The 55,620-nt window shown below is 75.0% G+C and carries 52 protein-coding genes and 1 tRNA gene (1 of these 53 only partly in view); 31 read left to right on the forward strand and 22 right to left on the reverse strand.

Translation table 11 applies throughout. The features are described 5' to 3' along the window. From ACZ501_RS23300 to ACZ501_RS23315, 4 genes are all read left to right on the forward strand, one after another. Positions 1-374 (forward strand): aliphatic sulfonate ABC transporter substrate-binding protein (locus ACZ501_RS23300; protein WP_468797723.1); only part of this gene is annotated, 374 nt, incomplete at its 5' end. Positions 375-408: 34 nt separating this feature from the next. Beyond that, the gene (locus tag ACZ501_RS23305) at positions 409-1,200 is read left to right on the forward strand and encodes an ABC transporter ATP-binding protein (protein ID WP_468797726.1); all 792 of its coding nucleotides are present in this window, start codon (positions 409-411) and stop codon (positions 1,198-1,200) included. Further along, on the forward strand, positions 1,187-2,083 hold the full coding sequence (locus ACZ501_RS23310) for an ABC transporter permease (protein ID WP_361607372.1): 897 nt from the start codon (positions 1,187-1,189) through the stop codon (positions 2,081-2,083). The genes ACZ501_RS23305 and ACZ501_RS23310 overlap by 14 nt, the downstream gene beginning before the upstream one ends. A gap of 7 nt (positions 2,084-2,090) precedes the next feature. Further along, complete coding sequence (locus tag ACZ501_RS23315) at positions 2,091-2,852, forward strand: sirohydrochlorin chelatase (RefSeq protein ID WP_468797729.1); 762 nt, start codon at positions 2,091-2,093, stop codon at positions 2,850-2,852. Here the strand turns inward: ACZ501_RS23315 and ACZ501_RS23320 are convergent. The 3 genes from ACZ501_RS23320 to mgt all read right to left on the reverse strand — a co-directional run bounded on the left by ACZ501_RS23320 (position 2,849) and on the right by mgt (position 5,746). Beyond that, a complete protein-coding gene (locus ACZ501_RS23320; protein ID WP_468797732.1) occupies positions 2,849-3,862 on the reverse strand; it encodes a ketopantoate reductase family protein in 1,014 nt (337 codons plus the stop codon). The two genes, ACZ501_RS23315 and ACZ501_RS23320, sit on opposite strands and share 4 nt — an antisense overlap. A gap of 85 nt (positions 3,863-3,947) precedes the next feature. Next, on the reverse strand, positions 3,948-4,523 hold the full coding sequence (locus ACZ501_RS23325; protein ID WP_468797735.1) for a DUF1697 domain-containing protein: 576 nt from the start codon (positions 4,521-4,523) through the stop codon (positions 3,948-3,950). Next, a complete protein-coding gene (gene mgt / locus ACZ501_RS23330; protein WP_468797738.1) occupies positions 4,520-5,746 on the reverse strand; it encodes a macrolide-inactivating glycosyltransferase in 1,227 nt (408 codons plus the stop codon). Before mgt ends, ACZ501_RS23325 begins: the two co-directional genes overlap by 4 nt. A gap of 131 nt (positions 5,747-5,877) precedes the next feature. On the opposite strand from mgt, the gene ACZ501_RS23335 reads away from it, so the two are divergent. Continuing rightward, on the forward strand, positions 5,878-6,747 hold the full coding sequence (locus ACZ501_RS23335) for a phosphotransferase enzyme family protein (RefSeq protein WP_361607357.1): 870 nt from the start codon (positions 5,878-5,880) through the stop codon (positions 6,745-6,747). A 115-nt stretch (positions 6,748-6,862) separates the two neighbouring features. Here the strand turns inward: ACZ501_RS23335 and ACZ501_RS23340 are convergent, their stop codons facing one another. Then, a complete protein-coding gene (locus tag ACZ501_RS23340; RefSeq protein ID WP_361607354.1) occupies positions 6,863-7,582 on the reverse strand; it encodes a 3'-5' exonuclease in 720 nt (239 codons plus the stop codon). Between the two features lie 125 nt (positions 7,583-7,707). Continuing rightward, positions 7,708-8,970, reverse strand: coding sequence for an SAV2148 family HEPN domain-containing protein (locus tag ACZ501_RS23345; RefSeq protein WP_468797741.1), 1,263 nt, complete (start codon positions 8,968-8,970; stop codon positions 7,708-7,710). Positions 8,971-9,266: 296 nt separating this feature from the next. On the opposite strand from ACZ501_RS23345, the gene glgX reads away from it, so the two are divergent. Next, positions 9,267-11,381 (forward strand): glycogen debranching protein GlgX, encoded by a 2,115-nt coding sequence (gene glgX / locus ACZ501_RS23350; protein WP_361607378.1) that lies wholly within the window; start codon positions 9,267-9,269, stop codon positions 11,379-11,381. On the opposite strand, the gene ACZ501_RS23355 is transcribed toward glgX, so the two are convergent. Continuing rightward, on the reverse strand, positions 11,366-12,661 hold the full coding sequence (locus ACZ501_RS23355) for an MFS transporter (RefSeq protein ID WP_468797744.1): 1,296 nt from the start codon (positions 12,659-12,661) through the stop codon (positions 11,366-11,368). The genes glgX and ACZ501_RS23355 overlap by 16 nt on opposite strands. Before the next feature lie 178 nt (positions 12,662-12,839). Between ACZ501_RS23355 and treY the strand changes: the two genes are divergently transcribed. Continuing rightward, complete coding sequence (treY, locus tag ACZ501_RS23360; protein WP_468797747.1) at positions 12,840-15,062, forward strand: malto-oligosyltrehalose synthase; 2,223 nt, start codon at positions 12,840-12,842, stop codon at positions 15,060-15,062. A 406-nt stretch (positions 15,063-15,468) separates the two neighbouring features. Here the strand turns inward: treY and ACZ501_RS23365 are convergent, their stop codons facing one another. Further along, positions 15,469-16,497 carry a serine hydrolase domain-containing protein gene (locus tag ACZ501_RS23365; RefSeq protein ID WP_468798151.1) on the reverse strand — a complete coding sequence of 343 codons (1,029 nt, stop codon included), beginning with the start codon at positions 16,495-16,497 and terminating at the stop codon, positions 15,469-15,471. Between the two features lie 619 nt (positions 16,498-17,116). Here ACZ501_RS23365 and ACZ501_RS23370 point away from each other — a divergent pair. After that, positions 17,117-18,346 (forward strand): M14 family zinc carboxypeptidase, encoded by a 1,230-nt coding sequence (locus ACZ501_RS23370; protein WP_468797750.1) that lies wholly within the window; start codon positions 17,117-17,119, stop codon positions 18,344-18,346. Here the strand turns inward: ACZ501_RS23370 and ACZ501_RS23375 are convergent. Both ACZ501_RS23375 and ACZ501_RS23380 read right to left on the reverse strand, forming a co-directional pair. Continuing rightward, a complete protein-coding gene (locus ACZ501_RS23375) occupies positions 18,328-18,786 on the reverse strand; it encodes a GNAT family N-acetyltransferase (RefSeq protein ID WP_468797753.1) in 459 nt (152 codons plus the stop codon). The two genes, ACZ501_RS23370 and ACZ501_RS23375, sit on opposite strands and share 19 nt — an antisense overlap. A gap of 100 nt (positions 18,787-18,886) precedes the next feature. After that, the gene (locus ACZ501_RS23380) at positions 18,887-19,459 is read right to left on the reverse strand and encodes a DUF1707 and FHA domain-containing protein (RefSeq protein WP_361607956.1); all 573 of its coding nucleotides are present in this window, start codon (positions 19,457-19,459) and stop codon (positions 18,887-18,889) included. 110 nt (positions 19,460-19,569) lie between these two features. Between ACZ501_RS23380 and treZ the strand changes: the two genes are divergently transcribed. After that, complete coding sequence (gene treZ, locus ACZ501_RS23385) at positions 19,570-21,321, forward strand: malto-oligosyltrehalose trehalohydrolase (protein ID WP_468797756.1); 1,752 nt, start codon at positions 19,570-19,572, stop codon at positions 21,319-21,321. 17 nt (positions 21,322-21,338) lie between these two features. Here treZ and ACZ501_RS23390 read toward each other — a convergent pair whose 3' ends face one another. Beyond that, a complete protein-coding gene (locus ACZ501_RS23390; RefSeq protein ID WP_361607962.1) occupies positions 21,339-22,490 on the reverse strand; it encodes an aminopeptidase P family protein in 1,152 nt (383 codons plus the stop codon). Beyond that, entirely contained in the window at positions 22,468-23,334 is an 867-nt protein-coding gene (locus tag ACZ501_RS23395) for a LysR family transcriptional regulator (RefSeq protein WP_468797759.1), read from the reverse strand. The genes ACZ501_RS23390 and ACZ501_RS23395 overlap by 23 nt, the downstream gene beginning before the upstream one ends. An 86-nt stretch (positions 23,335-23,420) precedes the next feature. On the opposite strand from ACZ501_RS23395, the gene ACZ501_RS23400 reads away from it, so the two are divergent. Both ACZ501_RS23400 and ACZ501_RS23405 read left to right on the forward strand, forming a co-directional pair. Next, on the forward strand, positions 23,421-24,227 hold the full coding sequence (locus ACZ501_RS23400) for a CTP synthase C-terminal region-related (seleno)protein (RefSeq protein WP_361607968.1): 807 nt from the start codon (positions 23,421-23,423) through the stop codon (positions 24,225-24,227). Positions 24,228-24,301: 74 nt separating this feature from the next. After that, a tRNA-His gene (locus ACZ501_RS23405) sits at positions 24,302-24,374 on the forward strand. An 85-nt stretch (positions 24,375-24,459) separates the two neighbouring features. Here ACZ501_RS23405 and ACZ501_RS23410 read toward each other — a convergent pair. After that, positions 24,460-25,215 (reverse strand): alpha/beta fold hydrolase, encoded by a 756-nt coding sequence (locus ACZ501_RS23410; protein WP_468797762.1) that lies wholly within the window; start codon positions 25,213-25,215, stop codon positions 24,460-24,462. 74 nt (positions 25,216-25,289) lie between these two features. On the opposite strand from ACZ501_RS23410, the gene ACZ501_RS23415 reads away from it, so the two are divergent. After that, a complete protein-coding gene (locus ACZ501_RS23415) occupies positions 25,290-26,021 on the forward strand; it encodes a hypothetical protein (RefSeq protein ID WP_361607973.1) in 732 nt (243 codons plus the stop codon). Here ACZ501_RS23415 and ACZ501_RS23420 read toward each other — a convergent pair. Next, entirely contained in the window at positions 26,008-28,068 is a 2,061-nt protein-coding gene (locus ACZ501_RS23420; RefSeq protein ID WP_468797765.1) for a phosphocholine-specific phospholipase C, read from the reverse strand. The genes ACZ501_RS23415 and ACZ501_RS23420 overlap by 14 nt on opposite strands. A 289-nt stretch (positions 28,069-28,357) precedes the next feature. Here ACZ501_RS23420 and ACZ501_RS23425 point away from each other — a divergent pair, with 289 nt between their 5' ends. Genes ACZ501_RS23425 through ACZ501_RS23450 form a run of 6 tightly spaced genes read left to right on the forward strand, consistent with a single transcriptional unit; the run spans position 28,358 to position 34,358 of the window. After that, entirely contained in the window at positions 28,358-29,380 is a 1,023-nt protein-coding gene (locus ACZ501_RS23425; protein WP_468797768.1) for a 3-oxoacyl-ACP synthase III family protein, read from the forward strand. Next, positions 29,377-30,123 (forward strand): glycosyltransferase family 2 protein, encoded by a 747-nt coding sequence (locus ACZ501_RS23430; protein WP_468797771.1) that lies wholly within the window; start codon positions 29,377-29,379, stop codon positions 30,121-30,123. The genes ACZ501_RS23425 and ACZ501_RS23430 overlap by 4 nt, the downstream gene beginning before the upstream one ends. Further along, complete coding sequence (locus ACZ501_RS23435) at positions 30,123-31,625, forward strand: class I adenylate-forming enzyme family protein (protein WP_468797774.1); 1,503 nt, start codon at positions 30,123-30,125, stop codon at positions 31,623-31,625. Before ACZ501_RS23430 ends, ACZ501_RS23435 begins: the two co-directional genes overlap by 1 nt. Beyond that, positions 31,622-32,377 (forward strand): glycosyltransferase family 2 protein, encoded by a 756-nt coding sequence (locus tag ACZ501_RS23440; RefSeq protein WP_468797777.1) that lies wholly within the window; start codon positions 31,622-31,624, stop codon positions 32,375-32,377. Before ACZ501_RS23435 ends, ACZ501_RS23440 begins: the two co-directional genes overlap by 4 nt. Beyond that, the gene (locus tag ACZ501_RS23445) at positions 32,374-33,459 is read left to right on the forward strand and encodes a cytochrome P450 (RefSeq protein ID WP_468797780.1); all 1,086 of its coding nucleotides are present in this window, start codon (positions 32,374-32,376) and stop codon (positions 33,457-33,459) included. The genes ACZ501_RS23440 and ACZ501_RS23445 overlap by 4 nt, the downstream gene beginning before the upstream one ends. Further along, complete coding sequence (locus ACZ501_RS23450; RefSeq protein ID WP_468797783.1) at positions 33,456-34,358, forward strand: NAD-dependent epimerase/dehydratase family protein; 903 nt, start codon at positions 33,456-33,458, stop codon at positions 34,356-34,358. The genes ACZ501_RS23445 and ACZ501_RS23450 overlap by 4 nt, the downstream gene beginning before the upstream one ends. Here the strand turns inward: ACZ501_RS23450 and msrB are convergent. The 4 genes from msrB to ACZ501_RS23470 form a co-directional block, all read right to left on the reverse strand. After that, positions 34,339-34,746: a peptide-methionine (R)-S-oxide reductase MsrB gene (msrB, locus tag ACZ501_RS23455; protein ID WP_361609153.1), complete on the reverse strand. Its 408-nt coding sequence runs from the start codon at positions 34,744-34,746 to the stop codon at positions 34,339-34,341. The genes ACZ501_RS23450 and msrB overlap by 20 nt on opposite strands. Before the next feature lie 15 nt (positions 34,747-34,761). Further along, the gene (gene murC / locus ACZ501_RS23460) at positions 34,762-36,171 is read right to left on the reverse strand and encodes a UDP-N-acetylmuramate--L-alanine ligase (RefSeq protein ID WP_468797785.1); all 1,410 of its coding nucleotides are present in this window, start codon (positions 36,169-36,171) and stop codon (positions 34,762-34,764) included. A gap of 43 nt (positions 36,172-36,214) precedes the next feature. Next, positions 36,215-36,682 carry an indole-3-glycerol phosphate synthase gene (locus ACZ501_RS23465; protein WP_361609157.1) on the reverse strand — a complete coding sequence of 156 codons (468 nt, stop codon included), beginning with the start codon at positions 36,680-36,682 and terminating at the stop codon, positions 36,215-36,217. 146 nt (positions 36,683-36,828) lie between these two features. Next, positions 36,829-37,611 (reverse strand): pyrimidine reductase family protein, encoded by a 783-nt coding sequence (locus tag ACZ501_RS23470; RefSeq protein WP_468797788.1) that lies wholly within the window; start codon positions 37,609-37,611, stop codon positions 36,829-36,831. Positions 37,612-37,647: 36 nt separating this feature from the next. Between ACZ501_RS23470 and zapE the strand changes: the two genes are divergently transcribed. The 5 genes from zapE (at position 37,648) to ACZ501_RS23495 (ending at position 42,646) form a co-directional block, all read left to right on the forward strand. Continuing rightward, positions 37,648-38,754: a cell division protein ZapE gene (gene zapE / locus ACZ501_RS23475; RefSeq protein ID WP_361609161.1), complete on the forward strand. Its 1,107-nt coding sequence runs from the start codon at positions 37,648-37,650 to the stop codon at positions 38,752-38,754. A 61-nt stretch (positions 38,755-38,815) separates the two neighbouring features. Beyond that, the gene (locus ACZ501_RS23480; RefSeq protein WP_468797791.1) at positions 38,816-39,241 is read left to right on the forward strand and encodes an OsmC family protein; all 426 of its coding nucleotides are present in this window, start codon (positions 38,816-38,818) and stop codon (positions 39,239-39,241) included. 150 nt (positions 39,242-39,391) lie between these two features. Further along, positions 39,392-40,738 (forward strand): alkaline phosphatase PhoX, encoded by a 1,347-nt coding sequence (locus tag ACZ501_RS23485; RefSeq protein ID WP_468797794.1) that lies wholly within the window; start codon positions 39,392-39,394, stop codon positions 40,736-40,738. Positions 40,739-40,784: 46 nt separating this feature from the next. Next, entirely contained in the window at positions 40,785-41,720 is a 936-nt protein-coding gene (locus tag ACZ501_RS23490; RefSeq protein ID WP_468797797.1) for a PPK2 family polyphosphate kinase, read from the forward strand. Between the two features lie 17 nt (positions 41,721-41,737). Further along, positions 41,738-42,646, forward strand: a complete 909-nt coding sequence (locus tag ACZ501_RS23495; protein ID WP_468797800.1) for a polysaccharide deacetylase family protein — start codon at positions 41,738-41,740, stop codon at positions 42,644-42,646. A 34-nt stretch (positions 42,647-42,680) separates the two neighbouring features. Here ACZ501_RS23495 and ACZ501_RS23500 read toward each other — a convergent pair whose 3' ends face one another. The 3 genes from ACZ501_RS23500 to ACZ501_RS23510 are packed head-to-tail and all read right to left on the reverse strand — an operon-like array spanning position 42,681 to position 44,823. Beyond that, on the reverse strand, positions 42,681-43,337 hold the full coding sequence (locus ACZ501_RS23500; protein WP_468797803.1) for an ABC transporter: 657 nt from the start codon (positions 43,335-43,337) through the stop codon (positions 42,681-42,683). Beyond that, complete coding sequence (locus tag ACZ501_RS23505; RefSeq protein WP_468798154.1) at positions 43,334-44,152, reverse strand: ABC transporter ATP-binding protein; 819 nt, start codon at positions 44,150-44,152, stop codon at positions 43,334-43,336. The genes ACZ501_RS23500 and ACZ501_RS23505 overlap by 4 nt, the downstream gene beginning before the upstream one ends. Then, entirely contained in the window at positions 44,149-44,823 is a 675-nt protein-coding gene (locus ACZ501_RS23510) for an AIM24 family protein (RefSeq protein ID WP_361610958.1), read from the reverse strand. Before ACZ501_RS23510 ends, ACZ501_RS23505 begins: the two co-directional genes overlap by 4 nt. Positions 44,824-44,894: 71 nt before the next feature. On the opposite strand from ACZ501_RS23510, the gene ACZ501_RS23515 reads away from it, so the two are divergent. From ACZ501_RS23515 to ACZ501_RS23540, 6 genes are all read left to right on the forward strand, one after another. Next, on the forward strand, positions 44,895-45,644 hold the full coding sequence (locus tag ACZ501_RS23515; RefSeq protein ID WP_468797805.1) for an aminoacyl-tRNA hydrolase: 750 nt from the start codon (positions 44,895-44,897) through the stop codon (positions 45,642-45,644). Then, positions 45,641-46,078, forward strand: a complete 438-nt coding sequence (locus tag ACZ501_RS23520; RefSeq protein ID WP_362455310.1) for an SMI1/KNR4 family protein — start codon at positions 45,641-45,643, stop codon at positions 46,076-46,078. The genes ACZ501_RS23515 and ACZ501_RS23520 overlap by 4 nt, the downstream gene beginning before the upstream one ends. Before the next feature lie 196 nt (positions 46,079-46,274). Next, positions 46,275-47,555 (forward strand): MbnB/TglH/ChrH family RiPP precursor modification enzyme, encoded by a 1,281-nt coding sequence (locus ACZ501_RS23525; protein WP_468798157.1) that lies wholly within the window; start codon positions 46,275-46,277, stop codon positions 47,553-47,555. Further along, the gene (locus ACZ501_RS23530; RefSeq protein WP_468797808.1) at positions 47,552-48,619 is read left to right on the forward strand and encodes a TIGR04222 domain-containing membrane protein; all 1,068 of its coding nucleotides are present in this window, start codon (positions 47,552-47,554) and stop codon (positions 48,617-48,619) included. The genes ACZ501_RS23525 and ACZ501_RS23530 overlap by 4 nt, the downstream gene beginning before the upstream one ends. 84 nt (positions 48,620-48,703) lie before the next feature. Continuing rightward, positions 48,704-49,462, forward strand: coding sequence for a TIGR04222 domain-containing membrane protein (locus tag ACZ501_RS23535; protein WP_361611707.1), 759 nt, complete (start codon positions 48,704-48,706; stop codon positions 49,460-49,462). A 137-nt stretch (positions 49,463-49,599) separates the two neighbouring features. Beyond that, on the forward strand, positions 49,600-51,339 hold the full coding sequence (locus tag ACZ501_RS23540; RefSeq protein WP_468797810.1) for an alpha/beta hydrolase: 1,740 nt from the start codon (positions 49,600-49,602) through the stop codon (positions 51,337-51,339). Positions 51,340-51,451: 112 nt separating this feature from the next. Here ACZ501_RS23540 and hemQ read toward each other — a convergent pair whose 3' ends face one another. After that, positions 51,452-52,165, reverse strand: a complete 714-nt coding sequence (gene hemQ / locus ACZ501_RS23545; RefSeq protein WP_361603574.1) for a hydrogen peroxide-dependent heme synthase — start codon at positions 52,163-52,165, stop codon at positions 51,452-51,454. Between the two features lie 23 nt (positions 52,166-52,188). Next, on the reverse strand, positions 52,189-53,667 hold the full coding sequence (gene hemG / locus ACZ501_RS23550; RefSeq protein WP_468797813.1) for a protoporphyrinogen oxidase: 1,479 nt from the start codon (positions 53,665-53,667) through the stop codon (positions 52,189-52,191). Positions 53,668-53,806: 139 nt separating this feature from the next. Between hemG and ACZ501_RS23555 the strand changes: the two genes are divergently transcribed. Continuing rightward, positions 53,807-54,805 (forward strand): DUF4349 domain-containing protein, encoded by a 999-nt coding sequence (locus tag ACZ501_RS23555; RefSeq protein ID WP_468797816.1) that lies wholly within the window; start codon positions 53,807-53,809, stop codon positions 54,803-54,805. A gap of 61 nt (positions 54,806-54,866) precedes the next feature. Further along, positions 54,867-55,620, forward strand: the 5' portion of a protein-coding gene (locus ACZ501_RS23560) for an FAD-dependent oxidoreductase (protein WP_361603583.1). The gene runs 629 nt beyond the window's last position; the window shows 754 of its 1,383 coding nt (coding positions 1-754); the start codon lies at positions 54,867-54,869; the stop codon falls past the right edge of the window.

Consider the following 55,620-nt stretch of genomic DNA (forward strand, 5'->3'; position numbering starts at 1 on the left):
CGAACGTCATCGTGTCGCAGAAGTTCCTCAAGGAGCACCCGGACGTCGTCGAGGCCGTGCTCAAGGGCACGGTGAAGACCAACGAGTGGATCAACACCAACCCCGACAAGGCGAAGGCCTCCGCGAACGCCAAGCTGGCGGCGGAGGGGGGCAAGCCGCTCGACGCGAAGATCATCGACCCGGCATGGTCGAGCATCCTCGTCACCGACGACCCGCTGGCCACGACGCTCAAGGCGCAGGCCGACTCCGCGGTCAAGGCCAAGCTCCTCGAGAAGCCCGACCTGACCGGCATCTACGACCTGACGCTCCTGAACAAGGTCCTCAAGGCCGCCGGCAAGCCCGAGGTCTCCGACGCCGGCCTCGGCGCCAAGTAAGTCCGTAGTCCAGCAACCCCAGGAGGTGACGACCATGGCCACCACACTCGCCAAGGCTGCCGAGGGCGCGGTAGCGGAGCTGACGCACGCCGCCCGCATCGAGCACGTCTCGAAGTCCTTCTCCGGTCCGGCCGGATCGCAGCTCGTCCTGGACGACATCAGCCTCGATGTCGCTCCCGGAGAGTTCGTCACCCTCCTGGGGGCCTCCGGGTGCGGGAAGTCCACGCTGCTGAACCTGGTAGCGGGGCTGGACAAGCCGTCCGCGGGGTCGATCGAGACCCTCGGCCGCCCGGCCCTGATGTTCCAGGAGCACGCCCTGTTCCCGTGGCTGACCGCGGGCAAGAACATCGAGCTCGCCCTGCGGCTGCGCGGGGTGGCCAAGGCCGACCGCACGACGGAGGCCGAACGGCTGCTGGAGCTGGTCCGCCTCGGCGGCGCCCACGGCAAGCGCGTCCACGAACTGTCCGGCGGCATGCGCCAGCGCGTCGCCCTCGCCCGCGCCCTCGCCCAGGACAGCAGGCTGCTGCTGATGGACGAGCCGTTCGCGGCCCTCGACGCCATCACCCGCGACGTCCTGCACGGCGAACTCACCCGCATCTGGGAAGAGACCGGCCTGTCCGTCCTCTTCGTCACCCACAACGTCCGCGAGGCCGTCCGCCTCGCCCAGCGCGTCGTCCTCCTCTCCTCCCGCCCCGGCCGGGTCGCGAAGGAGTGGACCGTGGGCATCCCGCAGCCGCGCCGCATCGAGAACGCGGACGTCGCGGAGCTGTCCCTCGAGATCACCGAACACCTGCGTGGGGAGATCCGCCGCCATGGCCAGCACTGACACCACCCCGAAGGCCGCGGCGAAAAGCGACGACCTGGCCGGCCTGGAAGCCGGCCTGGACGCCCTCGACGCAGTCCAGACCCACCGCACCCCGGTCCGCGAGGTCCTCACCAAGAAGGTCCTGCCGCCGGTCCTGGCGGTCGCGCTGGTGCTGGTCGTGTGGCAGGTCCTCGTCTCGGCGAAGGTCGCCGAGGAGACCAAGCTGCCCGCCCTGTCCGCCGTGTGGGACAGCCTGTCCGAGATGTGGCTCAAGGGCACGCTGCTGGAGGTCATCTGGACCTCCGTCTCCCGCGGCCTGCTCGGCTTCCTCCTCGCCCTGGCCATCGGCACCCCGCTCGGCTTGCTCGTCGCCCGGGTGAAGTTCGTCCGCGCCGCGATCGGACCGATCCTCCAGGGTCTCCAGTCCCTGCCGTCGGTGGCCTGGGTCCCGCCGGCCGTGCTCTGGTTCGGCCTCAACGACGCCATGATGTACACGGTGATCCTGCTGGGCGCGGTCCCGTCGATCGCCAACGGCCTCGTCTCCGGCATCGACCAGGTACCGCCGCTGTTCCTGCGGGCCGGCCGCACGCTCGGCGCCACCGGCCTGCGCGGCGCCTGGCACGTCGTCATGCCGGCCGCGCTGCCCGGCTACGTCGCCGGCCTCAAGCAGGGCTGGGCGTTCTCCTGGCGCTCCCTGATGGCCGCCGAGATCATCGCCAGCTCCCCCGACCTGGGCCTCGGCCTCGGCCAGTTGCTGGAGAACGGCCGCAACAACATCGACCTGCCGGGCGTGTTCCTCGCGATCATCCTGATCCTGGTCGTCGGCATCGCCATCGACCTGCTGATCTTCAGCCCGGTCGAGCGGTGGGTGCTGCGCAGCCGCGGCCTGCTGGTCAAGAGCTGAGCCTGCCATGTCCCGCGCACTCCTGGTCATAGCCCACGGCAGCCGCGATCCGCGGCACGCGGCGACCGTGCACGCCCTCGTCGGGCGGGCGCGGGCGCTGCGGCCCGGGCTGCGGGTGGAGACGGCCTTCCTGGACTTCAACGGGCCGACCGTCTCCCAGGCCCTGGCCTCCCTGTACCTGTCGGGGGTACGGGAGGCCGTGGCCCTGCCGCTGCTGCTGACCCGCGCCTTCCACGCGAAGGCCGACATCCCGGCGGTGCTCGCGGAGTCCACCACGCGCCTGACCGGCCTGTCGGTCCGGGTGGCGGAGGTCCTGGGCCCGCACCCCCTGCTGGTGGCGTCCCTCGAACGCCGCCTCGCCGAGGCCGGCCTCGGCCTCACCCCGGCGGACCGCGCGACGACCGGCGTCGTCCTCGCGTCCGCCGGATCCTCAGACCCGGAGGCGATCGCAGTGATCGCTGAAATCGCGCGGGAGTGGCGGCACACCGGTTGGTGCGCCGTGCGGCCTGCGTTCGCCTCCGCTGCCCTTCCCCGCACGGAGGACGCCGTACGCGCCCTGCGCGCGGAGGGCGTCCGCCGCGTCGCGGTGGCCCCGTACGTCATCGCCCCGGGCCGCCTCCCGGACCGCATCGCGGCCGGCGCGGCGGCGGCGGGCGCGGACGCGGTGGCCGACGTCCTGGGCGCCACCCCGGAACTGGCCCGCCTCCTCCTCCACCGCTACGACACGTCCGCCTCGGCTCCGGCCCGGCTCGCGGCCCTGTCGGCCTAGGCTTGGCTTCCGGCGCGGGCGGTGGCCTCGTCGGCGAGGGCGGTCAGGTCGGCGATGGACATCGCGCCCGGGGGGAGGCCCTCGCGGGCGAAGATGTTCGCCGCGTGGCGCAGGACGTCGTTGACCGGGGTGGGGACGCCGTGGAGGCGGCCGAGCAGGGAGATCTCACCGTTGAGGTAGTCGGCCTCGACGGAGCCCGTGCCCCGGGCCAGGCTCTGCCAGGAGGAGCCGCCGCGTACGCCCGCCGGCTGGTCGACCTTGCCGTCGCGGGCCTCCGACTGTTCGGCCTCGGTGGCGTAGCCGATGCCCGCCGCCTCGAAGGCCGCCTTCCCCTCGCGGACGGCGCGCAGCAGCAGGGCCGCCTTGGCGGGGTCCGGCTCGGGGCCGGTGGTGGCCTGGATCGCGTTGCCCAGGTTCCCGAGGAGCTTCGCGTACTTCCACCGCATCACGTCCTCGACGACCGGCGCCCCGAAGCCCGCCCCGGCGAGGTCGGCGGCGACCGCCCTGATCCGGGAGTGCGCTCCGCCGGCCGCCCGCCCGAGGTGGAGGATCCCGGTGAGCGGCGCGCATAGGGCCGAGACCGCGCCGGGCTCCAGGAAGGTCGACGGCAGCCAGACGCAGACCCCGTACACCCGCGCGAAGCGGCGCAGCGCGAGCCGTTCGCTCTCCACGCCGTTCTGCGCGCACAGCAGCGGCAGCCGCTGCGCGGCCGTGCCGCCGCCGGCGACCTCCGCGTCGCCCCACGCGTCGAGCGCGGCGATGGCGTCCTGGGTCTTCACCGTCAGCAGCAGTACGTCGTCCGGGCGCAGTTCGCCCAGTTCCGCCGGGGCCGTGACCACCGGGAGCCGGTGGACGCGGGTGCCGTCGGCGGTGGTGAGCCGCAGTCCGTCGGACTTCAGGGCCTCGGCGTGCGCGCCGCGCGCGGCGAGGACGACCTCCTGGCCGGATTCCGCGAGGCGTCCGCCGATGGCCGCGCCGACCGCACCGGCGCCGATGATGATGTAACGCATGCCCAGAGCCTGACACACCGGCCGTGTCCGGACGCGGCCGGGCCGGGGCGGGGGGCGATGCGGTGGGGGCCCTGCCCGCGGAACGCTAGGAGCGGGTCAGCTCCACCAGTTTGAGCACGGTGTTCCAGTTGCGGGTGGTGACGTCCAGGCCCTTGACGACGGCGGGCCGGGCGAGGGCTTCGGCCAGCTTGGAGCGGCCGAGGCCGTTCGGGGCGTAGAGGTAGAGGACGCGGTCTCCCAGGCGGTACTCCTCGGGGAGGTACGCGGGGGCGTCGAGGGCGGCGAAGCGCTCGGGGCCGGGCTGTTCGGAGAAGAAGGTGGCGTGGAGCTGCCTGCCCTCCAGGTCGGCCGCCGGGAAGGGGCAGGCCTCGGCGACGGCGGCCAGGTGGTCCCCGTCGACGACCAGGCAGGCCACGCGGAACCCGAAGTGCTCCTCGATGGCCGCCTCCAGCGCCCGGGCGAGGGTGGCGGGATCCGTCTGCGGGCTGCTGAAGACGGCGTTGCCGCTCTGCAGGTACGTCTGCACGTCGCCGTGGCCGAGCCCCTCCAGCAGGGAGCGCAGCTCGGCCATGGGGACCTTCTTGTTCCCGCCGACGTTGATGCCGCGCAGGAGGGCGGCGTACTTCTTCGTACGCGCTGTCGTACTGGCTTTCTTCGTCATGGCCGCACCCTAGGGGTTGTCTGTGACAGCGCGGCCTCGATGAGGTCGGCGGCCTGGCGGGTGCCGCCCTCGGAGGCCATGCCGGCGCGGATGTCCTCCAGGCGTTCGCTCACCCGGGGGTCGCCGAGCAGTGCGAGGACGGCCTCGCGCAGGGTGGTGGCGTCAGCCTCCTCCATCGGGACGTGGCGGGCCACGCCGAGGGCGGCCAGCATGTCGGCGTTGCCGAACTGGTCGACCGCCTGGGGCACGGCGACCATCGGGGTCGCGGTGGCCAGGCCCTCCTGGCTGCCGCCGGCGCCCGCGTGGGTGATGAAGGCGTCGGCTTGGCGCAGGACGTCCAGCTGGGGAACCCAGCGGTGGACCTCGACGTTGGCGGGGATCTCCCCGAGGTCGGCCTCGTCGGTGAACGTGCCGATCTGCAGCACGACGTGCCAGTCGGGCAGGTCGCCGAAGGCTTCGATGCACGCCCGGTAGAAGGCGGGCTGCTTGGTGAAGGTGGAGCCGAGGGAGACGAGCAGGACCTTCTTCCCCTCGGCGGAGGCCGGCCGCTCCCAGGTGCCCTGGGTGGCGCTGCGGTCGCCCTGGCAGGCCCCGACGAAGGTGTGCACGGACGCGTCGACGCGGTCGGCGTGCGGCTGGAGGGCGCGCGGGATCAGGACGATGCTGCGCCGGGGACGGCCGACGAAGTGGTCGGCGTCCTCGTCGATGCCGTTCTCGTCGAGCCAGGCGCGGAAGCGGGCGTAGTAGGCCTTCCCGCGTTCGGTGGCGCGCAGTTGTGCGGTCATCGGGGCGCCGACCTCCTCTTCGTAGCCGGTCCAGGCGACCAGGTTCGGGGAGAGCGAGATGGACGGGACGTCCCAGCGGCGGGCGAGGACGCGCGCCGGGTAGGCGGTGATGTCGTGGATGACGAGGTCCGGTTCGTCGCCCTCGAAGGCTGCCGCGAGCTGCGGGAGCGCCTGCACGGCGTCGTCCAGGAAGGGTTCGACGTTGTCGATGAGCTCGGTGCCCCAGGCCTCGGGGTCGTCGTGGGTGGGCAGGGTGGACTTCCAGACCACCGGAGTGGCGCCGGTCTCCGCGACGGTCTCGGCGAAGGAGGCGGGGATGGCGTAGCTGACGCGGTGGCCCCGGGCGACGAGTTCCCGGATCACTTCGATGCTCGGGTTCACGTGGCCGGGGGCGGCGATGGAGAACATGGCGATGTGTGCGGCTTTGGCTGAGGTCATGGACACGACCTTAACGAGACGAGACGTCTCGTGCAACTACATTCTCCCCACCAGGGATCCCGTGGGACCGGATGCGAGACTGAGGGGACTCACGGCGAGCACGACCACCGGGCGAAGGACGAGACGGACGCATGGACGAGGCGCGGGCCAGGGACGTACTGGCGCAGGCGGGACTCACGGGCCCGGGCCGGGCGGAGCGGGCCGAACTGCTCGCCTTCGGCGAGAACGCCGTCTTCGCGCTCGGCCCCCTCGTGGTCAAGGTGGGCCGCGAGGCGGCACTGCTGGAACGGGCCGAGCGGGAGCTGGCGGTGGCGGGCTGGCTCGCCGACGCCGGGATCCCGGCGGTCCGGGCCGCCGAGCCGAAGCCGCGGCTGGTGGACGGACACCCGCTGACCCTGTGGCACCGGCTCCCGGAACCCCTGCGTCCGGCCGGCCCCGAGGACCTCGCCGCCCTGCTGCGGCCCCTGCACGCGCTGCCCGCGCCCTCGTTCACGCTGCCCCCGCGCGACCTGCTGGGCGGGGTCGAGCGCTGGCTCCGGCTGGCCGGCGGGGCCGTCGACCCCGAGGACGCGGCGTACCTGCGCGCACGGCGCGACGCGTACGCCGGCGAGGTGGCCGCGCTCACCCCGCACCTGCCGCCCGGCCCCGTCCACGGCGACGCCCTGCCGCGCAACGTGCACGTGGGGCCGGACGGGCGGCCGGTCCTGGTGGACCTGGAGACCGTGTCGGCCGACCTGCGGGAGCACGACCTGGTGGTGATGGCCCTGTCCCGCGACCGGTACGGGCTCCCGGCCGACGCCTACCGGGCCTTCGCGGACGCCTACGGATGGGACGTACGGGAGTGGGAGGGCTGCGCGGTCCTGCGCGGCGCCCGCGAGACGGCGAGCTGCGCCTGGGTCGCCCAGCACGCCCCCGCCAACCCGAAGGCCCTGGCCGAGTTCCGACGACGCGTCGCCTCCCTGCGCGACGGCGACCGGGAAGCCCGCTGGCACCCCTTCTAGGGGGTGCCCGAACAGTCCCGCCTGCCCGGCGGGCGGCCGGCACCACTGTGCGGACATCCCCAGCCGCTCCCGGAGCCTGCACGGGGAGTACCGCGGGGCGTCGCCCCGGTGCGGGTCAGGCGGTGACCAGCGCCCGCAGCGGCCACGCCGTGTCGATCACCGCGTCCGGGCTGCCCTGCCGGCGCAGGTAGGACTGGAAGTCACGGGCCCAGCGGGCGTGCCAGCCGCCCTGCCGGTCGTGCAGCTCCGCCGGGCTGAGCCCGGCCACCGCCGGGTGGCGGACGGCTATCGCCCGGGCCACCTCGACCGCCGCCAGCGCGTCGGCCCCCGCGTCGTGCGCGGCGTCGAGGGTGACCCCGTACACCCCGCACACCGCCTCCAGGGTCCGCTTGCCCCGCCGGTAGCGGTCCACGGCCCGGTCTATCGTCAACGGGTCCACCACCGGCCCGGTCTCGGCCCCGCCCAGCCGTTCGGCGAGCGAGGGCAGCCCGTGCCGGGCCAGCTCCGCGGAGAGCAGGGTCAGGTCGAAGGCCGCGTTGTAGGCGACGACCACCGCGCCGCCGCGCCAGTGTTCCACCAGCGCCGCGGCCACCTCCTCCGCGACCTCCCGCACCGGCCGGCCCTCGGCGACGGCCCGCTCCGTGCTGATGCCGTGGATCGCCGCGGCCTGCTCCGGGATCGGTATCCCCGGGTCCGCGAGCCAGCCGCGCCTCGTGCGCACCTCACCGCCCCGCACCTCGACCAGCGCGGCCGTCACGATCCGCGACTCCCCCGGCTCCGTACCGGTCGTCTCCAGGTCGAACCCGACCAGCGCTCCCCCGTGCCACGCCTCCATGACGCGCCCCTCCCCCGTTTTTCCGGTCAACGCGTTTCAGCCTGCCACGGGGCACTGACACCGGACCGGGCCGCCCCCCGGCCGCCGCCCGGACCCGGCCTGATACGTCCGGCGGCCGGCCGGGGTCACGACACGGGCCGCGAGTCCTCCCACACCGACTCGAACTCCTCCCGGTACGTCTGGAACAGTCCGTGCTCGGCGTCCTTCGGCACCCCCCGCCCGCCCCCGCGCAGGACCAGCACCGGCGCCTCCATGCCCCGGGCCCGCCGCAGGTACGACTGGACCACCGCGATGCCCGACGACTGCCCCTCCACCAGGTAGGCCGTGAAACGGGGGGTCTCGTCGAAGACGTGGATGTCGAAGCGCGAGGGGTCCTTAAGCCCCGCCCGCACCCGCCGCACGTGCAGGATGTTCATCTCCACCGACCGGCTCAGCTCGCCCTTGCGCAGTCCCAGCTCGCGCTCGCGCCGCTTGACCGCGCTGCTCGCAGGGTTCAGGAACAGCAGCCGCACCCGGCAGCCCGCCTCCGTCAGCCTGACGAGTCTTCGGCCGGAGAAGTTCTGCACCAGCAGGTTGAGGCCTATGCCGATGGCGTCGAGGCGCCGCGCGCCCCCGAACAGGTCCTCCGCCGGCAGCTGCCGCTGCAGCCGCACCCGGTCCGGGTGGACCGAGATGACGTCCGCGTACCGGTCCCCGACCAGGTCCTCGACGGCATCGATCGGCAGCCGGTCCGCCGAGGGGCTGCCCGACCCCGCGCCCAGCACCTCCAGCAGCCGCGCCGAGGCGCGCTCCGCCTGCTCCAGCACGGCCCGCGACAGCGCCCGGTTGCGGGAGACCACGTTGCGGGTGACCTCCAGCTCGTCGAGGGCCAGCTCGATCTCGCGCCGGTCGTCGAAGTACGGCTCGAAGCAGGGCCAGTGCTGGACCATCAGCTCGCGCAGCTGCGGCAGCGTCAGGAAGCTCAGCACGTTGTCGTCGGCCGGGTCGAGGAGGTAGCCCTTGCGCCGGCTGACCTCGCGGACGGCCACCGCCCGCTGCACCCACTCCTGCCCGGCGGGGCCCGCGGCCGCGACGACCCAGTCGTCCCCGCCGTGCACCGGCTCGTAGACGGGCCGCAGCACGGCGCCCACCACCGACCTCAGCCGCTGCTCGATGAGGTTCAGCCAGATGTACGCGCGGCCCGCGCGCTGGGCCCGCGTACGGACCTCGCTCCACGCGTCCGCGCCCCAGTCCAGCTCGGCCGCGGCCCGCGCGTCCCCGGCCGCCTGCGGGGCCAGCGACACCGCCGCCCCGGCCGCCGCCGCGCCCGGCACACCGCCGGGCGCATCCACCGGGCCACCCTCGTGACCGCCGTCACCAGGGGGCAGCTCCAGACCTCCCGAGCTCACCCGTGCACCGCCTTCTGCGTCTGGACGCCCGTCTCCAGTGATCACGGAAGGGTACTCCGCGCACGCGGCCCGACGCAGCCCGAAGCCGTCCTCGCCGACCTCACGTCCCCTGGTCCGGCGGCCCGTTGACCCATTATGTGATGCCCGGACCGTACGTTGACCCGTATATCAGCTCTCCGGTTCACCCATCGGCAGCATTCCAAGTCCACGCGTGAGGACCCTCTTTCGGGGAAGATCTGGCAGAGACGTGATCCGCGCCGGATCGAGCCGGACCAAGATGGGATGAGTCATTGGCCATGCAAGTCTGGCCGGGGCAGGCGTATCCGCTGGGCGCCACCTACGACGGAGCGGGCACCAACTTCGCGGTCTATTCGGAGGTCGCCCGGCGCATCGAGCTGTGCCTGCTGCACGACGACGGCTCGGAGACCGCCGTCGAACTGCGCGAGACCGACGCCTTCGTGCGGCACGCCTACCTGCCCGGGATCATGCCCGGGCAGCGGTACGGGTTCCGCGTGCACGGCCCCTACGAGCCCGAGCGCGGACAGCGCTGCAACGCGGCCAAGCTGCTGCTCGACCCGTACGCGCGGGCCATCAGCGGGCAGGTGGCCTGGGGCGAGGAGGTCTACGGCTACCACTTCGGGCGCCCCGACTCCCGCAACGACCTCGACTCCGCCCCGCACACGATGAGTTCCGTCGTGGTCAACCCGTACTTCGACTGGGCGAACGACCGGCCGCCGCGCCACGAGTACCACCACACCGTGCTGTACGAGGCCCACGTGAAGGGCCTGACCATGCGCCACCCCGACCTGCCGGAGGAGCTGCGGGGCACCTACGGGGCGCTCGCGCACCCGGCGGTGATCGGGCACCTGACGAAGCTGGGCGTGACGGCGCTGGAGCTGATGCCCGTCCACCAGTACGTCAACGACCACCGGCTGGTGAACGACGGGCTGAGCAACTACTGGGGCTACAACACCATCGGCTTCTTCGCCCCGCACAACGGCTACGCCTCCGGTGACCGGGGCCAGCAGGTGCTGGAGTTCAAGTCGGCGGTCCGGGCGCTGCACGAGGCCGGGATCGAGGTGATCCTGGACGTGGTCTACAACCACACCGCCGAGGGCAACCACCTGGGTCCCACCCTCTCCTTCCGCGGCCTCGACAACGCCTCCTACTACCGGCTCGCGGACGACCCCCGGCACTACATGGACACCACCGGGACCGGCAACTCGCTGCTGATGCGCTCCCCGCACGTCCTCCAGCTGATCATGGACTCGCTGCGGTACTGGGTGACCGAGATGCACGTGGACGGCTTCCGCTTCGACCTCGCGGCCACGCTGGCCCGGCAGTTCCACGAGGTCGACCGGCTGTCGTCGTTCTTCGACCTGGTGCAGCAGGACCCGGTGGTCAGCCAGGTGAAGCTGATCGCGGAGCCCTGGGACCTGGGCGAGGGCGGCTACCAGGTGGGCAACTTCCCGCCCCTGTGGACGGAGTGGAACGGCAAGTACCGCGACACCGTACGCGACTTGTGGCGCGGGCAGCCGCGCACGCTCGCGGAGTTCGCGGGGCGGCTGACGGGCTCCTCCGACCTCTACCAGGACGACGGGCGCCGGCCGCTGGCCTCGATCAACTTCACCACCTGCCACGACGGTTTCACCCTGCACGACCTCGTCTCGTACAACGAGAAGCACAACGAGGGCAACCGGGAGGGCAACCGGGACGGCGAGACGCACAACCGGTCGTGGAACTGCGGGGTCGAGGGGCCGACGGAGGATCCGGAGGTCCAGGAGCTGCGCGAGCGGCAGATGCGCAACTTCATGGCCACCCTGATGCTGTCGCAGGGCGTGCCGATGCTCAGCCACGGCGACGAGTTCGCCCGGACCCAGCAGGGCAACAACAACGCCTACTGCCAGGACAACGAGCTGTCCTGGGTGAACTGGCCCGAGCCGGGCAAACCGCCGCCGGCCCTGCTGGAGTTCACCCGCCGGATGGTCTGGCTGCGCCGCGACCACCCGGTGTTCCGGCGGCGCCGCTTCTTCCACGGCCGGCCGGTGGAGGGCACGCACGACGAGCTCTCCGACATCGCCTGGTTCACCCCGCACGGCGAGGAGATGCGGGCCCGGGACTGGCAGGCGCAGCACGCGCGGGCGCTGACCGTGTTCCTCAACGGGGAGGCGATCTCCGAGCCCGGTTCGCGGGGGGAGCGGATCACCGACGACTCGTTCCTGCTGATGTTCAACGCGGGCGCCGACCCGCAGGACTTCACCGTCCCGCAGGGGCACGGATCGCACTGGCGGACGGTCGTGGACACGGCGCGGGCGGAAGTGCTGCCACCCGGCACCGGGCCGCAGTACGCGGCCGGCGACCGGGTGGCCCTGACGGGACGGTGTCTGGTGGTGCTTCAGCGCCCGGCGTAGGCGGAGCCGGGGCCGGTCGTCCCCGATCCCTCGTGCCGGACGGTCCGCTGGGCGGGGATGAAGGCGCCGGCCGGGGGCCGGGCGGCCGGTACCCGGGTCACCAGGGCGATGGTCAGGCACAGCGCGGCCGCCCCCACCGCCACGGCGAACGCGCCGGCGGGCCCGTACGACTCGGCGAGCCGTCCGGAGACGGCGAGCGCGGCGGCCTGCCCGGCCACCAGGGAGCTGGCGGCGAAGGCCATCGACTCGGCGAGCCAGGTCGGCTCCACCACGCGCTCGGTGAGCGCGAACGCGGTGATCAGGTGGGGTGCGTACGCGGCCCCGAGGACGGTGACGACCGCGTACAGCGGCCACAGGGTCTCGGTGAACAGCAGCGGCACCGAGAGGAGCAGCGCGGCGCCCGTGGCCGCCCGCCAGCGCAGCCGCAGCCCGAAGCGGGCGGGCAGGGCGCCGAGCGCGAGACCGACGGCGGCGCTGACGACGCCCATGGCGGCGTACACGACACCCGCCTGCCCCGGCACCCCCAGCTGGGCGGTGAGCGAGGCGATGCCCGCCTGGCAGCCGCCGAACATGGCGCCCTGGAGCGCGAGGGAGCCGCGTACGGCGTGCACCACGCGGGGGTGGCGCGGCGCCCGGACGCCCTTGCCGCGCGGCCGCGCGGGGGTCCCGGCCGTGACGGCGGCGGTCGGGTGCAGGGCGTAGGCGGTGCCGAAGACGGCGACGAGGGCCGCGGCCCCGCCGAGGGCGACGGCGGGGTGCGCGCCGAGCGCGGCGAGTCCGACGAGGGCCGGGCCGAAGACGAAGGAGACCTCGTCGAGGGTGCCTTCGAGGGAGTGCACGGCGGCCACCACGTCCTCGCCGGCCTTCGCGCGGCGCGCGAGCGCGACGGAGCGGGTGCGGGCGAGCGGCCCGATCAGCGGTACGGAGGCCCCCGTGACGGCGCCGATCGCGGCGAGCGGGGCGGTCGCCAGGCCGGCGAGGGCCCCGGCGACGAGCGCGGCGGTGGCGACGGCGTTGACGGCCGCCGCGGCGAGGACGACGGGCCGCTGCCCGTGGCGGTCGGCGAGCCGGCCGAGGACGGGTCCGCAGACCACCTGGCCGGCGGAGAGGGTGCCTCCGACGATGCCGGCGGTGGCGAGCGAGCCGCTGGTCTCGGCGACCAGCAGGACGCTCCCGAACTGGGACATCGCGACGGGGAGTCGGGCGAGGAACGAGAGGAGCGGGAGTAGGGGCCCGGTCAGGGCGATGACGTGACGATAGGTACTGACGGTTCCAACCACTTGATCGACGTTAACGCGGTGGAGTCACCCGGATGCATTGGGTAATGGCACGGAATCGCGTCGACTGGGTACGTACGTTCTCATGACCCAGGGGTATGCAAGCAGTCAATCGGAACATGAGGCTCCGGCGAATGGCGCTCCGGCGGCGCTCGCTCCGGCCTCCACCTACCGGCTCCAGATGTGCCCGGAGTTCCCCTTCGCGGCGGCCGAGGCAGCCGTACCGTACCTCGCCTCGCTCGGCGTGTCACACCTGCACCTGTCCCCCGTGCTGGAGGCGGTGCCCGGCTCCGCCCACGGCTACGACGTCACCGACCACGCCCGGGTGCGGATCGAACTGGGCGGCGAGCCGGGCCTGCGGGCGCTCGCGGCGACCGCACACGGACACGGCCTCCGGCTGGTGCTCGACATCGTGCCGAACCACATGGCGGTACCCGTCCCGGTGCGGCTCAACCGGCCGCTGTGGGAGGTGCTGAGGGAGGGGCCGCACTCGCCGTACGCCCGGTGGTTCGACATCGACTGGGAGGGGGGCGCGGGGCAGGTGCTGCTGCCGGTGCTCCCCGGAGGGGACGAGCCCTGCGAGGTGGAGGCCCGGGCGGGCGTACTGCGGTACGGCGAGCTGGAGCTGCCCCTGCGGGCCGGGACCGCCGCACTGCCGCTGCCGGAGCTGCTGGCCGCCCAGTGGTACCGGGCCGCATGGTGGCGCGAGGCGCGCACCTCCCTCAACTACCGCCGCTTCTTCACCATTTCGGACCTGATCGGGGTGCGGGTGGAGGATCCCGCCGTATTCGCCGCAAGCCACGCGAAGGTGCTGGAGCTGGTGCGGGAGGGGGTGGTCGGCGGACTGCGGATCGACCACGTGGACGGGCTGGCGGACCCCGAGGAGTACCTGCACCGGCTGCGGGCCGCCGTGGGGAACGACTGCTGGGTGGTCGTGGAGAAGATCCTCGGCGAGCGGGAACGACTGCCGGCGTCCTGGCCGGTGGCGGGCACCACGGGGTACGACGCGCTGCGCCGGGTCGACGGCGTGTTCACCGACCCGGCCGGAGCGCGGCAACTGGCCCTCGCGTACCAGGAGTCGACGGGCCTGCCCTCCTGGGAGGAGACCGCCTCGACCGCGGCCCGGGAGGTGCTCACCGTCGACCTCGCCGCCGAGCTGGCGACACTGGAACGGTGGGCCGGCAAGGAACTCTCGGGCGCGGTACGGGAATTGCTCATCGCGACGCCGGTGTACCGGACCTACCCCGGCGGGCCGGGCCCGGCGGCGTCGACCCTTCAGCGCGCCGCCGCCCGGGCGGGGGCCGACGCGGTCGAGGGAGTACGGGAGCTCCTGCTGCGGGACCCGGCCTTCGCGGCGCGCTTCGCCCAGACCTCGGCGGCCCTGCGCGCCAAGTCCCTGGAGGACCGCGCCTTCTACCGTTGGGCCCCGCTGCTGTCGGCCACCGAGGTCGGCGGGGAACCCGGGGCCCCGGCGGTGTCGGCCGCGGAGTTCCACGCGTACTGCGCGGAACGGGAACGGGACTGGCCCGCCTCCGGGACGGTGCTGTCCACGCACGACACGAAGCGCAGCGCGGACGTACGGGCGCGGATCGCAGTGCTGTCCCAGGCGCCGGAGGCGATGGAGGTCCCGGGAGCGGGGGCGGCGGGCGGGGACGACCCGCAGCTGGCCTGGGTGGCGTGGCAGAGCGCGCTCGGGCTGGGCGACGCACCCGAACGCGGCCCCCGGCTGGCGGCGGCCCTGCTCAAGGCCGCACGGGAGGCGGCGCTGCGCACCTCCTGGACCGACCCCGACGAGGAGTACGAGGCGGCCATCGCGGACCTGGTGCCCCGCGAGGCGGTGGAGCTGCCGCCGGAACTCGCGGAGGCCGCCCGGGCCAACGTGCTGGGGATGACGCTGCTGCACCTGGCGATGCCGGGGGTACCGGAGGTGTACCAGGGCACCGAGTCCGAGTGCAGGGCGCTGGTCGACCCCGACAACCGCCGCCCGGTGGAGTTCCCCCGGGAAGCGCTGGCCGCCCTGGACGCCGGCACCGCCCCGCCGGACCTCGCGCGGGAGAAGCTCGCGCTGACGGCGGCCCTGCTGCGGCTGCGCCGCGACCGGCCCGGGCTGTTCACGGGCTACGCCCCGCTGCCGGCCGCGGGCCCGGCGGCCGACCACTGCCTGGCGTTCACCCGCCCGGGCGGCCTCGTCGCGGTGGCCACCCGCCTCTCGCACCGCCTGGCGGAGACAGGCGGCTGGCGCGACACCACCCTGACCCTGCCGGAGGGCCGCTGGCACCGCCTGGGAGCCGGCGGCCCCGCGGGCGCGGGCTCGGGGCCGGGTTCGGGTTCGGGGTACGAGGGGCGGGTCGCACTGGCGGAGCTGCTGGAGGAGGGGCCGGTGGCGGCGCTGGTGCGGGGGTAGGGGGCGGGGTTTCGACGGGGCCGCCTCACAGCTGGTTCGGGGGTTTCCCGTCAGTCCCATCGTCCTTCCGGTTCGGGCCGGTCCCTCAAGAGCGCTCCTTCGTCGCGTCGCTGCGCGATGTCGCTTCGCTCCACTCTTGACCGACCGTCCCTCCCCGGAAAGCCGAAAGACTGCCGGGAACCCCCGAAAGAACGGTCACGGGGCAGGAGAGGCAGAAGCGGCCCCTCAGGGACCAGGCGAGGGGCCGGACCCGGCCCCCTCCCGCATCCGGCATACCGACTCCCCGGCCCACGCCCGTGGCGGCAGGCGCGTCAGATCGCCACGCGCTCCTCATGGTCCGGCGTCCGGCGGCCGTCTGGGGCTGATGCCTGCACCAGACGACGACCGGAGCCCGGTCCGTGCGGGGTCACCGGCACAGGGCTGTGTCCACGGCCTGTTCGAGGTGCTTCGTGATCGCCCCGTCGGGTGGGCTGACGGTCACTGCGATGTTGGCGGCGCGGCCGTCGTCGGTGACTCCGCCTCGGGTTTCGAAGCCGGGGATGTCGCCGCCGTGGCCCCAGTAGACGCCGCCGCAGGAGAGCGGCCTGCTCATCAGGCCGAGGCCGTAGCCGGCGCCCGTGTCGCCGAGGGGGACGGTGGTGCGCATCTGCGCGAGCTGGGCCGGCGGGAGGAGACGGCCGGCCAGGAGGGCGGTGAGGAATCGGTTCAGGTCGGAGTTGGTGGAAATCATCTGGCCCGCCGCCCAGGCTGCGGAAGGGTCGATATCCGTGACGTCGCGCCGCTGGTCGTGGCCCTTGGGGTGGGGTTCCCGGATGGTCATGTCGCCGGGGGCGGGGAAGTACGTGTGGCGCAGTCCGAGGGGCTGGATGATGCGCTTGTCGATCTGCTCGCCGAGGGGTCGGCCGGTGACCTTCTGGACGATCAGGCCGGCCAGGACGTAGTTGGTGCTGCTGTAGGCCCAACCGGTCCCCGGGGAGAAGTCGGACTTGTGCCGGAAGGCGATGTCGAGCAGGTCGCGGGGTTCGAGGTACCGGTGCTGGAGGATGTCGTCGGTCACGTCCGCTTCGTATTCGGGCAGGCCGCTGGTGTGCTGGAGGAGTTCGCGGACGCTGATGTCGCGTCCGTCGATGCCCTCGCCCCGTACGAGCCCCGGCAGGTAGGTTTCGACCTTGGCGTCGAGGCCGACCTTGCCTTCGCCAACCAGTTGCAGCACGACCACGGCGGTGAACATCTTGGTGTTGCTGCCGATGCGTACCTGACCGTCCCGGGGCACGTCGGGGCCTGCGGTGTACGAACGGGTCCGACCGTTGCGCTCCGTGACGTCGGCCAGCGCGCCGGGCACGCCGTCGGTCTGCACGAGGGCGTTCAGGGCCCGCTGGACGGTGTCCGGCCGGGCCGTGGCCGATGCGGACGGTGTGAGCACACCGGTGGTCATCACGCCTGCGGCGGCCCACAGGGCAAGCCTCCGCCATGTCTGCTGATGCACGAGTCAACTCCTCGGTCGGATGTGCCCAGCATGTCCGTGTCCGCCGGCGCCGACGATCCTGCTACCCACCCAACCCCACTGGGGCTACCCCGCCTTTGTGGCACCCGCACTGCTCCGGTCGTCGTCTGTTGCAGGTACCAGCCCCAGACGGCCGCCGGACGCTGAACCATGAGGAGCACGTAGCGATCTGATGCGCCTCCCGGTGCCGACCGGGCTCCTGATCATCATTAGGTGCAGGCGGGCCGGGTCCGGCCCCTCGCCTGGTCCCTGAGGGGCCGCTTCTGCCTCTCCTGCCCCGTGACCGTTCTTTCGGGGGGTTCCCGGCAGTCTTTCGGCTTTCCGGGGCGGGACGGTCGGTCAAGAGTGGAGCGAAGCGACATCGCGCAGCGACGCGACGAAGGAGCGCTCTTGAGGGACCGGCCCGAACCGGAAGGACGATGGGACTGACGGGAAACCCCCGAACCAGCTGTGAGGCGGCCCCACCGAAACCCGGCCCCCGCCCCGCCTCCCAACCCCCCAACACACACATTCGATCCCCGTGGAGCAGTAGCCGGCCGGTGTGGCGGGCATGGCATCCCATGTGACCCTCCACCGTGACATGTGCTACCCCACCCCGCACGAACTCGCCCTGGCCGGACGGGCGCTGGCCGACGAGCACCCCGGCCGGGTGCGGATGCGGCAGGCCGGTGTCTCCCGGGGCGGGAGGCCGCTGTGGCTGCTCTCCGTCGACGGGCAGCGCGGCGGGCCCCGGGAGGTGCTCGTCGTCGCCGGGGCCCATGCCAACGAGCCTGTCGGCGGGGCGACCGCGCTGGACCTCGCGCGGCGGGTCGTCCGGGCCGGGGGCGGCGGGTCGGGCTGGCACTTCCTGCTCTGCGCCGACCCCGACGGCGCCGACCTGCACCGGACGCCCCGCCCGTACTCGCTGCTGGACTACCACCGCCACTTCTACCGTCCGCCGGGACCCGAGCAGCCCGAGTGGGCGCCGTCCTTACTCCCCCCGGACCGGCTCCCGCCGGAAACCCTCGCCCTGACCGCGCTCCTCGAGGAGCTGCGGCCGGTCCTCCAGGTCTCCCTGCACGGAACGGATCTCGGCGGGTCCTGGGTCCAGCTGATCCGTGACATACCCGGGCTCGCCGAGCCCTTCGGGAAGTCGGCCGCCGAGCTGCGGATCCCCGTGGAGACCGGGGCCTCGGACGCGGCCGGCTGGGGCTCGCGCGGGCCCGGGATCTTCGTGATGCCGCAGGCGGGGAGCGCGGACACCCGGCTCAGCACCTGGTGCCACCGCGGGACCACCGCGATCGTCGAGGTGCCCATGTGGGCCTCCGGGCTGGTGGACGATCCCGCCCCGCACCCCGACCCCCGGGGCGCCCTGCGGATGCTGGCGGAGCGGCTGACCCGGGACGCCGCCCGGGTGGCCGGGCTGCGGGAGGGGCTCCTCGGCACGGAGCCGGGCGCCGCCGCGCTGCTGCGGGCGGTGGACTGGACGCTCGGGCTGATCCCGGACGTCGCCGCCGGGTGGACGGCTCCCGGGGTGCCCCCCGAGGCCACCACGGCCTCCCTCGCCAGTATCGACGCGTTCGGGCGGCGGCTCTCGCTGCGCGCCGCCGCGATGCTGCTGCGCGTCCTGCGGGCCCAGGCGCATCCGGCGGCACCCGGGCTGGACCGCCTGGTGACGGGGTGGTGCGAGGAGTTCGCGGCCCGCTTCAGGGCGCGCTGGGTGCCGGTGGCCACGCAGGTGGAGCACCAGTCGCGGACGGTGTTGGCCGCGTACGGGTGCCTTCAGACCGGCCAGGCGTAGCGGCGCTTGGGGCGGCCGGTGGCACCGAGGCGGTCGTAGAAGCGGATGGCGCCCTCGTTCCAGTCCGGGGTCTGCCATTCGACGTGGTCGAGGCCGAGGTCGCGGGCGAGGCCGGCCACGCCGGCCATGAGGGCGGCGCCGAGGCCGTGGCCCCGGGCCTCCTCGGCGAGGTAGAGGCAGTCCATGTGGAGGTGGTGGCGGGCGTCCCAGAACGCGAACTCCTCCGAGCAGGCGGCGTATCCGGCGACCGCGCCCCCGGGGGTCTCGGCGAGCAGCACCCACAGCCGGGCGTCCTCGGCGAACAGCAGGGGACCGAGGCGGTCGCCGAGGTCCGCCGGACGGGGAGCGGACTTCTCGTACGCGACGTGCTCGTGGATGAGCTCGGTGAGGCGCGGGAGGTCTGCGGGGCGGGCGGGGCGGACGAGGCCGGTGTGATCCATGAAGGGCATCCTGCCGGGCGCCCGCCCCACGACGAAGGGCCCGCCCGGCCCCAGCCCCAGCACCGCCACCGGCACCACCGACCGCCGGAACCCGCTCGCGTCAGTTCTCCGACAGCCGGAAGGTCATCCGGCCGAACCCGACCTGGTCCCCCGGCCGGACCACCGCCGCGTTCGTCACCCGGAGTCCGTTGACGGTGGTGCCGTTGGTCGAGCCGAGGTCCCTGAGCAGCCACACCCCGTCGCGCATGCTCAGTTCGGCATGGGCCCGCGAGACGGTGTCGTGGCTGAGCCGCAGGCCGTTGCCCGGGTCGCGGCCGATGCGCAGCGGGCCGGCGGCCGGGTGCGGGAAGAGCAGCCGGGGCAGGCGCTCCACCTGCCAGGCGCGGCGCACCCCGGCGGACACGGCCGAGGCTCGGCCCACCCAGCCGAACAGCCGGCTCGTCCAGGGGCTGTCGGCGCCGGCGGGCCCCTGCCTGGACTGGAGGTCGGCGAGCAGGACCGCGAGGTCCTCGGAGCGGCGGGCGACCAGCGCGAGTTCCATGCGGCGCAGGAAGGTGTCGTGCGACAGCTTCCCCAGCGCCGCGCCTTCCCTGAGCTGGCCCAGCGCCCGGTCGCGCTCCGCGTCGGAGAGCCGCGGGGCGGGGTAGGCGGGGAACTCGAAACTGGACGTCACAGGGTGATTGTCGGCCCGTCGGGTGCGGAGTGTCCAGAACTCCCGCGCCGGGCCCGGAATGATGGGCACGATACGCATGCTGGACACCGCCCAAGACGAGGGGACCGTCCGTGCAGTTCGAGGTGTGGGCACCGCTGACAGGTCGGGTCGCCATGCGACTGAACGACACGACCTACGACATGACCCCCGACCCGGCCCCCGGCCGTTCCGGCTGGTGGACCGCCGAGGCGCCGGCGGCCGACGGGGACCGGTACGGGTTCCGGCTCGGCGACGATCCGGTGGTCCGGCCCGATCCGCGCGGGCGGCGGCTGCCGGACGGTACGGAGGGCCTGTCCGCGGTGGTCGACTTCACCCGCCTCGCCCCCCGGGTGCCTCCGCCGCGGGTCCCGCTCCAGGACGCGGTCCTGTACGAGCTGCACGTCGGCACCTTCACCCCCGAGGGCACCTTCGAGGCGGCGGCCACCCGCCTGGGGTACCTGGCGGGGCTGGGCGTCACGCACGTGGAGCTGATGCCGGTGTGCCCCTTCCCCGGCCGGCACGGGTGGGGGTACGACGGGGTGGCGCCGTGGGCGGTGCACGAGCCGTACGGGGGTCCGGCGGGCCTGGCGGCCTTCGTGGAGGCCGCGCACGCGGCCGGGCTGGGCGTGGTGATCGACGTGGTCCTCAACCACCTGGGCCCCTCCGGGAACCACCTGCCGGCCTTCGGGCCGTACTTCACCGACACCCACCACACCCCGTGGGGCGCGGCGGTGAACCTGGACGCGCCCGGCTCCGACGAGGTCCGCGCGTACCTGATGGGGTGTGCGCTGGCATGGCTGCGGGACTACCACGTGGACGGCCTGCGGCTGGACGCGGTGCACGCGCTGGCCGACGGGCGGGCGCTGTCCTTCCTGGAGGAGCTGGCGGCGGCCGTGGACGAGCTGGCGGCGGAGACCACGCGGCCGCTGTTCCTGATCGCCGAGTCCGACCAGTGCGACCCGCGGCTCACGACGCCGCGCTCCGCCGGGGGCCTGGGCCTGCACGCGCAGTGGAACGACGACTTCCATCACGCCCTGCACTGCGCGCTGACCGGTGAATCGCAGGGCTACTACGCCGACTTCGCCGAGGCCCCGCTCGGCGCGCTCGCCAAGACCCTGACGCGGGCGTTCTTCCACGACGGCACCTGGTCCTCCTTCCGGGGCCGCACCCACGGCCGGCCGGTGGACCGCCCGCGCACCCCCGCGCACCGTTTCCTGGGCTACACCCAGACCCACGACCAGGTCGGCAACCGGGCGCTGGGCGACCGGCTGTCCGCCTCGTGCTCCCCGGGGCTGCTGGCCTGCGCGGCGGCGCTGGCGCTGACGGGGCCGTTCGTACCGATGCTGTTCATGGGCGAGGAGTGGGGGGCCGGGACGCCGTGGCAGTACTTCACCGACCATCCCGACCCGGAGCTCGCCGAGGCGGTGCGCAGCGGACGGCGGCGGGAGTTCGCGGCGCACGGCTGGAAGGCCGAGGAGATCCCGGACCCGCAGGATCCGGCGACGCGCGACCGGTCCTGCCTGGACTGGGCGGAGCCGGAGCGGGAGTCGCACGCGTGGCTGCTCGAGTGGTACCGGACGCTGATCCGGCTGCGCCGTACCCATCCGGACCTGCGCGACCCGGACCTGGCGGCGGTCCGGGTCGCCCATGACGAGGAGCGCCGCTGGCTGACGTTCCGGCGGGGGGAGGTCCGGGTGGTGGTGAACCTCTCGACGGAGTCGGTGACGGTCGCGCTCGGCCGCAACGGGGTGCGGGTGCTGGCTTCGTGGGAGCCGGTGGAGCATCCGGGTCCGGACGGGCGGATCCACGTACCGGGCGAGTCGGCGGTGGTCCTCGGGCCGTAGGGCCGCGGGCGGGGCCGTTATTCGACGATCGCCAGCTCGCGCGGCGCGTGGTTCAGGCGGCGGCCGCCGGACCCGGTGACCGTGACGATGTCCTCGATGCGGACGCCGAACCGGCCGGGCAGGTAGACGCCGGGCTCCACCGAGAAGCACATGCCGGGGACGAGGGGCTGCTCCTCGCCCTCGACCATGTACGGCGGCTCGTGGGTGGTGACGCCGATGCCGTGGCCGGTGCGGTGGATGAAGCGTTCGCCGTAGCCGAACTCCGTGATCACGGCGCGGGCCGCCCGGTCCACGTCCTGGCAGCTGGCGCCGGGGCGGACGGCCGCGCATCCGGCCTGCTGGGCCTCGCGGACGATGTCGTGGACGCGCTGCTCCTCGGGGGTGGGCTCGCCGACGTGGACGGTGCGGGAGATGTCGGATCCGTAGCCGTGCTTGAGGCCGCCGAAGTCGAGGACGACCATGTCGCCGTGGCGGATGACGCGGTCGCCCGCCTCGTGGTGCGGGTTGGCGCCGTTGGGGCCGGAGCCGACGACGGTGAAGTCGACCTGGGAGTGTCCGTGGACGCGCAGCAGTCCGGCCAGGTCGGCGGCGACCTCGCTCTCGGTGCGGCCGGCGAAGGGGACGTGCAGGACCTGTGCGTAGGCGGCGTCGGCGGCGGCCGCGGCGGCCGCGAGCCGGGCCAGTTCCCGTTCGTCCTTGACGGCGCGGAGCATGGGCAGGGCGTCGGTGAGCGGGGCGTAGGAGGTGCCGGGCAACTCCCTTTGCAGGCCGAGCAGGTGCAGCGCCCAGGTGTTGTCGCTCACGCCGAAGCGGCCGTCGGCGTCGAGGAGCGGCGCGGTGACCCGGTAGGGGTCCTTGCCGTCGGTCCAGTCGCGCAGGGTCAGCGCGGCCGCGCCGGGGGCCTTGGCCGCATCGGGGGCTTCGAGGGCGGGCACGACCAGCACGGGGTCCTGGCCGGCGGCGAGGACGAGCAGGGTGAGCCGCTCGGTCTCGGCGGTCGGGCGGTAGCCGGTGAGGTGGGTGAGGTCGGGGCCGGGCGCGACGAGCAGCCCGGCCAGTCCGGCGTCGGCGGCGCTCCGCGCGGCCGCGGCCATGCGGGCGGCGTAGTCGGCGGCGGTGAAGGCCTCGGGTTCGGCGTGGGCGGGGTCAGGCGTCGGGGCGGTGGTCATACGGGGATCCTGCCGTGAGGCGTGCGGCGAGCGCAGCGGCCGCGCCGGACAGGCTCGCGGGCGCGAGCAGCTCCGTACGGTGCGCCAGGCTGGGTGCGGCGAGCGGTACGGCGACCCCGGCGCGGGCGGCCTCGGCGACCGGGAGCGGCAGCAGCACCAGGCCGTGCCCGGCTGCGGCGAGGGCGCACAGGGCGTGCAGGTCGGTGCCGTCGTAGCGCAGGGCGCCGCGCCGGGCGGTGAGCGGCAGCCCCACGTCCGGGGCGTCGAGCCAGCGGGCGTCGGCGAGGTCGTCGAGCCGGACGGAGTCCCGTGCGGCGAAGGGGTGCCCGGCGGGGAAGAGGACGGCGAGCTCCTCCTCGGCGATGCCGGTCACCCGGAGCGGGGCCACGTCGGGCAGCCGCAGGGGGTCGCTCGGGGCGGCGAGCCCGTCGACGAGTCCGAGGTCGCACTCGCCGGCGGCGACGGCGGCGGGCACCCGGGCCGGGGGCAGGACCCGCAGGGTGACGCCGGTGGGGGGCAGGGCGGCGAGCAGCGCCGGGCGGGCGGCGGCGAGGGGGGAGGCGGCGAGGGTGATCAGGCCGGGCGGGGCGGCGGCCAGCCGCAGTACGTCGGCGCGGGCCGCGTCGATCCGCAGCAGCAGCGGCCGGGCGTGTTCCAGCAGCCGGGCCCCGGCCGGGGTGGGGGCGACGGGCCTGCGGGTGAGGAGCTCGGTGCGCAGGTCGGCTTCGAGGGCGGCGATGTGCTGGGAGACGGCGGACTGGGTGTAGCCGAGTTCGCGGGCGGCGGCGGAGAAGGAGGCGAGCCGGGTGACGGCGGTGAAGGTGCGCAGGAGGTGCGGGTCCATGACCGCAGGATGTCATCAGTTCGGCTTATCGATCATTCAGGAACGATCGTTGGCGCTGAACGGGGGCGGGGCCGCAGGATGGCCGTATGAGCACCGCGAGAGAAACCGTCCCGTCCCGCCCGGCCGTCGCCAGGATCGCCCTCGTGGGCGACCGTTCGCCGCACGTGGAGTCCCATACCCGGATCCCGCTCCTGCTGGAGGCGCTGGCCGCGCGCGACGGGCTCGTCCTGGACGGCTACTGGATCCCGACCGCCGGGGCGGAGGCGGAGGCCGCGGCGGGCACGCTGTCCGGGTTCGACGCCGTGTGGGTGCTGCCGGGCAGCCCGTACGCCAGTGAGGCGGGGGCGCTGGCGGCGATCCGGGTGGCCCGGGAGGAGGGCATCCCCTTCCTCGGGACCTGCGGCGGGTTCCAGCACGCGCTGCTGGAGTACGCCCGCGGTGTCTGCGCGCTGCCGGACGCCGCGCACGCCGAGAACGACCCGGGGGCGGACGACCCGCTGATCGCCCCGCTCGCGTGTTCGCTGGCCGGCCACGAGGCGGTCGTACGGGCCGAGCCCGGATCCCTGGCCGAGTCGGCGCTCGGGGCGGACCGGTCGACGGAGCGCTACCACTGCCACTACGGGCCCGTGGCCCGGCACCTGCCGACGCTCGCGGCGCACGGGCTGCGGCTGTCGGGGCACGACGAGGACGGCCGGGTCCGCATGGCCGAGCTGCCCGGGCACCCCTTCTTCCTGGCCACCCTCTTCCAGCCGGAGCTGGCCGGGGACGGTTCGCGGCCGCACCCGGTGATCCGGGCCCTGGCCGTCGCGGCCGTGGCCCGCGCCGGGCGCCGCGCGGCAGGGGCGGCGGCCGGGACGTCCGGGGCGCCGGCCGGGGGCCGGACCGCCGGATAACCCGTCGCGGGGCCACCCGTCCGATCGGCTATGCTGTGCATGCACAACGAACGGGTGGTCCGCCGCCCTTCGTGGTGGGTGTAGCTCAGTTGGTAGAGCACCTGGTTGTGGTCCAGGTGGCCGCGGGTTCAAGTCCCGTCACTCACCCTGTTCGCCCCGTAGGGGGTACAAGGTTCGCCTCGTACCCCCTACGGGCTTTTTTGCATGCCCCTGCCAGGCCCTTCGGGCGGCGTCAGCCGCGCAGGAAGGACTCGACCTCCGTGACGAAGGCCACCGGGGTCTCGTGCGGCGGGTAGTGGCCGGCACCGGGGATCGTGACGATCCTGCAGTTCGGGTAGGAGGCCTGCCAGGTGGCCCGCATGACGTCGGCCGTCAGGGCGAGGTCGTACTCCCCCACCAGGACCAGCACCGGCAGGGTGCTGCCCTTGACCGCGGCGGAGAGGTCGCGCGGCTGCCAGTCCGCGAGGTAGCCGGCGAAGGCCTCCGGGCGGGAGACGGCGAGGGAGTGTTCGACCATGCGCTCCAGCCAGTGGCGGCTGGCGCGGTTGCCGGTCACCAGGTCGAGGATGATCCGCCGTTTGGCGGGGTCGTCGGCGGCTCCGTGGAAGAGGGCGTGGGTGGCGTCGTCCATGGCGTACGGCCCGGCGGGGACCGGGGCGAGCCCGATCAGCTTCTCGACGCGCTCGGGGGCGCGGGCCAGTACCTGCTGGGCGGCCTTGCCGCCCATGGAGTGGCCGAGCAGGCAGAAGGTGTCCCAGCCCAGCTCGTCGGCGAGGGCGAGGACGTCGTCGGCGATCTCGGGGAGGCTGTGGCGGCCGGGGACGTCCCGGCGCTCGCCGTAGCCCCGGTAGTCGAGGAAGGCGTACGAGAACCCCTGCGGGTCCAGGTAGTCGAGCACGGAGCCCCAGTTGGCGGAGGTCCCGAACCAGTCGTGCAGCACGATGACGCGGACGGGTCCGGTGCCGATCCTGCGATGGGCGATGGCCATGCGTTCTCCCTCGGTGACGGGCGCGGTGGGAACTGCCGCCGTACGTTCTGCCCGGCCGGATCTACGATCACACCGTGAAGCCCCTGTCCCGCGCCGTGCGCGCCGTCGTCAGATCCGGCCGGACGGCGCACCCCTACCACCCGGACGAGTACGAGGTCGTCGACCCCGGTGACGTCCGGGAGCTGCTCGGCGCATGGCCCGGGCCTGGAGACACCGGGGCCGACGGCCACTTCGCGTGCATGTGCCTGGGCGACGACGGCCACGTGACGCTGTACGAGGCGGGCGGACAGTCCGTACGGACCTGTCACCTGGCCGGCGCGAAGCGGCTGGCGCACCTGCTGGACCCGGCCGGGGTGGGGGGAATCCCGGCCCGGCACCGCGCCCGCTGGGCGGGGGCGGCGCCCGCACCCCTGCGCGCGTACGCCGACGCCCTGGCACGCGGTCAGGAGCCGGACCACCCCGCCGTGCCGCCGGCCGTGGTCTTCCGCTGGCTCGGCACGGGGCCGCCGCAGGAGGCGGACGCGGCCTCCGTCCTGGCCGTCGAGGCGCCGATGCGGCTGCTCGCGGCGGCACCCACCGCCGAACTGGCCTGGGCGGTGCGGGAGGCGGACCGGGCGGGGCTGGAGGGGGCGGTGCGGTTCTTCGCGAGCGAGGAGTTCACCGCCCGCCACCCGAAGCGCCGCCGGGTCCCGGACACCGCCCGCGACCTGCTGCTGCGGTACGCCCGCGGCCACCGCCCCGCGGACCTGGCGGTCCTGGAGCGGCGGCTGCTGCGCACGCCGGAGGACCGTGTCAGACGGTCTTGATCGCCGGGTCCGAGACGCCCGGGGCGCCCGTTTCCACGTGGCCCGCGAAGCGGCGCAGGAAGGTGGGGTCGGCGTCCGAGACCACGGAGACGTCGTACCAGCGGCCCGAGGCGCGCAGGTCCACCGTGTGGGAGACCGCGGCGCCCGGGTTGACCTTGAAGGTCTGGGGGGCGCCGCCGTAGGTGTTGGTCACCGTGAGGTTCACCGCCGCGCTCCCCCCGTTGGCCAGGGTCAGGGCGAGGTTGCCGGTGGCGTCCGCGTGGCGGGCCGTGACCTCGGGGCCGGCCTTCTTCGCCGGGCCCTTCCAGGTGCGCAGGAAGCCGTTGGGGCCCCAGACCGTGAGGTTGATCTGGTTGCCGGTGGAGCTGCTGGTGCTCCAGGTGTCGGAGAGGGTCTTGCCCGCCTCGACCGTGTAGGGCCAGGGGCCGTCCGTGCGGTTGCCCGAGGTGCTGTGGAAGTGGGCGCCGAGCGTGGGGCCGGAGGAGAACGTGAGGGTGAACGTGCCGGTGGAGGTGGTGCGGGCGCCGTCCACGTACGGGCTGTAGCCGAGCGCCCGGGTCGGCTTGGAGCCCGCCTCCTGCCTGGGCAGGGTGCCGGTGGTGGGCGGGACCGGGTGGTAGGAGGGGTGCGCGTCGTGGTCCGGCGGGACGTAGCCGGCGGTGGACGGCAGGGACGCCGGGGTGGCGTCGGCCCGGGTGAAGTCGAAGGCCGAGGTCAGATCGCCGCAGACGGCCCGGCGCCACGGCGAGATGTTGGGCTCCCGCACCCCGAAGCGCTTCTCCATGAAGCGGATCACCGAGGTGTGGTCGAAGGTCTCCGAGCAGACGTAGCCGCCCTTGCTCCACGGGGAGACGACGATCATCGGCACGCGCGGGCCGAGGCCGTACGGGCCCGCCGCGTAGCCGCCGCCACCGGCGTAGAGGTCGCGGGTCACGTCGGCCGTGGACAGGCCCCACGCCGAGGACGCGGGCGGGTACGGCGGCACGACGTGGTCGAAGAAGCCGTCGTTCTCGTCGTAGGTGATGAAGAAGGCCGTCTTCGCCCACACCGCCGGGTTCGCGGTCAGCGCGTCCAGCACCTGGGAGATGTACCAGGCACCGAAGTTGACGGGCCAGTTCGGGTGCTCGCTGAAGGCCTCGGGCGCCGCGATCCAGGAGATCTGGGGCAGGGTGCCGGCCACCACGTCGGCGCGCAGCCGGTCGAAGTAGCCGTCGCCCGCCTTGACGTTCGTGCCCGTACGGGCCTTCTCGTACAGGGGGCTGCCGGGCTGGGCGCCCCGGTAGCTGTTGAAGTACAGCAGCGAGTTGTCGCCGTAGTTGCCGCGGAAGGCGTCGCCGATCCAGCCCCAGGAGCCGGCGGCGTTCAGGCCGTCGCCCACGTCCTGGTAGATCTTCCAGGAGACCCCGGCGGCTTCCAGGCGCTCCGGGTAGGTCTTCCAGCCGTAGCCGGCTTCCTGGTTGCCGAGGACGGGGCCGCCGCCCGTGCCGTCGTTGCCGGTGTGGCCCGTCCACAGGTAGTAGCGGTTCGGGTCGGTGGCCCCGATGAAGGAGCAGTGGTAGGCGTCGCAGACGGTGAAGGCGTCGGCGAGGGCGTAGTGGAACGGGATGTCGTTCCGGGTCATGTACGACATGGTGGTGGCGGTCTTCGCCGGGACCCACTTGTCGTACTTGCCGTTGTTGTACGCCTGGTGGCCGCCGGCCCAGTCGTGGTTGAGCCCCTCGACGAACTGCATGCCCAGGTCATTGACCTGCGGGTGGAAGGGGAGGATGTCCTTCGTCCCGTTGGACTGGTGGAAGACCGACTTTCCGTTGTCCTGGAGCACGGGCCGCGGGTCGCCGAAGCCGCGGACGCCCTTCATCGTGCCGAAGTACTGGTCGAAGGACCGGTTCTCCTGCATGAGGACGACGATGTGCTCGATGTCCTGGATGGTTCCGGTGCTGCCCTGCGCCGGGATGGCGGCGGCGCGCGCGATGCTCTCGTTCAGCATCGCGGCGGCCGCGGTCCCGCCGGCGATCCGGAGGAACCTGCGTCGGTTGAGTTCAGCCATGGGTGACGACCTCTGGGGGGTGAGGGGGGATCGAGGGGCGCCCCAAGGACAGCGGTCCCGGGGTACCTGAGGGAGATCCCCGTCTGACGTCGGGCCGTACAGCGGGCGAACGGAAGGCCGCGCGCTCCGCTGCCGGTACGGTACGGCCGGCCCGTCGCCCGCACAACGGCCCCTGACGCACCATCAGGTGCGCCCTGAGGTGGAGAGCGGGGTCCTACTCAGCGCCCCCACACACGAACTGAGCATCCGTACTCAGGTCCGGGCGGCGTCCGCTCGTCATCGTGGGGGCATGTCCATACAGTCATGTGATCCGCGGCCGCGCGTCGGCATCACCGCCGTCGCCAGCCTGCTGCCCGAGGACGCGCTGTCCTCCGACGACCTCCAGCGGGAGGTGTCCCGGCGCAGTGGCCTGGCGCTGCCCGCGCGGCTCCTGACGCAGGCCACCGGGATCGTCTCGCGGCGGGTTGCGGGCCCGGGGGTGTACGCCTCCACGCTGGCGGCGGGCGCGGCCCGCCGGGTGCTGGACTCGGCCGGGCTCTCGCCGCTCGACGTGGACCTGCTGGTCTTCGCCTCCGCCTCGCGGGACCTGGTCGAGCCGGCCACCGCCCACATCGTGCAGGCGGAGCTGGGCTCCCGGGCGCACGCCGTGGACGTCACCAACGCCTGCAACAGCTTCGTCAACGGGATCGACCTCGCCCGCAGCGCGGTCCTCGCCGGGCGGGCCCGGCGGGCGCTCGTGGTCACCGGGGAGACGCCGAGCCGGGCGGTGCGGATGGACCCCGCCGACTTCGCGGAGTTCCGCAGCGGTTTCGCGGGGTACACCTTCGGCGACGCGGGCGCGGCCGTGCTGCTGGAGGAGGTGGAGCGCGGCGGGATCCTGGACGTGGACAGCGAGACGCATTCGGAGCACTGGGAGGTCGGGGGCATCCCGGGCGGCGGGTCGCGGCACCCGCGCGGGGACGCGTACACCTACTTCCAGGGCGACGGGCACGAGCTGCGCGGGGTCTTCGAGAAGGTGGGGACGGCGGTCCTCGACCGGACGCTGCACCGGACGGGCATGGACTGGGACGGTTTCGCGAAGGTGCTCGTGCACCAGGTGACGGTGCCCTACCTGGAGCGGTTCGCGGAGCTGACGGGGGTGCCCGCCGGGAAGCTGGTGGTCACGGTGCCCGAGCTGGGCAACGTGGCGAGCGCCAGTATCGGGGTGCAGCTGGAGCGGGTCTTCCCCGGGCTCGCCGCCGGTGAGCGGGTGCTGTTCGTCGGCCTGGGCGGCGGGATCAGCATCATGACGATGGTGTGGGAGAAGGCGTGAGCGGGCACATGTGGGTGGTGGTGCCCGCGCACGAGGAGGAGGCGCGGCTCGGCGGGACCCTGCGGGCGCTGGCGGCGCAGCGGGACCGGGACTTCACGCTGCTGGTCGTGGACAACGCCTCGGCGGACGGCACGGGCGGGGTCGCGCGCGGGTTCGCGGCGGACGCCCCCTTCCCGGTCGAGGTGATCGAGGAGCCGGAGAAGGGCGTCGGCTCCGCGGTGGACACCGGTTTCCGGTACGCGATCGCGCACGGCGCCACCCTGCTGGCCCGTACGGACGCGGACTGCCTGCCCCGGCCCGGGTGGACGGGTGCGGCGCGGGCCGCGCTGGCGGCCCGCCCCGGGCTGGTGTGCGGGCGGGTCACGGCGCGGCGCGACGAGCACGGCCCGCTGGGCCGCGCCGGTTTCGCCGCCCTGGTGGGACTGGCCGCGCTGTTCGGCCGGCTGCGGCCCGCGCACGCCCGCCGGCACGGTTTCCGGGCGCCGTACCGGATGCACGCGGGGAACAACATGGCCATCACCGCCGAGCTGTACCTGGCCGTGGGCGGGATGCCCCGGCGACCTTCGCCCACCGACCGGCTCTTCCTGAACGCGGTGCGCCGCCACACCGACCGGATCTCCCGCTGCCGGGGCATGGTCGTGGAGAACTCCACCCGCCGGCTGCGCGCGTACGGCCTCGCCGGGACCGCCCGCTGGTACCTCGACCAGGGCAGCGGCACGCACGGAACGGACGACCCCCGCTGATGCTGGACCGACTCGAACACGCGCTGCGGGCCCGGCCCGAGCAGCCCGCCGTACTCTCCGCGACCCGTTCTGGCGGCACGCGGGTCCGCGCCACCCGGGGCGAACTCGTCGGGCTCGCCGACGACTTCGCCGCCGCGCTGCACGCCCGCGGGCTGCGCGCGGGGGACACCGTCGGGGTGGCCGTGCGGCCCGGGCCGCGCGCCCTCGCGGTGCTGCTCGCGCTGTGGCGGCTCGGGCTGCGCGGCGCCGTGCTGGACCCGGGTGCCGGGGCCGAGGTGCTGCGGGCCCGGCTCGCGCTGGCCCGGCCCGCGCTGGTGCTGGCCGACGCCCCCGCGCAGGCCGTGGCGGGGTGGGCCCGGCCGCTGGCCCGGCGGGCGGCGCTGGAACTGCCGGAGCTGGCCGCGCTGGGGCCGGTGGCCACGGTGGGGCCGCGGCTGCCGGGGTGCGCGCCGGCGCTGGAGCGGGGGGCCCGGCGGGCGGGGGTGCCGGCCCGGTACGAGGGGGACGGCGACGCGGTGATCGTGTTCACCTCCGGGACCACCTCGCGGCCCCGGGCCGTGGTGCACACCCGGGCGGGACTGGCCGCCGGGATGGAGGCGGTGTCCGGGCTGTTCGGCACCGGCACCGGCACCGGCGCCGGCCGTGGGGAACCCGTGCTGGGCGGCACCTTCTTCGTGCTGGTGCCCTCGTTGACATGCGGGGCGCCGGTCGCGCTGCCGGCCCGCTCCCCGGCCACGCTGGCCCGGCAGCTGGACCGGCTGCGGCCGCGGGACACCTACCTGACCCCGCCGCAGCTGCGGGACGCCCTCGGCGCCGGGGCGCGGTTCGGGGGCCGGGTGTGGACGGGTTCGGCTCCGGCGAGCGCCGGCCTGCTCGGCCGGGTCCGGGAGGCGGGCGCGGAGCAGGCGTGGGGGGTGTACGCGCTGACCGAGCTGTTCCCGGCGGCGGCGGTGGAGTCCCGCGAGAAGGACGCCTTCGACGGGACCGGGGACCTGGTGGGGGCCCCGCTGCCCGGGGTGCGGACCGCCGTGGACGCGGGCGGGCAGCTGCTGCTGGCCGGCCCCGCGGCCCGGGACCGCTACCTGGGGGAGGCGCCCGATCCGTGGGTGGCCACCGGGGACCGGGCGCACCTGGACGGCGCCGGCCGGGTCGTGCTGGAGGGGCGCTGCAAGGACATGGTGCTGCGCCGGGCGGAGAACATCTACCCGGGCCTGTACGAGCCGGGCCTACACGTGCCGGGGGTGGAGCTGGGGGTGCTCGTCGGGGTCCCGGCGGGCGACGGGGACGAGCGCCTGGTGGCGGTGGTGCAGCCGCAGCCGGGCGTGCCCGAGCCGGCCCTGCGGGCCGCGCTGTCCGAGCCGCTGCGGCGGATGGGCACGGCCCGTCCCGACGCGCTGCTGTTCGCGCGGATCCCGCTGGCGGGGCGCTCGCGCAAGCCGGACCGGGCGGCGGTGTCGGCGCTGGCGGCCCGGCTGGTGACGGCGTCGGGGACGCGGCCGTGAGCCTGTGGGTGGTCGTCCCGGCGTACAACGAGGCGGCGTCGGTCGGGGGCACCCTGGCAGCGCTGGCCGCGCAGCGGGACACCGCCTTCTCGCTGGTGGTGGTCGACAACGCTTCCACCGACGGGACGGCCCGGATCGTACGGGAGTTCGCGCGGTCGGCCCCGTTCCCCGTCGAGTTGGTCCGCGAGCCCGAGCCGGGGGCGGGGACGGCCGCCGACACCGGCTTCCGGCACGCGGTACGCGCCGGGGCGCGCCTGCTGCTGCGTACGGACGCGGACTGCCTGCCGGCCCCGGACTGGACGGCCGTCGCCCGGGCGGAGTTCGGCCGGGGGGCCGAGGTGCTGTGCGGGCGGAGCGTGCCGCGCCGCGACGAGCGGCCGGGCTTCGCCGAGGCCCGGCTGCTGCCGGCGCTGGTGCGGCTGTCCGCGCTGTACGGGCGGTGGCGCCCGGCGCACCGCGGTCCGCGCTACCGGGCCCCGTACGTGCTGTGCCACGGGCACAACCTCGGCATCACCGCCGAGCTGTACCTGCGGTGCGGCGGGACCCCGCGCGAGCGGCTGGAGGAGGGCTCGGAGGACGTCACGCTGCTCAACCGGGCCCGCGAGCACAGCGCGCGGATCGTGCGCGCCGAGCACCTGGTGGTGGAGAACAGCCTGCGCCGGCTGCGGTCCTGGGGTGCGCGGCGCACCCTGCTCTGGTACTGGGACCGGCGTTACCGGCCCGCCGACACGAAAGAGGTCCACGTCCGATGACCAGCCACGACCGGGCGCGCCGGCGCGACCGCAGGGTCTACCTGCGCAGCCACCCCCTGCTGTTCGGACTGCTCGCCGCCACCCGCGGGCGGTCCGTACGCCGGATCGGCGGCACGGTGCTGGTGCACGGCGCCGACGCCTACCGGGAGGCGCTGACCCGGATCCCGCTGGACCGCATGGCGGCCGGGACCACGGGCGGGGCCGCACGGGAGGCGCTGCGCGGGGCCGGCGGGGTGCTGTTCGACCAGGAGGGCGGCGGGCACCGGGCCGGCCGGCGCTCGCTCGCGGAGGGCCTCGGCGCGGCCGGGGTGGAGGGGCTGCGCGCGCGGTGGCGGCCGCTGCTGGAGCGGGGTTGCGCGCCGCTGGGCCGGGGCGCGGAGGTGGACGTGGTGGCCCTGGCGCGGGAGCTGGCCGGCACGGTGGCGGGGGCCCTGCTGGAGAGCGGGGCCGAGCCGCGGGCGCTGGCGCGGGCGGCCGCCGATGCCGCGGCGGCCTCGGTGCGCAGCCACCTGCCGGGCCCGCCGAGGCCCGGGGCGGCGGCCGCGGCGGCCCGGGCGGCGGGCCGCCTGCGGGGGCTGCTGGGCGGCGGGGACGCCCTGGACGCGATGGTGGCGGTGGCCGCGGTGAACACCACCGTGGCGGCGGTGCCCCGGGCGGTCGCCTGGTGCGCGGACGCCGGGCTGTGGGGGCAGGCCGCGGACGCGGGGGTGCGGCCCCGGCTGGCGCAGGAGCTGCTGCGGGTGACCGCGGCCTCGCCGGTGCTGCCCCGGGTCGCGGCGGGAGCGGGGACGGTCGGGGGCTGCCCGGTGCGGGGCGGCGACCGGCTGCTGCTGGTGGCCCGGCACGCGGCGGAGGCGCACCGGCGGGATCCGGACGGGCGGGACCCGGCCGGGCCGGGGGCGGCGCGGCTGGTGTTCGGGGCGGGGCCGCACGTGTGCCCGGGGGCACGGCTGGCGACCGTCCTGCTGGAGGACGTGCTGGAGGCGCTGGCTCCGTACCGGCCGGTGGTGACGCGCTCCCGGGTGGACCGGCGTGCGGCCCTGCCGGGGTGGCGGGTGCTGACGGTGGAGGCGGGCCGGTGAGGATCGCGGTGACGGGGGCGAGCGGCTTCTGCGGGGGGCACGTCGCCCGCGCGGCGGCGGCGGCCGGGCACCCGGTGGTCTGCCTGGGCCGCCGGCCGGGCCCGCTGGGCGTGCACCGGTTCTGGGACGCGGCGTCGGCCGGGCCGGACCTGTCGGGGGTGGACGTCGTGGTGCACTGCGCGGCGGCGGTGGGTGATCCGGCGCCCGGCTCGCGGGCGGAGGCGGCCATGCGCGCCGTCAACGTGGACGGCACGGCGCGGCTGCTGCGCGCGGCGGCCGGCCGGCCGGTGGTGTGGGTGAGCAGCGCGAGCGTCTACGACCCGCGCCGCGACCGGGCCCGCGTCACGGAGGACCACCCGCGTACGGGCCACCTCAACGCCTACGGCCGTACGAAGGCGGCGGGCGAGGCCCTGGCGCTGGAGGCGGGGGCCGTGGTGCTGCGTCCGAGGGCGGTCTACGGCCCGGGCGACACCCAGCTCCTGCCCCGTCTGCTGGCGCGGGTGCGCGCCGGCACCCTGCTGCTACCGGGCCCGGACGTGGAGCTGAGCCTGACGGCGGTGGAGAACCTGGCGGACGCCTGCCTGGCGGCGCCCGGCTGGGCCCCGGGCGCGTACAACGTGGCGGACGCGGCCCCGTACGCCCGGGACGCGGCGGTCGGGGCGGTCCTGCGCGCCCACGGCGTCCGCGCCCGGATCCGCCACCTCCCGCTCCCGGTGGCGGGGGCGGCGGCCCGTGCGGCGGAGCGCCTGGCCCGCCTGACCGGCACCGAGCCGGCCCTGAGCCGCTACGCGGTGGACCAGCTGGCGCACCCGGTGGTCCTGGACCTGGCCAGGGCCCGCGCGCAGGGCTGGACCCCGCGGCGGACCCTGGCGGACTACCTCAGCCCTCGGTCGGCGTGAGCCGCAGGGAGATGCTGTTGATGCAGTACCGCTGGTCGGTGGGGGTCGGGTAGCCCTCGCCCTCGAAGACGTGGCCGAGGTGGGAGCCGCACGTGGCGCAGAGGACCTCGGTGCGGACCATGCCGTGCGAGGTGTCGGCCTTCAGCTCGACCGCGTCGGTGTCCTTCGGGTCGTAGAAGGACGGCCAGCCGCAGTGCGATGCGAACTTCTCCGAGGAGCGGAAGAGCTCGGCGCCGCAGCCGCGGCAGGAGTAGACGCCCTCCGTCGTGGTGTCGGTGTACTCACCGCGGAAGGCGGGCTCGGTGCCGGCGAGGCGGAGCACCTGGTATTCCGACGGGGTCAGCTCCGCCTGCCACTGCTCGTCCGTCTTCTGGACCTCGTACGCCATGACTCCATCGCTCCCTTAGTTCGACAGGTGGGCGAGACGGATCCTGTCCAGGATGTGCGGTCCCAGGTCCGTGACGTCGCCCGCGCCCATGGTGAGAACGAGATCGCCGGGCTTGGCCATTCCCGCGATGACGTCGGCGACGGCGTCCTTGTCGTGCTCGGGGGTGACGTCGGCGCCGGCGGCCCGGGCGGCGGAGATGATCAGCTCGCTGGTGACGCCGGGGACCGGGTCCTCGCGGGCCGGGTAGATGTCGAGCACCACGGAGGCGTCGGCCAGGGCGAGGGCCTGGCCCATCTCCTTGCCCAGTTCCTGGGTGCGGGAGAAGAGGTGGGGCTGGAAGACGACCAGGATGCGGGAGTCCCCGGCGGCGCCGCGGATGGCCTCCAGGTCGGCGGTCATCTCGGTGGGGTGGTGCGCGTAGGAGTCGATGACCTGTACTCCGGCGGCCTCGCCCTTGAGCTGGAGGCGGCGCTTGACGCCGGTGTACTTGCCGAGCGCGGCGGCCAGGTCGTCGGCCGGGATGCCGAGGGCGACGCCGGCGGCGAGGGCGGCGACGGCGTTGTGGGCGTAGTGGCGGCCGGGCACGGAGACGGTGAAGACGATCTCGCGGCCGTCGATCACGACCGCGACCTCGCTGGTCAGGCCCCGGGGGGTGACCTTGCGGATCCAGACGTCGGCGGTCTCCTCCTCACCGTACGTCGTGACGGTCAGCCCGGGGTTGCCGCTGACGCGGCCGGCGATCTCGGCAGCGCCCTCCTGGCCGTGGGCGACGACGAGGGTGCCACCGGGGACGATCTTGCCGACGAAGGTCTCGAAGGACTCGTAGATCTCTTCCATCGACGCGTAGTTCGCGTGGTGGTCGAGCTCCGCATTGAGGATGATCGCGACCTGCGGGGTGTACTTGTGGAAGCTGCGGTCGCTCTCGTCCGCCTCGGCCACGAAGACGTCGCCCTCGCCGTGGTGCGCGTTGGAGCCGGGGGCGTCCAGGTCGCCGCCGATGGCGTACGAGGGGTCCAGGCCCAGGGCGCCGAGCGCGACGGCCAGCATCGAGGTGGTGGTGGTCTTGCCGTGGGTGCCGGCGACCGCGATGGGGCGCAGGCCCTCCATGACGGAGGCGAGGGCGTCCGAGCGGTGCACGACCGGGATGCCGAGCTCGGCGGCGCGGGCCAGCTCGGGGTTGTCGGCGCGGATGGCGCTGGAGACGACGACGCAGGTGGCGTCGGTGGCGAGGTGGCCGGCGGCGTGCCCGATGTGGACCGTGGCCCCGTGGGCGCGCAGCGCCTGGGCGGTCTCGGAGTCGCGGGAGTCGCTGCCGGCCACCTGCGCACCGCGCTGGGCGAGGATCTTCGCGATGCCGGACATGCCGGCGCCGCCGATGCCGATGAAGTGGGGCCGTTCCATCGCGGTCGGCAGGCCGGGCTTCATTCAGGTCGCTCCAGGATCGAGTGCGGGGTGTGTCCGCCCCAGCCTATTCGTTGTGGGCGAAGAGCTTGAGCACCGGAACCTCCACCCGGTGCCGGGCGCGGGAGGCCCAGTCGCGGTGGAAGAACTCCTCGACCAGGTGGGGGGCGGTCAGGACGATCACCTCGTCGGCGCCGGTCTCGTCCACGACGGCCTTGAGCTTGTCGAGGGGGTGGTCCTCGATGATCTGGCCGACGGCCCTGGCGCCCTTGGCGCGCAGGGCGTTGAGCGAGTGCGCGAGCGCGTGCGCGGCGGGGCCCCGGGCGGCCTCGCCCTCGGGTTCGTCGGCCTCGCGGAGGGCTTCGGGCAGCTCGCCGAGCGCGACGTCGTCGATGGCGCGGAGCAGTCGGTCCTGGTCGCCCCTGGGTTGCATGAGGACGATGAAGGAGACCGGGTCGTCTCCGTGCAGGGTGGTGACGAAGTCCACGTCCACCGTGGTCAGCGGCTGCTCGATCATCAATACGCTCGTGAACACGGACGCCCTCTCCTTCATGGGCCGAGACCGGTCGGCCGGCCCCTGCGGAAACCATCCTGCCCCGCTGTCGCGCGGAGCCACGCGGATATCTGTGCCCAGGTATGTGCCCGTCGGAAGCTAAGCGGAACGCGAAATTCCGCCCCTTCTCAGATCCGACGGTAACTGGTGAACAGGAACCCGGCCTCTTCCAGTACGCAGGCCGGCGCGAGCCGGTGCGGAACCGTGACGGAGGGCCCGCCGGAGATCCGCTGGGCGTCCCCCGCCGTGAGCGTCGGGGAGATCGTCAGGCACAGCTCGTCCAGCACGTCCGCGGCCACGAACTGGCCCAGCAGCCGGGGCCCGCCCTCCGTCAGCTGGCGGCGCAGCCCGCGCGCGGACAGCTCGCGCACCGCCCGTGCCGGGTCCACCGCGGCCCCCTCGCCCGCCACCACGACCTCGGCCCCGGCCGCGGTCGCCTGCGCCACCCGGTCGGCGGGGGCGCCGGCGCCGGTGACCACCAGGGTGGGCACGAGGGGCGCGGTGAACAGCGGCAGTCCGAAGTCCAGGTCCAGGCTCGCGGTGACCACCGCGATGACGGGCGCGGGGCCCTGCCCGGCGGCCGCGCGCCGGGCGGCGAAGGCCTCCCGGGCCCGGGCCGGGCGGTAGCCCTCCTGGCGAACCGTTTCGGCCCCCACGACCACGACGTCGGCCAGGGCCCGCAGGGTGCCGAAGATCCGCATGTCCGTCTCGCCGGAGATGGGATGCGAGCGGCCGTCGTGCTGGGCGGCCCCGTCCAGGGTGGAGACCATGTTCGCGCGCAGCCAGTGGGCACCGGGCTCCAGCTCGGGGTACGCGTAGGCGTCCGCGATCTCGTCCAGCGACCACTCACGGTCGGCGAGGTCCCGCGGTGTGGCGGCTGTCTGATCGGTCACAGGGAACAGGCGTCGCATCGGTGCAGTGTGACACGCCCCGTAGAGTTAAGAGCTGTGTCAACATCACTCTCCACCTCCGGTCCTGCCTCCGGGCAGCCCCCGATAGCCGATGCGGGCCCACTCGCCCTGTGCGCCCGCGCGCCGCGCGTGCCCGCCGAACGGCTGGTGGCCGAGATGGTCCCGCCGCCCCGCTTCGACTCGGTGCGCTTCGACACCTACGAGCCCGACCCCGCCCAGCCGAGCCAGGCCGAGGCCGTCACCGTGCTGAGCGGCTTCGCCGCCGGCCTGGGCGGGGCCCACGCCAGCGGTGCCGGCCGGCGCAAGTGGTTCGGCAGGAAGGCGGCCGCCCCCGCCGCGGGCCCCCGCGGGGTCTACCTCGACGGCGGCTACGGCGTCGGCAAGACCCACCTGCTCGCCTCCCTCTGGCACGCCACCCCCGCCGAGCCCGCGCTCAAGGCCTTCGGCACCTTCGTGGAGCTGACGAACCTGGTCGGCGCGCTCGGCTTCCAGCAGACCGTGCAGACCCTGGGCGGACACCGGCTGCTGTGCATCGACGAATTCGAGCTCGACGACCCGGGCGACACCGTGCTGGTGTCCTCGCTGCTCAGCCGTCTCGTGGAGCAGGGCGTGGCGCTGGCCGCCACCTCCAACACGCTGCCCGGCAAGCTCGGCGAGGGCCGCTTCGCCGCCGCCGACTTCCTGCGCGAGATCCAGGGGCTGTCCGCCCACTTCCGGCCGCTGCGGATCGACGGCCAGGACTACCGCCACCGCGGCCTGCCCGAAGCCCCGGCGCCGTTCTCCGACGAGCAGGTCGCCAAGGCCGCGTACGCGACCCCGGGCGCGAGCCTCGACGACTTCCCGGGCCTGCTGGAGCACCTGGCGAAGGTCCACCCGAGCCGCTACGGGGCACTGACGGACGGCATAGCGGCGGTCTGCCTGACCGACGTCGTCCCGGTGCCGGACCAGTCGACGGCGCTGCGCCTGGTGGTGCTGGCCGACCGGCTGTACGACCGCGAGGTCCCGGTGCTGGCCTCCGGCGTGCCCTTCGACAAGCTGTTCAGTGACGAGATGCTGGGCGGCGGTTACCGGAAGAAGTACTTCCGAGCCATATCGCGGCTCACCGCACTCGCACGCGACGCGAAACCCCTGGTCTCGCAGTAGGTTTGGCACGGCCGGGCGCTCCTCGCGGCCCGGCCGTTTCCACTTCTGCGAAGGGATCACCATGGCCACCACGCGTCACGCGCACACCGTCTGGGAAGGCGACCTGCTCAAGGGCAAGGGAGTCGCCACCCTCGACTCCTCGGGCCTCGGTTCGTTCGACGTCTCCTGGCCCGCCCGTACGGAGGCCGCGAACGGCAAGACCAGCCCGGAGGAGCTGATCGCCGCCGCCCACTCCAGCTGCTTCTCGATGGCCCTGTCGCACGGGCTCGCGGGCGCGGGCAATCCGCCCACCCGCCTGGAGACCAAGGCCGACGTGACCTTCCAGCCCGGTGAGGGCATCACCGGCATCCACCTGACGGTGGAGGGCGAGGTCCCGGGCATCGACAACGACGCCTTCGTCGCCGCCGCCGAGGACGCCAAGAAGAACTGCCCCGTCAGCCAGGCGCTGACGGGTACGACGATCACCCTGAGCGCCAAGCTCGCCTGATCCCCCGCACCACCGCCGGGCCCCCGCCCGCGTGTCCGGGGCCCGGTGGGGTGACGGGCCGCCCCCGGCGCACGCGTCGCGGGCCCCGGCACGGCGCGTCGTGGTACCACGGGCCGGTCACATCTCCAGCCGTCCACCGGGGAGTTGCCGATGTCCGTCACCCGACGCAGCCTGCTCGCGGCCGGCACGATCGCCTTCAGCGGGGCCCTCGGGGCGCTCTTCGCCGGGAGCGCCGGCGCCGCCCGGGCCTCCGCGCGGGGTTACGGGCCGCTGCTGCCCGACCCGCGCGGGCTGCTGGACCTGCCCGCGGGGTTCTCGTACCGGGTGCTCTCGCGCGCCGGTGACCAGCTGCGCTCGGGCGAGGGCACGGTGCCGGCCAACTGCGACGGCATGGCCGCCTTCGGTGCGGGCGGCGGCCGGATCCGCCTCGTCCGCAACCACGAGAACCGGGCCACCGCCGCGCTGCGCGTCCCGGCCGTGGAGGGGCTCACGTACGACCCCGGGGCCCTGGGCGGCTGCACGGTGCTGGAGCTCGACCGGGCGGGCGCGGTGCGCGGCGAGCGGGTCGGCCTCGCCGGGACCGCCGTCAACTGCGCGGGGGGCCGCACCCCCTGGAACACCTGGCTGAGCTGCGAGGAGACCGAGGAGCGGGCCGGGGAGTCGGGGTACGCCCGCGACCACGGGTACGTCTTCGAGGTGGACCCCGCCGACCCGCACCGGCTCGGCGCCGTCCCGCTGACCGCGCTGGGCCGCTTCGCCCACGAGGCCGTCGCCGTGGACCCGTACCGCGGGGTGGTCTACGAGACGGAGGACGCCTTCGTGCGGCCCTTCGGGCTCTTCTACCGCTTCCTGCCGGCGCGGCCGCTCGGCGGTCCCGGCTCCCTGCGGGCCGGCGGCGTACTGGAGGCCCTGCGCGTGCCCGGGGTGGCGGACCTGGCGGCGGTGGACGAGCCGGGGGCGGAGTTCCCGGTGGAGTGGGTGCGCGTACCGGATCCCGCGGCGGCCGGGACGCCGGTCCGGTTCCAGGACTTCGGCCCGCGCGGGATCACCCACGCGCAGAAGCTGGAGGGCTGCTACTGGGGCGGCACCGGGGTGTACTTCGTCTCCAGCTTCGCCCGCAGCGGCGAGGGGGCCGCCGCCGACCACCACGGGCAGGTCTGGTTCCACGACCCGGTGCGCGGCCGGCTCCGGCTGGAGGTGCTCTTCGGCCCCGCGGCGGCCACCGCCCTGCCCGGGGACTCCCCCGACAACATCTGCCTGGCCCCCGACGGGGGGCTGATGGTGTGCGAGGACGGCGGCGGGGACCAGTACGTCCTCGGCGTGACCCCGGACGGGGAGGTCTACCCGATGGCCCGCAACGCGGACGACATCGGCGGGCCCGAGGCACCGGAATGGGGCGAGTTCGCGGGAGTCACCTTCTCGCCCGGCGGGCAGACGATGTACGTCAACGCCTACGCGCCGGGCACCACCTTCGCGGTGACCGGGCCCTGGCGGTGACCTCCGGCGCCTGCCGGAACGTACGGAACCGACGGGATCGGGGTGGATGGCGGTGGCGAAGAAGGACAAGGCCGGCAGGGCCGGGACGGTGGACGGGGCCGGCGGCGGCAGGGCACGCGCGGACGGCGAGGAGGCTCCCGAGGACGCGGCCCTCGGGCCGCTGCTGAGGCTGGCGCCCGGGCGGCCCGTCAACCTCGGCGCCCTCGATCCCTCCGCCGTGCCCGGCGGTCCCGCCGACAAGACCGCAGCCGTCTCCGCCACCGCCCGGCTCGCCGGGCCGCTGGCCTCGCTCCAGGAGCGGCTCTACGCGGCCAGCACCGCCGGGGACCGGCGCCGGGTCCTGCTGATCCTCCAGGGCATGGACACCAGCGGCAAGGGCGGCACCGTCAAACACGTGATCGGCCACCTCAACCCGTCCGGCTGCCGGATCAAGGGGTTCAAGGCCCCCACGAAGGAGGAGAGCGAGCACTCCTTCCTCTGGCGGATCACCAGGGCCCTCCCGCTGCCCGGCGAGATCGGCATCTTCGACCGCTCGCACTACGAGGACGTGCTGGTGGCCCGGGTCCGCGAGCTGGTCCCGCACGACCGGCTGGAGCGGCGCTACGAGGAGATCAACGAGTTCGAGCAGTCCCTCGCCGACGACGGCGTGACCCTGGTGAAGGTCTTCCTCCACATCGGCTACGAGGAGCAGCGCGAGCGGCTGCTGGCCCGGCTCGACAACCCCGACAAGCACTGGAAGTTCAGCACGGGGGACATCGAGGACCGCGCGATGTGGCCGGCGTACCAGCGGGCGTACGAGGTGGCGCTGGAGCGCTGCTCCTCGGAGGCGGCGCCCTGGTACGTGGTCCCGGCGGACCGCAAGTGGTACCGGAACTGGGCGGTCGGCAAGCTGCTGCTGGAGCACTTGGAGGCCATCGGTCCGGCGTATCCGCCGGGTGACTTCGACGTGCAGGAGTGCCGTAAACGCCTGCTTGCCACATAGTCATATATTTTGCGTACGTGACCCCTTCCGTACGCACAGTAGCGGCCGTGGCGGTGCTGGGCGCCGCCCTCGCGGGATGCGCGGGCGGCCCCTCCGGCGCCCCGCAGGGCGCGGGAGCGGCCCGGCTGGCCAGCCCCCAGGGCTCCGGCCCCGCCGCGCCCGCCCAGCCCTCCCCCTCCGCCCCGACGGCCCCGACCGCCCCGCCGGTGCCCGGAGCGCCCGCCCGGGTACCGACCCTGGCCCCCGGCCCGAACGGCCTGACCCCGGTCTTCGAACGGGCCCGTCAGCGCGCCGACAAGACGGTGGCGCTGACCTTCGACGCGGACATGACCTCCGATCAGGGGCCGCGCGCCGCCTCGGGGGAACGGTTCGACAACCCGGACCTGATCGACGCCCTGCGCCGGCTGAAGGTGCCGTCGACGGTCTTCATGACGGGCCGCTGGGCCGAGGAGTACCCCGACCAGGCCAGGTCCATCGGCACGGACCCGAACTTCGAGATCGCCAACCACTCGTACAGCCACCACGCCTTCACGACCCCCTGCTACGGGCTTCCCGCGCTGGACGGCGAGGCGGCGCGGGCCGACGTGGAGCGGGCCTTCGCGGCGTTCAGGAAGGCGGGGGCGGTCAACACGGTGCCGTACTTCCGCTTCCCCGGGGGCTGTTACGACGACCGGGCGCTGCGGGCCCTGTCCGCCGCCCGGGTGACCGCGGTGCAGTGGGACGTGGTCAGCGGGGACGCCTTCGCCAAGGACCCCGACGCGGTGGTGGAGCAGGTGCTGGCCGGGGTGAAGCCCGGTTCGGTGGTGGTCATGCACTGCACGCGCAGCGCGGCCCCGGTGACCGGGGAGGCGGTCCAGAGGATCGTCCCGGAACTGCGAAAGCGCGGCTTCCGCTTCGTGAAGGTCTCGGAGCTGATGGGGAAGTAGGGCTTCCCTCCCCCAGCCGGCTCCGCGTCCCGGGTCAGCTGCGGCGGGCGCTGGCGAGGGCGGACGCCGCGCCCGCCGCCCCCGCCAGCAGCAGCGCCCCCGCCAGGGCGCCCAGCGGGAGCGGAACGGTGTCCGACCGGGCGGCCTCGACCAGGGCGGACACCGCGACGCGGGCCGGGGAGACGGCCGCGACCCAGGCCAGCAGCGAGCCGACGCCGCCGGCGAGGACCGCCAGGCCGCGCCCCCGCACCAGCGGCCTGCTGCACACCGCGCCCACCGCCGCCCCCGTCAGGGCGCACACCGCCACCGCCACCGCTCCGGCGAGGGCCGTCCCGGCGGCCGGGCGGCGTTCGAGGTCGCCGAGCAGCACGGCGTACGCGGCCCCCGCCGCCCCGGCGAGCAGGGCTCCGGCCAGCGCGGTCAGCAGCGTCGCCGCCTGCGCCCGTACCGGCCCGGCCGCGGCGGCGGAGCAGGCACGGGCGGCCGGGGGCTCCGCCGTGACGCAGATCCGCACCAGCCAGGCGGTCACCGGCACCAGTCCCGCCGCCGCGTAGCCGAGGGCGTCCGGCGCCGGGTCGCCGGAGCGGATCCCGACGGCCAGGAACGCCGCGTACAGGACGAGCGGGGCGATCCAGCGCTGCGAGCGCAGCAGCAGGGCGCCCTGGTAGTGCATCAGGGCGGTCAGGTTCACGGGAGTTCCTCCACGGCGCGGATGTGCCAGGGCGGGTGTGCGGTGAGCAGCTCACGCAGCACGGCGTCGGAGCGGTCGGCGTCCACGGTCAGCAGGACCCCGCCGCCGGGGGCGGGCGCGGCGGACAGCCCCGGCGGCGGGGCGGCGCCGGGCGGGCCGGCCGCGTGGATCCGTACGGCCGGTACGCGGCTCCCGGCGGGCGGGGCCGCGGGCAGCAGCGTGCCGCCGCGCACCCGGTAGTGGGCGTCGGGCAGACCGGCGAGCCGGGCGGGGTCGTGGTCGACGAACACCACCGTGCCCCCGGCGGCGGTGCGTTCGGCGACGGCGCGGTCCAGCTCCGCCCGGGCGGGCGCGTCCAGCCCGGTCCACGCCTCGTCGAGGACGAGCAGCCCGGGCGCGGCGAGCAGGGCCTGGGCGACCGCGACCTTCTGGCTGGTGCCCTTGGACAGTTCGGCCATCGGGGTGCGGGTGTGGGCGGCGGCGCCGAACCGCTCCAGTTCCTCGGCCGCCCGCCGGGCCGCCCGGCCGCGCGGCAGGCCCTGCACCCGGCCCAGGTGGGTCAGGTACGCGCCCGCCGTCAGCGGCAGGGCCGCCGGGAAGCGTTCGGGGACGTAGGCGGTGCGCGGCGGGCGGCCGTCGACGCGGCCCTCGGTCGGCGTGTCGATGCCGGCGAGGATGCGCAGCAGGGTGGACTTGCCGCCGCCGTTGCCGCCTTCGACGCGGACGAGGGCCCCGGCCGGCAGCTCCGCCGTGACCCCGCGCAGCACCCAGGGCCGGCGCCTGCCGTAGCGGCGGCCCACCTCGGTGAGCCTCAGTGCGCGGCCGGTGTCTCGGTGAGCTCGCTGGGCCGGACGATGACGAAGCCCTCGCCGCTCAGCTTCAGCTGGATGGCCTCGCCGGAGCCGCCCCGGATCATGGAGCCGACCGACTGGGAGCGGTGCAGCCCGGTCTCCAGTGCCGCGCTCCAGCCGACGACCGCGTCCGTGTCCACGTACACCGGCGCCTGGGGAGTGACCGGGATGATGATCGGGTTGCCGTCGCAGACCACGGCGAGCTTGCCGGTGCCGGTGAAGAGGCTGTTGAAGAGGCCGCCGCCGGTCATGCCGGCGCCCTTGAGCATCTTGATCTCGTAGGACAGCGTCGGGTCGAAGCACAGGACGTTGCGCCCGTTGACGGTCAGGGCGTCGCCGGGCTCGAAGTCGATGATGAAGCAGTGACCGGCCCGGTGCGCGAACCACGCCTCGCCCTGGCCGCGTACGGACATCAGCGCGAGCCCCTCGCCGGTGACGGCCCGCTTGAGCATGCCGCCGATGCCCTGGCCCTTGCGCTCGAACTGGAGGTTGCCGCGGAAGGCGACCATCGAGCCCTGGCGGGCGATCATCTCGCCGTTGACGGCGTATTTGACGGACTTGGGGTTCTGCAGGGTCATACCGGGTGCGGCAGACGGCTGTGCGAGGTGGTCGCTCGCGAAAAGGTCGCTCTTCATGGACCCGATCCTCGCCCGCGCCCGCCACCCGGGACATCCTCCTGAAGGCGGAGCCTGGCATCCTTGACGGGATGAGCAGCCAGCACACGAACGACACCACAGACGTACCCGCGGTCGGCGCGGACAGCGGCTTCCGGCGCGAACACGCCCTGCGCGACGAGGCCCCGCAGTTCGTCCTGCCCCTGGTGGTGCGGATCGAGAAGACCGACCCGCCGGCGCGGACCGACGCGCTGGAGACGGCGGCCCGTGCGGTGCTGGTCCTGCTGACCGACGAGCGGGCGCACGGCGACGGCGCATGGGCCCGGGCCGTGCGCGACTGGCAGGACGCCCGGATCCGCAAGGTGGTGCGGCGGGCCCGCGGGGCGGAGTGGCGCAAGGCGGGGACCCTGCCGGGAGTCACCGTGGAGGGTGAGGCGTCCGAGGTCCGGGTCTTCCCGCCGGTGCCGCTGGACGGCTGGCCCAAGGAGCTGGCCAAGCTCCAGGTGTCGGGCACCGAACTGGACGACCCCGAGCCGCCGGGGCCGGCCGGACCGGGGGTCCCGGTGCTGTGGCTGAACCCGGATCTCGGCATGTCCGCCGGCAAGGCCATGGCCCAGGCCGGGCACGCGGCGCAGCTGGCCTGGTGGGAGCTGACCGCACCCGAGCGTGCCCTGTGGCGGGCCTCCGGCTTCCGCCTGGCGGTACGCACCGCCCCGCGCGAGCGGTGGCCGGAGCTGAGCGGGAGCGGGCTCCCGGTGGTCCGCGACGCCGGCTTCACGGAGATCGCCCCGGGCTCCTGCACGGTGGTCGCGGACCACCCGGCCCTGCGCGCCCGGCTGTGAACTGGCGCGAGCTGATCCTCGGGCTGCTGCCGCAGGCGGAGCTCGGCGGGCCGGCGGACGAGGCGGAGCTGGCCGCGGTCGAGCGGGCGCTCGGGCAGCCGCTGCCGGCCGGCCTCGCGGACCTGCTGCGCGCGTGCGACGGGGTCGTCGGACGGCACGGCACCGACGTCGTCTGGAGCGCCGGGCGGATCGCCCGGGACAACGCGGAGCTGCGGAACTCCCCGGAACTCGCGGCCCTGTACATGCCCTTCGAACCGCTGCTGTTCTTCGGGGACAACGGCGGCGGGGACCGGTTCGCCGCCGTCCGGATCCCCCCGCGCCCGGACGTCTTCGTCTGGGACCACGAAACCGACACCCGCGCCTGGGCGGCGGCCGGCCTGGAGGACTACCTGCGCCGCTCCCTCCCGGCATCCGGGGACTGGTACCGGCACTGAGCGGCCCGGACGCCGCCGCCGCGGAAAACCGCGGCCGACCCGGCGGCCGGACCGGCGCCGGAGCCGGTAGAGGGAACCGGCGGCGGGAACCTCAAATGTTGCTCTGAACGTCCCCTCCCGGGGGTTGGCCCGGGTGCGGCCGGGCGATGACAACGGCACACGGCCCGTGAGAGGGGGCGAGGGGGACATGAAGCCCATGGAACGCCTGGGGGTGGGCATCGGCTGGCGGCCGGAGATCGCGGACGCCGTCGAGCGCCTGGACGGCCTGGACTGGGTCGAGGTGGTGGCGGAGAACGTCTGCCCGGGCCACCTTCCCGAATCCCTGGAGCGGTTGCGCGGGCGCGGGGTCCGCGTCGTGCCGCACGGGGTGTCGCTGGGCCTCGGGGGCGCCGACCGCCCCGATCCGGCGAAGCTGGCGGCGCTCGCGGAGCGGGCGGTGGCGCTGGGGGCTCCGCTGGTCACCGAGCACATCGCCTTCGTACGGACCTCCTCGCCCGTGCTGGAGGCCGGGCACCTGCTGCCGGTGCCCCGGACCCGCGACGCCCTGGACGTGCTGTGCGAGAACGTCCGGATCGCGCAGGACGCGCTGCCCGTGCCGCTGGCGCTGGAGAACATCGCCGCGCTGGTGTCCTGGCCCGGGGAGGAGCTGACGGAGGCCCGGTTCCTGACGGAGCTGGTGGAGCGGACCGGCGTGCGGCTGCTCGTCGACGTGGCCAACCTGCACACCAACCGGGTCAACCGCGGCGAGGACCCGGCCGCCGTGCTGGACGGGATCCCCATGGAGGCGCTGGCGTACGTGCACGTCGCCGGCGGGGTGGAGCGCGACGGCGTCTGGCACGACACCCACGCGCACCCGGTGCCGCCGGTGGTGCTCGACGTACTGGCCCGGCTGCGCGAGCGGGTGGACCCGCCCGGCGTCCTGCTGGAGCGGGACGACGACTTCCCGCCCGAGGCGGAGCTGGCCGCCGAACTGGCCCGGATCCGCGCGGTGGTGGACGCGGGCGGGCCGTCCGGTGCCGTGCGCGAGCGGGTCGCCGTCCGCGAGGGCGCCCCCGGCGAGGCCGGTGAGGCCGCGCGGACCCGGGTGGCGCTGGGGCAGGCGGCCCTGCTGTCGGCGCTGGTCGCCGGGACCCCCGTACCGGAGGGCTTCGACCGGCAGCGCGTACGGGTGCAGGCGCGGGCGCTGGCCGCCAAGCGGGCCTCCGTGGTGGCGAAGGTCGCGCCGGAGCTGCCCGGGATCCTGGGCGGCCCCGCCGCCTACCGCACCGCGTTCCTCGACTACGCCCGCAACCGCCCCATGACGGCCGGATACCGCCGGGACGCGCTGGAGTTCGCCGAGCACCTGCTCGTACGGGACCTGCCCGCCGACACGGCCGCCCGGCGCCGGCTCACCGAGTGGTGGCGCGACCGGGCGGGGGTGCGGCCCCCGCGCCGGGTCACGCGCTGGGTCCGCGCCCTGGCCGGGAGGCGGGCGTGAACCCGCTGGCCGTCGCCGTCTGGGCGGCGGTCCTCGTCTCCACCGCGCTGCTGCTCGGCGCCCTGCGCCGCGCCCGGCCGGCGGTGTCCGGGCCCGCGCCGGCCCTGCACGACCTGTCCGAGGCCGCGTTCCTGGCGGGCGGGCCCGGGACGGTCGTGGACTGCGCGCTCGTCTCGCTGCTCGGAGACGGCCGGCTGGTGGCGGGCGGCCCGGGCATCGTGCAGGCACGGCCGGGCGCACGGGGCGCGGACCCCGCCGAGCGCGCCGTGCTGCTGGCGCTCGCGCAGGCGCCGTCCGGGTGGCTCTACCAGGTGCGGTACGCCGCCATGCGCGAGCCGGCCGTGCAGGAGACCGGGGACGCGCTGGCGGCCCGCGGGCTGCTCTCCGCGCCCGGCGCCGGACGCCGGGCGCGCCGTTGGGGGGTGGTCCAGGCGGTGGTGTGCGCGGTGCTGGTGCCGGTGTCGCTGCCGCTCACCTTCGTGTTCTGGGCGCTCACCCCGGATCCCCGGGTGCCGTTCATCGTGCAGGTTTTGCCGGCGCTGGCGGGCGGCGTCGTGGCGGGCGTGGTGTGCGCGAAGCGGGCGGCGCGGCGGATCACCCCGGCGGGGCGGCGGGCGCTGGCCGGCTTCCGGGAGCGGTACGCGGCGGATCCCGCGCCGCAGGTGCAGACGGCGCTCTTCGGGCTGCGGGGGCTGCGGGACCCGTACCTGCGCGAGCAGCTGGTGCCCGCGGCGCGCGGAACCAGGCTGGCGGCGGCGCAGTCCCGGGGGCGCGGGACCGGCTCGGCGCACGCGCAGGCGTACGCGCACGGGTCGTCGGCGGAGCTGCTGCCCGTGCTCTGGTGCGCGACGGGCGACGGCGGGGGCGCATCCTCCGGGTCCGGTGGCTGCGGGTCCTCCGGCAGCAGCTGTTCCGGTGGCTCCGGGCAGGGCTGCGCGGGCGGTTCCGGTTCGAGTTGCTCCGGCAGTTCCGGCGGCGGCTGTTCCAGCAGCTCCGGTTCCAGTTGCTCCAGCGGTTCGAGTTGCAGCAGTTCCTCCGGTTCCAGCTGCTCCAGCAGTTCCTGACCGCCCATCACCACCGCATCACGAGCTGCTCACGCTTGGGCACCGGCCGCCTGAATGCCGCTCCCGCGGCTGTAGAAATCGGCCATGTTCTGGATCTTGTTCCTGCTGCTGGCCTGGGCCGGGGTGCTGACCTCGGCCACCCGCCTGCTGCGGGCCGCCACCGAGGCCGCCGAGCCGGCGCCCCGGCCCGCCCCCGCCCGGCGGCAGGGGGCGCTGAGCCTGTACGAGGCCGCGTACCTGGCCGGCGGCCCGGAGCGGGTCGCCGTCCTGACCCTGCTGTCGATGGAACGCCGCCACCGGCTGCTGCTCGCCCGCACCGGCTGGGCCACCGTGCTCGACCCGGTCGGGCGCGACGACCACGAGCGGGCGGTGCTGGGCGCCTTCGGCCCCGACGGGCAGTCGCCGGTGTCGGCCGTACGGCGGGCCGCCGCCGCGCACGCGGCCGTGGCGGCCCTCGCGGACCGGCTGGCCGGGGCGGGCCTCGCAGTGCCGCGCGCGGTACGGGAGGCGGTGGCGGAGGGGGTCCGGTCCGTGCAGGGGGCCGCGGTGCTGGTCGTGGCGATGGCGGGGGCCTCGCTGGCCGTCCCGGCGGACGGGGCGGACGTGGCGAAGGTGCTGTACTGGTTCGCGCTGCCGATGCTGCTCGCGGTGTGCTGCCTGGCCGTCGCCGGGGCGGGCGGCCCCGCCCAGTCCCCGTGGGCCTCCCCGGCCGGCCGGCGTCTGCTCGCGGCCCTGGAGCGCGAGCGCGCCGGCGCCGACCCCCTGGCGGCGGTGGCCGTACGCGGCCTGCGGGCCGTACGCGACCCGGACCTGCGGGCCGCCCTCGGGCGCGACACGCCGTAGCGGGCCCGCCCGCCGCACTCCGCCGGCCGGACGCTCCGTCAACCGGGGGTATTCCGGGCCGCATTGCGGCGGTGTGCCTGTACTGCCACCCGCTCCTGGCATCTCATCGGACCGGACGATGAGATGAAGGGGCCGCCATGCGCACCTGCCGGACGACGACGCCCGCGCGCCGTGGAGCCGCCGTGGCGGCCCTCTGCCTCGCCCTGTGCGCCCCCGCCCCCGCGCCGGCCCGGGCGAGCGCGGCGGATCCCGGGCCCGGTGCCGGGGACGCACGGGTCGCCGCCGAGGACGCCGGGGCGGAGCTCGTCGCCCGGCGGGCCGCCGCGGCCGCCGCCCTGCGCCCGGCGGCCGGCCCTCCGGCCCCCGGGACCCGGCCCGTGCCCCGGCCCTCCACCGGGGGCGCACGGCTGGACTTCCGCCCCTGCCCCACCGTCGAGGAGCTGCCGGATCCGGTGCGGTGCGCCAGCCTGCGGGTCCCGCTCGACTACGCCCGCCCCGACGGCCCGCAGATCTCCCTCACCGTCAGCCGGGTCCCCGCCAGTGGCCGCGGCGGCGCCGCCCGGCAGGGCGCGCTCGTCCACAACCCCGGCGGACCGGGCGCGTCGGGGATGTTCTTCCCCCTGCTCGCCGACCGCCCCGCGTGGGCCCGTGTCGCCGCCGCCTACGACCTCGTCGGCTACGCCCCGCGCGGAGTGGGCCGCTCCGCGCCGCTGGACTGCCAGGACCCGGCCGAGCGGCCGCACGGGCCGACGCAGGTCCCGGCGCAGCCCTCCGCCGCCTACAAGCGGGCGCGGCTGGCCGCCGCCCGGGCCTACGCCCGCGGCTGCGCCCGGCACGCCGGCGCGGCGCTCGGCCAGTACACGACCCTGAACAACGCCCGCGACCTGGACGTGCTCCGGGCCGCGCTCGGCGAGCCGCGGCTGACCTTCATCGGGGCCTCGTACGGCACCTACCTCGGTGCCGTCTACGCCACCCGCCACCCGGACCGCGTGCGCCGCATGGTGTTCGACTCGGCGGTCGATCCCGACCCGCGCCGCATCTGGTACCGCAACAACCTCGGCCAGGCCCCCGGCTTCGAGCGCCGCTGGGCCGACTTCCGGGCCTGGGCCGCCCGCCACCACGCCACGTACGGGCTGGGCACCACCGGGCGGGCGGTGCGGGCGAGTTACGAGAAGGTCCGCGCGGCCGTGGCCCGCGACCCGGCGGGCGGAGTCGTCGGGACGGGCGAGCTGCACGCGGCGTACCTCCAGACCGCGTACTACGACGACGTCTGGCCGGAGCGGGCCGCGGCCCTCGCCGCCTTCCTGCGCGGGGACCCGGGCCCGCTCGTCCGGCAGGCCGCCCGGGATCCGCGTACCGCGGCCGAGGCGGCGAACGCGACGGCCGTCTACACGGCGGTGCTGTGCAACGACGCCCCGTGGCCCGCCGACTGGGGGACCTGGGACCGCGACAGCACCGAACTGGCCCGCCGCGCCCCCTTCGAGGCCTGGACCAACACCTTCCTGAACCTGCCCTGCGCCTCCTGGCCGGTCCCCGCGCGCCGACGGCCGGTCGACGTCGGGGCGCCGCCGGGCCGGCTGCCGGGGACGCTGATCGTCGCGGCGGAGCGGGACGGGGCGACGCCCCACCGGGGCGCGCTGGAGCTCCAGGGGCGGCTCGGCGCGCGGGCCGCGCTGGTCACGGAGCAGCGGGCGGGCGCCCACGGGGTGGTCGGCGGGCGCAACGCGTGCGTGGACCGGCACGTGGAGCGGTACCTGCTGACGGGGGCCACCCCGGGGTGGCGCGTGACGTGTGCGCCGCATCCGGAGCCCGCACCGGTGTCGCTGGACGACCGGGCGGCGAGCACCTCCAGGGCGCTGCTGCCGCCGGCCGTCTGAACTTCCGGGCGGGATCTCCGGCTGCGTCGTTTCGGGGGCAGGGCCTCCCGATCCCCGGAGGGCCACCCTTGTGTCACGGGTGTTCCTCCGGTCCTTCCCCCCAGGGGAGGTCTCAGGCGAGCCCGGCCACCAGATCGGCGACGGACTTGCGGCGCCCGGTGTAGAAGGGCACCTCCTCGCGGACGTGCATCCGGGCTTCGGAGGCACGCAGGTGGCGCATGAGGTCGACGATGCGGTAGAGCTCGTCGGCCTCGAAGGCCAGCAGCCACTCGTAGTCGCCCAGCGAGAAGGACGCGACGGTGTTGGCGCGCACGTCCGGGTAGCCGCGGGCCATCTTGCCGTGGTCGGCGAGCATGCGGCGGCGGTCCTCGTCGGGCAGCAGGTACCAGTCGTAGCTGCGCACGAAGGGGTACACGCTGACGTAGTCGCGGGCGACCTCGTCGGCGAGGAAGGCCGGGATGTGCGACTTGTTGAACTCGGCCGGGCGGTGCAGGGCCATGTTCGACCACACGGGCTCCAGCGCGCGGCCCAGCCTGGTGCGGCGGAACAGGTTGTACGCGGTCTGCAGCTCGTCCGAGGTCTCGGCGTGCCACCAGATCATGATGTCCGCGTCGGCGCGCAGGCCGGAGACGTCATAGGTGCCGCGGACGGTGATGTCCTTGGCTGCCAGCTGGTCGAAGAGCTCCTGGACCTCGTCGGCGAAGCCGGTGCGGTCCTCCGGCAGGACGTCCTTCAGCTTGAAGACGGACCACAGGGTGTAGCGGATGACCTCGTTGAGGTCCTTCGCCTTCTTCCCCGCGTTGGGAATCTTCTCTGGTGCAGTCATGTGTCCATTGTCCCGTGTGCTGATCAGTGGTCTGTCCCAGGGGTGGCCATCGCGGCGATCACCGCGTCGGCCGCCGTGCGGGCGCTCGCGATGCAGGCCGGGACGCCCACGCCGTCGTACAGGGCCCCGCAGACGGCGAAGCCGGGCAGCGCGGCGACGGCGGCCCTGATCCGCTCGACGCGGGCCAGGTGGCCGACCGGGTACTGGGGCAGTCCGCCGTCCCAGCGGGTGACGGTCGCGGCCACCGGCCGGGCGGCCAGCCCGACGGCCTCGCCGAGGTCGCCGAGGGAGCAGTCGACCAGCTCGGCGTCCTCCCGCTCGAGGTCGCCGTCGTCGCCGTGGCGGCCGACGGAGGTGCGCAGCAGGAACAGCTCGGGGTCGGCCCCGGCCCAGGACCACTTGTTGCTGGAGAAGGTGGACGCCTTGATCGTCCGTCCGTCGACGGGCGGTACGAGGAACCCGCTGGCGCCTCCGTCGGCGATCGCGGCGGGCAGGTCAGCGCGCCGGAAGGCCATCGTGACCAGGGCCATGGAGGCGTACTCGACCTCGCGCAGCCCGGCGGCGGCCGTCGGCGCGTGCGGGGCGAGCAGTTCGGCGGCGGGTCCGGCGGGGGTGGCGAGGACCACGGCGTCGGCGTCGAGGACCTCGCCGTCGGCGGTGATCCGCCAGCCGGCGGGGGTACGGCTGATGCCGCGCACCGGGGTGCCGGTCAGCAGCCGCGCCCCGGCGGCCCGGCAGGCGTCGGCGACGGCGAGCGGCAGCCGGCCGATGCCGCCGGCGATCCCGGCGAAGAAGGCGCCGGTGGCGGCCGCACCGGTGACGGTGGTCCGCTCGGCGGCCGCGCGGGCGGCGGCCCCGCTCTGGAGGGAGCGGACGCTCTCGGTCAGCGTGGGGTGGGTGCGGACGGCCTCGTACAGGGCGGGGACGGCGGCGCGCATCGAGATGCGGTACGCGTCGCCGGCGTAGACCCCGCCGAGCAGCGGTTCGACGAGCCGGTCGACGACCTCGCGGCCCATCCGGGCGGCGACGTACGCGCCGACGGCCACGTCGTCACCGACCTCGGTGGGCGGCAGTGCCGTGTCGGCGGAGATGCGGGCGAGGCCCTCGGCGGACAGCACGCCGGAGGCGGCGAGCGGGGCCGTGTCGCCCGGGACGCCCATCACGTGGCCGCGGGGCATCTCGCGCAGCGCGCCGCGGGTCCACAGCCGGGCGGTGGTGGTGGCCGGGGGCTGGAGGGCGTCGCCGAGGCCGACGGCCCGGGCGAGCTCCAGGGCCTCGGGGCGGCGGGCGAGCACGGATTCGGCGCCGAGGTCGACGGGGGCGCCCGCGAGCTCCGAGGCGTACAGCTTGCCGCCGAGGCGCGGGCCCGCTTCGAGGAGGGTGACGCGGACTCCGTCGGCGAGCAGCCGGTGGGCGGCCGCGAGCCCGGCGATGCCGCCGCCGATGACGACGACGTGCCGCGAAGGGGCCGGCCCGTCCGTACGTGTGTCCGCTTCGTGCATGAACACATCGTCGCAGACCGGCCGGTGAGGCCGGAACGTGACCGCATCGGGATCAGGCCGGGACCTGGCGGGCGAAACCCGCCCGGGGGCGCGGGACGTCGAAGGGGGGACATCAGCCGATCCCCCGGGGGTACTGACGATGCATGCGCTCCACAGACACCGCCGCGCCGCGGCGCTGGCCGGCCTCTCCCTCGCCGGGGCCCTCGTTCTCGCGGGCTGCGGGGCCGACGGCGGCCGGGCCGCCTCCGACCGGGCCGCGGTGGCGGGGCCGCGGGAGGGGGCCGCCGCCCCGGGCAAGCCGGGGGCCGGAGCGGCCGCTCCCCCGGCGTCGGGGACCGACGCCGGAGCCGGGACGCAGGCGCCGCTGCGCCCGCACGTCATCCGTACGGGGACGCTGGCCATCGAGACGGCGGAGCCGCAGAAGGCCCTGGCCGCGGCCCGCACGGCGGCCGAGGGCGCGGGCGGGTACGTCGGCAACGAGTCCACCGAGCGCGCCAAGGACGGCCGGATGACCTCGACGCTGACGCTGCGGGTGCCCGGCGAACGCTTCGACGCGGTGATCGGCGCCCTGGAGGGCAGCGGGAAGCTGCTGAACCGGAAGGTCGAGGCGCAGGACGTCACCGAGAAGGTCGCCGACGTCGACAGCCGCGTCAAGTCCCAGCAGGCCAGCGTGGCCCGGGTGCGCGAGATGATGGAGAAGGCCTCGGCGCTGAGCGACGTGGTGATGCTGGAGGGCGAGCTGAGCCGGCGCCAGTCCGACCTGGAGTCGCTGCTGGCCCAGCAGAACGCGCTGAAGGACCAGACCGCGCTGGGCACGGTCACGGTGTCCGTCTCCGAGCCCGCGGCGGCCCCGGCGGAGCGCGAGGAGGAGGAGCCGGGCCTGGGGGACGCCCTGGCCGGCGGCTGGAGCCTGTTCACGACGCTCGTGCGCTACCTGGCCCTCGCGGTCGCGGCGGTGTTGCCGTTCGCGATCGCCGGCGCGCTGGTGTTCCTCGGGTTCAGGGCGTACCGCCGGCTGCGCCCGGCGAAGCCGGCGACGGGCCCGGCCCGGACCCGGGTACCGCGCCAGGCCGCCCCCGCGGATGCCCGGGGCAGGGCCGGAGCCCCGGTGGAGCCCGGAGCGGATGTCCAGGACTGACGGAGGATGCGCCCGTAGCGTGTCCCCGTAGGCGAAGGCGCGCACGGAGGCGGGGCGGACGATGGCGGTGGAACGACTGGTGGTGGTCGGCGGGGACGCGGCGGGGATGTCCGCCGCGTCACAGGCCCGGCGGCTGAAGGGCCCGGAGGAGCTGGAGATCATCGCCTTCGAGCGCGGGCACTTCACCTCGTACTCCGCGTGCGGGATCCCGTACTGGGTCGGCGGCCTGGTCGGCGAGCGGGACGACCTCATCGCCCGCACCCCCCAGGAGCACCGCGACCGGGGCATCGACCTGCGCACCCGCACGGAGGTCGTGGAGCTGGACGTGCCGGGCCGCCGGGTGCGCTCCCGCGACCTGGAGAGCGGCGCCGAGTCCTGGACGGGCTACGACAAGCTGGTCCTGGCCACCGGCGCCCGCCCGGTCCGGCCGAAGCTGCCGGGGATCGGCGCGCACGGGGTGCACGGGATCCAGACCCTGGACGACGGGCAGCGCCTGATGGGGACCCTGGAGCGGACGGAGGGCCGCCGGGCGGTCGTGGTCGGCGCGGGCTACATCGGGGTGGAGATGGCCGAGGCCCTGACCGGCCGGGGGTACGAGGTCACGGTCCTGCACCGGGGCGAGCAGCCCATGTCCACCCTGGACCCGGACATGGGCGCCCTGGTGCACAGCGCGATGAACGGCATGGGGATCCGTACGGTGGCCCGCGCCGAGGCGGTGGAGGTCCTGCACGACGGGGAGGGCCGGGCCCGCGCGGTGGTCACGGCGGACGGGCAGGAGTACCCGGCGGACGTGGTGGTGCTCGGCCTCGGTGTCG

The organism is Streptomyces sp. NPDC034085, assembly GCF_055575555.1.

Coding starts and splice junctions, on each gene's coding strand:
- mgt (WP_468797738.1), bottom strand. CDS start 5,746: ATGACCTCAGCCAAAGCCGCACACATCGCCATGTTCTCCATCGCCGCC.
- ACZ501_RS23335 (WP_361607357.1), top strand. CDS start 5,878: ATGGACGAGGCGCGGGCCAGGGACGTACTGGCGCAGGCGGGACTCACG.
- msrB (WP_361609153.1), bottom strand. CDS start 34,746: ATGGCGTACGAGGTCCAGAAGACGGACGAGCAGTGGCAGGCGGAGCTG.
- hemQ (WP_361603574.1), bottom strand. CDS start 52,165: ATGACTGCACCAGAGAAGATTCCCAACGCGGGGAAGAAGGCGAAGGAC.
- ACZ501_RS23470 (WP_468797788.1), bottom strand. CDS start 37,611: ATGCGACGCCTGTTCCCTGTGACCGATCAGACAGCCGCCACACCGCGG.
- ACZ501_RS23315 (WP_468797729.1), top strand. CDS start 2,091: ATGTCCCGCGCACTCCTGGTCATAGCCCACGGCAGCCGCGATCCGCGG.
- ACZ501_RS23515 (WP_468797805.1), top strand. CDS start 44,895: ATGAGCAGCCAGCACACGAACGACACCACAGACGTACCCGCGGTCGGC.
- ACZ501_RS23445 (WP_468797780.1), top strand. CDS start 32,374: ATGACCAGCCACGACCGGGCGCGCCGGCGCGACCGCAGGGTCTACCTG.
- ACZ501_RS23375 (WP_468797753.1), bottom strand. CDS start 18,786: ATGGATCACACCGGCCTCGTCCGCCCCGCCCGCCCCGCAGACCTCCCG.
- hemG (WP_468797813.1), bottom strand. CDS start 53,667: ATGCACGAAGCGGACACACGTACGGACGGGCCGGCCCCTTCGCGGCAC.
- ACZ501_RS23535 (WP_361611707.1), top strand. CDS start 48,704: ATGTTCTGGATCTTGTTCCTGCTGCTGGCCTGGGCCGGGGTGCTGACC.
- ACZ501_RS23525 (WP_468798157.1), top strand. CDS start 46,275: ATGGAACGCCTGGGGGTGGGCATCGGCTGGCGGCCGGAGATCGCGGAC.
- ACZ501_RS23310 (WP_361607372.1), top strand. CDS start 1,187: ATGGCCAGCACTGACACCACCCCGAAGGCCGCGGCGAAAAGCGACGAC.
- ACZ501_RS23365 (WP_468798151.1), bottom strand. CDS start 16,497: ATGACCACCGGTGTGCTCACACCGTCCGCATCGGCCACGGCCCGGCCG.
- ACZ501_RS23340 (WP_361607354.1), bottom strand. CDS start 7,582: ATGGAGGCGTGGCACGGGGGAGCGCTGGTCGGGTTCGACCTGGAGACG.
- ACZ501_RS23490 (WP_468797797.1), top strand. CDS start 40,785: ATGGCGGTGGCGAAGAAGGACAAGGCCGGCAGGGCCGGGACGGTGGAC.
- ACZ501_RS23485 (WP_468797794.1), top strand. CDS start 39,392: ATGTCCGTCACCCGACGCAGCCTGCTCGCGGCCGGCACGATCGCCTTC.
- murC (WP_468797785.1), bottom strand. CDS start 36,171: ATGAAGCCCGGCCTGCCGACCGCGATGGAACGGCCCCACTTCATCGGC.
- ACZ501_RS23395 (WP_468797759.1), bottom strand. CDS start 23,334: ATGGACCCGCACCTCCTGCGCACCTTCACCGCCGTCACCCGGCTCGCC.
- treY (WP_468797747.1), top strand. CDS start 12,840: ATGTGCCCGGAGTTCCCCTTCGCGGCGGCCGAGGCAGCCGTACCGTAC.
- glgX (WP_361607378.1), top strand. CDS start 9,267: ATGCAAGTCTGGCCGGGGCAGGCGTATCCGCTGGGCGCCACCTACGAC.
- ACZ501_RS23425 (WP_468797768.1), top strand. CDS start 28,358: ATGTCCATACAGTCATGTGATCCGCGGCCGCGCGTCGGCATCACCGCC.
- ACZ501_RS23540 (WP_468797810.1), top strand. CDS start 49,600: ATGCGCACCTGCCGGACGACGACGCCCGCGCGCCGTGGAGCCGCCGTG.
- ACZ501_RS23400 (WP_361607968.1), top strand. CDS start 23,421: ATGAGCACCGCGAGAGAAACCGTCCCGTCCCGCCCGGCCGTCGCCAGG.
- ACZ501_RS23305 (WP_468797726.1), top strand. CDS start 409: ATGGCCACCACACTCGCCAAGGCTGCCGAGGGCGCGGTAGCGGAGCTG.
- ACZ501_RS23325 (WP_468797735.1), bottom strand. CDS start 4,523: ATGACGAAGAAAGCCAGTACGACAGCGCGTACGAAGAAGTACGCCGCC.
- ACZ501_RS23410 (WP_468797762.1), bottom strand. CDS start 25,215: ATGGCCATCGCCCATCGCAGGATCGGCACCGGACCCGTCCGCGTCATC.
- ACZ501_RS23420 (WP_468797765.1), bottom strand. CDS start 28,068: ATGGCTGAACTCAACCGACGCAGGTTCCTCCGGATCGCCGGCGGGACC.
- ACZ501_RS23480 (WP_468797791.1), top strand. CDS start 38,816: ATGGCCACCACGCGTCACGCGCACACCGTCTGGGAAGGCGACCTGCTC.
- ACZ501_RS23435 (WP_468797774.1), top strand. CDS start 30,123: ATGCTGGACCGACTCGAACACGCGCTGCGGGCCCGGCCCGAGCAGCCC.
- ACZ501_RS23370 (WP_468797750.1), top strand. CDS start 17,117: ATGGCATCCCATGTGACCCTCCACCGTGACATGTGCTACCCCACCCCG.
- ACZ501_RS23390 (WP_361607962.1), bottom strand. CDS start 22,490: ATGACCACCGCCCCGACGCCTGACCCCGCCCACGCCGAACCCGAGGCC.
- ACZ501_RS23510 (WP_361610958.1), bottom strand. CDS start 44,823: ATGAAGAGCGACCTTTTCGCGAGCGACCACCTCGCACAGCCGTCTGCC.
- ACZ501_RS23320 (WP_468797732.1), bottom strand. CDS start 3,862: ATGCGTTACATCATCATCGGCGCCGGTGCGGTCGGCGCGGCCATCGGC.
- ACZ501_RS23555 (WP_468797816.1), top strand. CDS start 53,807: ATGCATGCGCTCCACAGACACCGCCGCGCCGCGGCGCTGGCCGGCCTC.